The sequence below is a fragment of the Stappia sp. genome (genome assembly GCF_048268045.1).
Taxonomy (GTDB): domain Bacteria; phylum Pseudomonadota; class Alphaproteobacteria; order Rhizobiales; family Stappiaceae; genus Stappia.
Window position 1 is genome coordinate 1 of the sequence record NZ_JBLWWG010000019.1, and the last position, 50,130, is coordinate 50,130.

The window sequence follows — 50,130 nt, forward strand, 5'->3', positions numbered from 1 at the left end:
TCTGTCCCATTCGTTCGTCCTCCATCTGGCTCGAAAGCCTACTTCAAGAAGGACCACTTTTCTGGGGGCAGACCACTTATGGCGGGCGGATCATCATTGTCGGAAATTTCGTCCACATTGAATTCAGGCAACGAATTCAAAATCGTTTCCCAATTCTCCAACTCTTTGAAAAGATCATCCAGAAGGTTCGGACTTTCTCCCAGAAGGTCCGCCACTAGCCCCTGAAAAACAAAAGCGAATTTAGAGCGCCGGCTAAAGAGGGTCGTGGCAGACAATACGTTGGGCGGTGTGGCAATGCCCCACCGGAGCCCAGTTTGCCGGCAGTGATGGCCGCCAAACAGGTGCTGCTGCTTTCGAGCCGAGGTAGGTTCCTGCGGCGAATTGCGCCCTGACAGGAACCCTCCGGGCGACGACAAGAAGGCCGAGAGAACGTCGGCAGGGCCGATGGTCAGCCGCGACAGGTTTCCATAGCTCCAGAGGTTCCTCGCTCGCCGCTTCGATGATTGATATGTGATTCTTCGAAGCGCTCATCATGTGACGACCGAGTGTTGGTGGAGCAATTGGTTGACGTGATGCGGGTGTTTGGTTGAGAACGACGCCTTCTTCATTGTGTGGTGGCGCATGCGCACTTGGGTCGATTTCCCCAAGGGGCCGGCGACTGCAGGCAAAACAATGCCGACAGATTGTGCCAGAGTCGGGCTCGCCGTTCTGAACTGGCGCTTCCGTATCGGCCGTAGAGACGGCCTTCTTGCGCATTGCCTGCCCTGAAGCCTACCTTCCGCCCTTGTGGTGCCGGGGCGCTCCTCAGCGGTGGTATTGAAGCTTCGGACGGAAGACACAGGGAGTGGTGGGCAACCGGTGGCAGATATTGAGACGGTCGTAGTCGGGGCGGGAGTGGTGGGACTCGCGATCGCGCGGGAATTGGCTCAGCGCGGTCAAGAGGTCATGGTGCTCGAACAGCATGACCTGATCGGCTCCGAAACCAGCGCAAGAAACAGCGAAGTCATCCACGCAGGGATCTATTACCCGCAGAACAGCCTCAAGGCGCGGGCCTGCGTGGAAGGAAAGTGGCTTCTCTACGACTATTGCCGCGCCCGCAACGTGCCCTGCAGCAATCTCGGCAAGCTGATTGTGGCGACCACACCGGCGCAAGTCGACACCTTGAAATCCATCCGCGAACGTGCCGCCGCGAACGGGGTCGGGGATCTCGAGTTGCTTTCGCACGAAGAGGCCCTGGCGCTCGAACCGCATCTGGCCTGCGAGGCGGCTTTGCTGTCACCCTCGACCGGTATCGTCGACAGCCATGCGCTCATGCTGGCGCTTCAGGGCGATATCGAGTCGGCCGGCGGCCAGGTCGTTTTGCGCACTCCGGTCCGCCGCGTCGAGCAGCTTTCTGGCGAATACCGTTTGCAAACCGGGGTGGACGAGGCTTATCCGATCACCTGCAGCAACCTGATTGTCGCGGCGGGACATGGTGCTGCCGCGCTGCTTGCATCGGTCCCCGGCTACGGTGTCCCGCGCACCTACTATGCCCGCGGCTGCTATTTCTCCGTAACCGGAGGGGCGCCGTTCTCCCGCCTGATCTACCCCGTGCCGGAATCTGGCGGGCTGGGCGTGCATCTGACGCTCGATCTCGCCGGACAGGCCCGGTTCGGTCCGGATGTGGAATGGATCGATGCGCTCGACTACACGGTCGATCCCGGCCGCGCCGACAGGTTCTACGAGGAAATCAGGCGCTATTGGCCCGATCTTGCGGACGACAGCCTGTCCCCCGATTATTCCGGCATCCGCCCCAAGATCTCGGGACCGGGCGAGCCGGCGACGGATTTTCGCATCGACGGACCGGCTACTCACGGCCATCGCGGTCTCGTTGCGCTGTTCGGGATCGAGTCGCCGGGCTTGACCGCCTGTCTTTCCCTGGCGCGAGAAACGGCAAACGCACTCGAACGCGCCTGATGGCATTGCGGGGAGACATACGACATTCCCGGTAACAATTTGCCGTACGGCAGCCATGAGCTCGGACGTTGCCTGTGAGCCTCCACGCAGCAAGGGCTATTGACGGGGTCTGACGCGGAGCTCGCGAGCGAGCGGAGCGGCAGATCCCGTTTCGGGTTCAAGGTGTCGGCATATTCGGTCGGGGCCAGTCAACCGAGCCGTGGGGGGGGCGCTGCGGCTGCGGACGGGGATCAGCGTGGCGTCACGAGCAGGCCCGCGGCCAGGCAGCGAAAGGTCTCGACGGCTTTCGGCAGGGCATGCTGCGGATCGTCGCTTGCGGCGATCCAGAGAGAGGCGTTGAGGGCGGCGCCATTCAGAAGTCGGGCGGCGACTTCCGCGTCCACCGGCTTCACGATTCCCTCCCGGATCAGTCGCTCGAGTGTCTGTCTTGTCGTCTGCAGGCAGTTGTTCTGGCTGGGCCATTGCAGCGGATCCCCAAGGAACGCCGGTCCGTCGAGCAGAACGACACGCTGCACTTCGGGATCGAGCGCCATCTCGATGTAGGCTGCCCCTACAGCCAGAAGCCCCTCCCAGCCGTCTCCCGCCAGACCGCCGATCTCCTGGGCCCGCGATGCCATTTCCGCGTCGATCCGGTTGACGACGGCCGCCAGCAGCCCGCGCTTGTCTCCGAAGTTGTGGTAGAGCGCGCCCCGCGTCAGCCCGACCTCGGCCGTCAGCTCGTCCATCGAAGCGGCGGCATATCCTTTCCCGGCGAACGCCTTTCGCGCCGCGGCGATCAGCTTTTCCCGGTTCTCTTCCATCGTTTCGGCGCGGCGTCTGGCCATCGCACTTACCCCTATTTCAATATACGCGATGTATGTCAATTGACATACATCGCGTATGTGAGTTATCTCGCATACATGGCGTATATCAGGCGGCGTGGTGGCGTGTGAAGCCCCAGGGGCCTTGCTCCACGCGCGTCTCGTGCCATCCGACAATGATGAAGAGAGCTCCAGAAATGACGCAACGCGACGCTATTTTTCCTGCCGGCAGGCATGCACTTTACGAGAAGCACGGCTATTCGGCCGCGATCCGCTCCGGCGATCTTCTCTTCGTCTCCGGGCAGGTCGGCAGCCGTGCCGACGGCACGCCCGAGCCCGATTTCGGGCGTCAGGTCGAACTGGCTTTCGAGAATCTCAAGGCGACGCTTGAGGCTGCCGGCTGCACCTTCGACGATATCGTTGATGTGACCACGTTCCATACGGATCCGGAGACCCAGTTTCCGGCGTTCATGGCCGCCAAGGATCGGGTTTTCACTGACCAGCCCTATCCCAACTGGACGGCAATCGGCTCGACCTGGCTCGCCGGTTTCGATTTCGAAATCAAGGTCATCGCCCGCATTCCGTAAAAGCAGAGGCCTGCTTCGTCGAAGCGGCCCGGCTTGGGCCGCTTCGACCGTCGTTGTCCGTTGGCTTTCGGGGGAGGGGGGCCGTGCGGGATGTCGCCTGCATGCTGCCCGCTGGCATGAAGCCCTGATCGCAAGCGTTGCGGGGGTGTCCACCGCCATACCCTGCGGTGCCGCCATCGCGGGTGCTGTCCGTGCGCCGCACGTCCTCAATGAAAGTCACGGCTCGGGAACAGGCGCTTGGCCTGTTCGCGGGGGTGCATGGCCCGGGCTGGCTGGCCGCGGCGGCGCGGAGCGTCGTCGGCCTGGGGCTGCGTTATGCCGATGACCGCGTCCATCGGATGACCCAGGTCGGCCAGGCGGTGGGAGAGATCCTCGATGTGCTGTGCGATCAGGTGGACGACGATGCCCTCGCGCTGAAGATAGCCGGTGACCCGCAGCAGCCGGCCGCCCATGACGATGCGGCGGAAGCGGTCGTAGACCTTGGGCCAGACCACCACATTGGAGACGTCGGTTTCATCCTCCAGCGTCAGGAAGATCACGCCGGAAGCGGTGCCGGGTCTCTGGCGCGTGATGACCAGGCCGCAGACGCTGGTGCGTTTGAGCGGCGCGCATGCCAGCTTGTCATGCGGCGTCAGGCCGGGGATCGAGGGGCGCAGCAGCTCCATTGGATGGGCCCGCAATGTCAGGCGCATGGAGACGTAATCCTCCACCACTTCCTCGCCCAGACGCATGGGCTTGAGGTCCGTATCCGGCTCGCGGATGCTTTCGCCGTCGATTGGATCGTTGAAAAGCGGCAGCGGCACCTGTCCCCGGATCGCCTTCACCTGCCAGAGCGCGTCGCGCCGGGTGAGACCCATGTCCGAGAATGCGTCCGCCTCGGCCAGTCGCTCCAGCACCGCCGGCGCAACGCCGGCGCGCAGCCAGACGGCCTCCGGGTCGCGGTAGCCATTGCCGCGCGCCGCCACGATCCAGCCGGCCTCCTCGTCCTTGAAGCCCTTGATCTGGCGAAAGCCCAGCCTGAGGGCCAGCGCTCCGTCCGCCCGGCGCTCCAGCGTGTTGTCCCAGTCGCTGGCGTTCACGCAGACCGGGCGCACCTCGACCCGATGCGCGCGGGCATCGCGGACAATCTGGGCGGGGGCGTAGAAGCCCATGGGCTGCGCGTTCAGGAGCGCACAGGCGAAGATCGCCGGGTGGTGGCATTTCAGCCAGGCCGAGACGTAGGCAAGCATGGCAAAGGCGGCGGCGTGGCTCTCGGGGAAGCCATAGTCGGCGAACCCCTCGATCTGGCCGAAACAGCGCTCGGCCACCTCCATGTCGTAGCCGTTCTTCAGCATGCCGGCGATGAACTTGTCCTTGAACGAACCGATCGTCCCCATTCGCCGGAAGGAGGCGAGCGAGCGGCGCAGGTGGTCGGCCTCCTCGGCGGTGAAGCCCGCGCCGACCACGGCGATCTGCATGGCCTGTTCCTGGAAGAGGGGGACGCCGAGGGTGCGGTGTGTGACCGCCTCCAGCGCGGGGCCAAAGGGCTCTGCCTTCTCCAGCCCCTGCCGGCGCCGGATGTAGGGCTTGACCATGCCGCCCTGGATCGGGCCGGGACGGACGATGGCGACCTCGATCACCAGATCGTAGAAGGTCTTCGGAAGCATCCGGGGCAGAAAATTCATCTGCGCCCGGCTTTCGACCTGGAACACGCCGACGGCATCGGCTTTTTGCAGCATGGCGTAGGTTGGTCCGTCCTCCTGCGGCACCGTGGCGATCTCCAGCCGCTCCCCCCTGTGCCGTTCCAGCAGGTCGAATGCCTTGCGGATGCACGTCAGCATCCCCAGGCCCAGCACGTCGACCTTCAGGATGCCGAGCGTGTCGATGTCGTCCTTGTCCCACTCGATCAGCGTACGGTCCTCCATCGCCGCGTTCTCGATGGGGCAGAGCTCGTCCAGCCGTCCCTTGGTGATGACGAAGCCGCCGACATGCTGCGACAGGTGACGGGGAAAGCCGATGATCTCGCCGATCAGGCGGATGGTCTGGGACAAACGGCGGTCCGTCGGGTCAAGGCCAAGTTCCCTGATCCTCTCCGGGTTCGCGCCACCGTTCGACATGCCCCAGATCTGGCCCGAAAGGCTGGCGGTGACATCCTGGCTGAGCCCCATCACCTTGCCCACCTCGCGGATTGCCGCGCGCGAACGGAAGTGGATCACGGTCGCGCACAATCCGGCGCGGTGACGACCGTACTTGCTGTAGATCCACTGGATGACCTCCTCGCGCCGCTCATGCTCGAAATCCACGTCGATGTCCGGCGGTTCGCCCCGGTATTTCGAGATGAACCGCTCGAAGACCATGGCGATCTGGTCCGGGGACACGTCGGTGATGCCCAGCAGGTAGCAAAGGATGGAATTGGCGGCCGAGCCGCGCCCCTGGCAGAGAATGCCGACAGAGCGGGCATGGCTGACGATGTCATGGACGGTCAGGAAGTAGGCGGAAAAGCCGAGCTCGCCGACGAGTTTCAATTCCTTCTCCATCAACGCATGGACCCGCTGCGAGGCGCCGTTCGGGTAGCGGCGCGTCAGCCCCTCCTTTGTCAGGCGCTCCAGCCGTGCCTGCGGGGCCTCGCCTTCGGAAATCTCGTCCGGATATTCGTAGCTGAGTTCCTTCAGTGAGAAGCTGCAGCGTGCCGCGATCTCCTGCGTGCGGCGCACGGCGGCGGGATGGTCCTGGAACAGCCGCGCCATGTCGTCGTACCCCTTCAGGCGGCGTTCCGCGTTGGGCAGGGCGCGGGTGCCGATCGCATCGATGGTGATATGCTCGCGCATGCAGGTCAGCACATCGGCAAGCTGACGGCGTGAGGCCCGGTGCATCAGCACATCGCCGAGCGCGACCATGGGGGCTGAGGTTTCCTGCGCGAGCCGGGCGCAGGCGTCCAGATAGGCCCGGTCGGAGCCGTCGTATCGTGGTGCGGCCCCCACAAAAACATGGCCGGGAAAGCGCCGGCGCAGGCGCTGGATGTGCGCCGTTGCCTCTGGCAGGCCTTCCTGCGGCAAGGCGATCAGGATCATGCCGGCACAGCCCTCGAGCACGTCCTGCATGTCGAGGTGGCAGCCCCCTTTCTCGGCCCGCCGCTTGCCCAGTGTCAGCAGGCGTGCCAGACGGCGATAGGCCTCGCGGTCCCGGGGCAGGGCGATCCAGTCCACACCGCTGTCGCGCAGGACCAGCCGACAACCGGTAATCAGCTTCGGCAGGGACACGGCGCGCCCGTGCAGCGGGCCGTCGTGGATGGCCTCCTCCGCCTCGCGCTGCAACTCCTTCAGCGCCGAATAGGCCCGCACCACACCGGCCAGCGAATTGCGGTCGGTGATGGCGATTGCCGAAAGTCGCAACTCGGCGGCGCGGGTCACCATTTCCTCCGGGTGTGAGGCTCCGGTGAGAAAGGTGAAGTTGGTCGTGACGCACAGCTCCGCGTATCCCTCCGGCCCGCCCGGCGCCGGGGCGTCGTCCGGCCGGCTGGCGCGAGGGGCCCCGGTCATGCGAACTCACCCTGCACGAACCAGCCCGGGTTCTGTGGCGTATAGAACAGCCAGAGCCGCCGTCCCTGCCGCGTTTCCGCCTGCCAGTAATCGCGAACACCGGAACGCCAGCCGGCATCCTCCAGCCACCATTCCGGGGCGATGCGTTCCGGCCCGGTGGCGCGGGTGGTGCAAAGAGACATCCGCCGCCAGCGGAATCGTTCCGGTGGGCGGGGACCCTCACCATCGATCGGTTCGGGCGGAAACAGGCGCAACGGGCGCGGACGCGGGCTGCACCATGCCCCGTCGGGATCCGAACAGGCGGCGGGCGCGATCAGGAAGCCGCGTTCCGGAATATGGCTGTCTGCGGGCAGGAACCGCTGGATGTTCTCCAGTCCGATCCGGGTGCCGAGGCGGCTGATGAGGTCGTCCACCCGGTCCTTGCCGCGAGAGGCGACATGGCTGAGCTGTTCCACCGGGAGGGGCTCGACCCGTGTTGCTTCCAGTCGAATCTGGTCGATGCCGAACCCGGCTTCCACATCCGTGACGCCGCGCCGGAACAGCGGCAGGATGCGATGCGGATCGTGCAAGGGGCGTGCAAGACGCAGTTCCACCGTCCGGGCCTCCTGATCGACCCGGCGCAGGGTCAGGCACAACACCCGCGCCCCGACCTCTTGCGCTTTCAGTCTGAGGCAAAGCCGGTCGAGCAGGCGGGCTGTCCCGGCGAGCACATCGTCCTGCAGGCCGATGGGCTCGGGCAGGGTCATCCGTACGCCGTAATGGGGGGGCTCCGCCAGCGGGCTGATCTGCTCGGACTGGCGGCCGAGGGCTTGATCCAGCCGCACCAGGAGGCCTGGCCCGAAGCGGCGGGCAAGCGGCGCACGGGCGACGCGCTCCAGGTCGCCGATGCTGCGCAAACCCAGCCTTTGCAGTGCGGTGACGGTCTTGTCGTCCAGCCGCAGCGCGGCGACCGGCAGACCCGCCAGTGCGTCGAGCGGGCGTCCCGCCTCGGCCTGGCCTTCCCCGTGATGCGCCAATGCCCAGGCCGCGCCGCGCGTGTCGGCCAGCCCGATCCGGGCCGCGAGGCCCGCGCGGGCCAGCCGCCGGCGCATGTCGGCCAGCATCGGGGCTTCACCGGCAAACAGATGAGCCGCTCCGGTGATATCCAGAACCAGCCCGTCCTCTCCCTCCAGGCCAACCCAGGGACAATAGCGGGTGGCCCAGCGGCGCAGCACATGCAGGAACTTCCGGTCCGCGTCCAGGTCGGCAGGGCGGCTGTGCAATGTGGGGCAGAAAGCCCGTGCATCGGAATAGGGCATGCCCCTGTGCAGCCCTTGCCGCTCGGCCTGAATGTTCAGGCAATACAGTCGGTTGGCATTTTTTTCCTGCAAGGTGAGGGCGAACGGGCCATCAATCGGATGCGCCCGCAGAACCCGGTCGCTCGCCAGCCGGGGAAACCACACGCAGACGACGCGACGCCGTATTCCATCGAACATGCCAGGTTCCCAATGTTCCTGATTTGTTCTTGATAAGCTCCCAGCTCTGCAGAGTCGAGTCGTGCGGGTCGAAAACCGGAGCACAGCGCCATCTGGTTTCGGCGGTGTTGCTGCCCATCCCCTCGGGGATGAGGCACAGTCCGGTGGCATTGCCAGCCTTCGCGGCGAGCTGCAGGCGCCGCCCGGCGGTGAGGTCGAGCGGCTGGCTCAGCTCGATCACCACGAGCGGCAGGGATCCGTCGCGCAACGCCTCTTCCATGACGGCGAGGCCCTCGACCTGATCCCTGGTCTGCCCGACCAGCAGCCGCGAGGGATCGAAGAAGGCGCTCAGTCCAACCGGGTTGATCGTCTCCGGCTGCCATGCCTCGCGCACCCAGAACACATCGGACTGCGCCTGGGCGGCGGAGATGGCGGCGAAGCCGAGCGCACCGGGACCGTACACCTCGTGCACGCGAGCCTTGCGCAACGGGAAGCAGGAAAAGAGATCGGACTGCATGAGACTGAAACCTGAAATGCCCTGCGTCTTGTCGACAGTCTTGGGAAGGGGAAACTGCCGCTGTTCGCGCTCAGTCGGCGACAGCACCCGTTCTCGGATGTTCGCATTTTGCAGTCTAGAGCATCCGGGCGTCGGCGAACACCTCCCCGTCTGGCAGCACGGCGCGCGCATGTCAGCCGAGCGGCGCCGACGCGATGCGGCATTCGGCGATGAAGCGCGCGATCGGGGCGTCGGGGTCCCGCGGGCAAAGGACGCCGACCTCCCTGAAGAAGGCGTCTTCCTCCAGCTCGAGCACGCGCACGTTCAGGAAGTGCTCCTCATAGGCTTCGGCCCGGGGCAGGACGGCGACGCCGAGACCATCGGCGACCATGGCCAGCAGCGCCGGGATGTCGTCGACCTCCACCCAGTCCCGGACGGGAATGCCCTGCTGTTCGAGAAAGCGCTGGACCTGGCGCCCGCCAAACGAATGCCGGTTGTAGCGAAGCAGCGGGTGGTCTTGCAGGATCCTGCGCCAGTTCGCCGGCGCAACCGTCTTCGGGACGGCGAGCACGAAGCGTTCGCGCGTCAGTGGGTGCCAGGCGAGCTCCTGCGGCAGGCCGAAGCTCGGCTCGATGACGACGGCAAGGTCCAGCTCTCCGGAATCGAGCCGATCCATGAGCTCCATTGAGGTTCCGGGAAGGATCTGCACGTAGAAGCCGGGAAACGCCGCGTGGAACGGCCCGAGCGCGCGCTTGAGCAATGTCGGCTGGACCGACGAAATGGCCCCGATCCTCAGGTGGCCCGAATGCGCGGATCGGTCCTGCGGTTCGGCCAGCCTGTCGACCAGGCCGAGAACCTCTCCTGCTTTCAGCAGGACGTTGCGGCCGGTCTGGTTGAGCGTGGCCGAGCGGCCGGTCCTGTCGAACAGCTCCGTACCGAGTTTTTCCTCGAGACGCTTCATCTGGCCGCTCACGGCTGCCTGTGTCAGCCCGATCCGCTTGCCCGCCGCGGCGAAGGTTCCGAAACGCGCAACCGCGACAAGCGTCCTGAGTTCGGTGATCATTGTCTTTGATAATTTTTCGTTGGACCTAGACCAAGAATATATAGTTTTTCGTGTGCGTCGGTTAGCGGTATATCCCGCCTGTCACACTCCCAAGAGAGGTTCCATGACCGACCGGCCCCTTCGCCCCTTTCATCTTGCCTTCCCCGTCGACGATCTTGACGCCGCGCGCAGCTTCTACAAGGGGCTTCTGGGCTGCGGCGAGGGCCGCAGTTCGCCCGACTGGGTCGACTTCGACTTTCACGGCCACCAGATCGTGGCACATCTGGCGCCTGGCGAATGCGGCAAGGCGGCGACCAACGCCGTTGACGGCCATGGCGTCCCGGTGCGTCATTTCGGCCTGGTGATGACCATGGAAGACTGGCAGGAAACCGCCGATCGTCTGAGGGCGGCGGGCGTGAAGTTCGTGATCGAACCCTATGTCCGCTTCAAGGGCGAGCCGGGCGAGCAGGCCACGATGTTCTTCCACGACCCGGCCGGCAATGCGGTCGAGCTCAAGGCCTTCAAGGATCTCGGCCAGCTCTTCGCCAAATAGGCCGTTGCGATGGTGGCCTGTTCTCGGCAGGCGGCGACCGCGCCCGGAGAGATCTTCCGTCACGACGCCCGTCCGAGTGCACCCGGGGCCGCCTTGCGATCAACCACAGGCGCGGGCCTCCGGGCGTCCTCATCGACGATCTCGGGCGTCGCAGTGCCAGATTGCTCCGGGCTGTGCCCGGAGCGGATCCGTTCACAGGAGACAGACCTTGCCCGAGACCGAAATCCGCCCCGGGGTTCTTGTTCGCCCCGCGCGCAGGGAGGATCTTCCCGCGTTGCTGGGGCTTCTTGCCGATGATCCGCTGGGGGCTGCGCGCGAGGAGATCGGCCATCCGCCGGCGGACTGCTATGTGCAAGCCTTCGAGGCCATGGACGGCGATCCGAACCACATTCTCGCGGTGGTCGAGAAGGCGGGGGAGGTTGTCGGCACGTTCCAGCTCAGCTTCCTGCCCGGGCTGGCGCGCAAGGGTGCCTGGCGCGGCCAGATCGAGGCTGTGCGGGTCTCGGGCCAACTGCGCGGGGAGGGGGTCGGCGCGGCGATGATCGACTGGGCCATCCGCAGTTGCCGCGAGCGCGGTTGCGCGCTCGTCCAGCTCACCTCCGATGTCACCCGCGAGGATGCGCATCGCTTCTACGAGCGGCTGGGCTTCGTGGCCTCGCATACGGGCTTCAAGCTCGCCCTTTGAGCGCCGACATCCGTTATCTCGAGAAAAAGGCCCGCGCATCCTGGATGCGCGGGCCTTTTCTGTCAGGTCCTGCATGCCGGCTTTGCGGCCGGGACGGGATCAGGCGCGGATCTGGGCGATCATGCGCTCGAGGCGCTCCATGGCGCGAACGCCGTCGGAGATGTCGGGGACGCCGTTCACCTCGCCGCGCAGGGCCGCGGCGGCATCGGCCAGAAGGCCGGCGTAGCCCTTGTGATCCTCGTTGGCGGCGGCGGTGAAGTTCGGCGTCCAGGAGAGCGTGTCACAGGCGGGGTCGAGCGTTGCCCGCGGATCATCAGCCTTGAACGGCGGATCGCGGTAGAGGCTGACGTTGATGATGTTGTCGACCTCGAGACGCGCGTGGTCGCCCATGATGCGGATCTCTTCCATCGGCGTGCCGCGCGACTGGACGGTGCCCATCACCACATTGCCGAGGGTGCCGCCCTGCGTGGTGAAGTTGACGTGAAGCAGCAGCTTTCCAGGCGCCGGGCTTGCGCTTCTGACCAGCATGTCTCCGAAGTCCTCGCCGGCGAACCAGGGGATCAGGTCCATGTAGTGGACGCAATGGTGCAGGAAGAAGCCGGTGTAATCCGGCTCTCCCTCGAAGTAGGTCGGCGCGGTCATGTAGCTGCCGGTGATGCCGAGCACCTTGCCGAAGTCGCCGCCGTCGAGAACGTTGCGGGCGATCTTGTTGCCGGTCGAATAACGCTTCATGAACCCGACGATGACCGGCTTGCCGGCCTTTTGCGATGCCGCCGCCACCTCGCGCGCGCCGGCGGCATCGGCTGCCGGCGGCTTTTCCATGAAGACGGGCAGGCCCTTTTCCAACGCAGCGATGGAGGCGAGGCGGTGCAGATCCGGGCCGACCGCCATGCCGATGGCGTCGAGCCCGGGGTGGGCGACGAGATCGCGGAAGTCGTCGTAGAGCGCGGTGACGCCATAGTTCGCCGCCGTCTGCGACAGCGCGGCACCATCGCGGTCGCAAAGCGCCGTGATGCGGAAGCCGTTGCGTCCGAGTTGCGGCAGCAGCATCTGGCGCGCGTGACGGCCGCAGCCGATCCAGCCGATGTTGATCATTGGTCGACCTCCGCAAGAGCAAGCGCGTTGCGAATAACGCCAAGTCCGGCGCGCAGCTTGTCGCTCTCGTCCTCGCGCGGCGCGCGCCAATGGGCAATGGGAAGGGCGACGCGGTCGTCGTTGCGGCGGAACGGCTCGAGCGAGATTGGCCCCTGGTAGCCGACCTGGGCCAGCGCGCGCATGATCGCCGGCCAGTCGAGGTGCCCGGTCCCCGGGTGGCCGCGGTGGTTCTCGTTCGCCTGGAAGTGGACGATGCGGCTTCCCGCGAGACGGATGGCGTCCGGGATCGAGCGGTCTTCCATGTTCATGTGGAAGGTGTCGAGCATGACGCCGAGGCCGGCGTCGTCGACGCGATCGGCGACCTCGACAGCCTGGCGCGTCGTCGAGACGACGTCGGTCTCGAAGCGGTTGAGCGCCTCGAGCGCGAGGACCTTGCCGGCGGAGCGGGCGAAGGCGGCGGCCTCCTTCAGCCCGGCGACGGTGCGCTCGGCGCGCTGGGCGATATCCTCGTCGGTGCGCGGAACGGGAGGCCTGCCGGCGAAGACCATCGGCTCGCCATAGAGCGGGCCGCCGACGATCCGGGCGCCGAGCGTATCGGCGACCTCGACGGAGCGCTTGAGATAGTCGAGGCCGCCCTGGCGGTTGGCGGGGTCGTCTGAAGCGATGGAGCGGGTCGGCGACACGCGGGCGGCGAGCACCAGGAACAGGCCCGCGTCCTCGGCGGCACGGCGTGTCTCGGCGAGGTCGATGTCGTCCTCGGGCTCGGGCACCAGCAGTTCGACGAAGTCGAAGCCGAGGTCGGCGGCCTTGGCGAAACAGTGCAGGTCGGCGCCGGTGAAGGGCCGGGTGAACTGCATGGAGATGATGCCGATGGGATTCTTCAAGGGAGGGGTCCTTTCGAAAGTCAGCCCTTCACCGCGCCCTGGGTGAGGCCGGAGATCAGGCGTTTCTGGACAAGCAGGAAGAGCACGGTCGCGGGCATGGCGCCGACGATGCCGCCGGCGGTCAGCAGGCCCCACTGGACCTCGTATTCGCCGATGAGCGTCTGCACCGCGACGGTGATCGTGCGGACGTTCCGGCCGCCGAGCGTCAGGGCGTAGAGGTACTCGTTCCAGGAGGTGATGAAGATGTAGATGCCTGTCGCGATGATGCCGGGCAGGCAGAGCGGCAGCACCACCCGGCGCAGCGCGCCGAGACGGGAGCAGCCGTCGGTCATGGCCGCCTCGTCGAGCGAGCGCGGGATGCCGTTCATGTAGCTCACCATCATCCAGATCGAGAAGGGGATGGCGATGGTCGAGTTGGCGATGATGAGGGCGGCATGGGTGTCGAGCAGGCCGAGCACGCGCATCAGCACGAACAGCGGCAGGATCAGGAGCACCAGCGGGAACATGTTGATGAGCAGGAACTGCAGCATCAGGATGCGCTTGGCCTTGAACTCGAAGCGCGAGAACGAATAGGCGGCGGTGATCGACAGCGACAGGCCGACGACGACGGTGCCGCTGGCGACGATCAGGCTGTCGAGCAGGTTGCGGCCGAAGCCGACTGTGCGAAACAGCCTCGTGTAGTTCTCGACCGTCGCGCCGATGATCGAGGGCCCTTGCGTGAAGAGCTTCGATTCCGCCGTGACCGAGGTCAGGAACATCCACAGGTAGGGGCCGAGAGTGAAGGCGAGGATCGCCAGCATCGGCAGGTCGACGACGAGGATCCGCCGCCAGAGAGGGCGTCTGTGCAGGCTCATCGGCTGACCGCCTTTCCGGTGCGGCGCAGATAGACCAGCACCACCACCATGAGGAGCAGGGTGAAGAGCACGGCGAGCGCCGAGCCGTAACCGAAGTCGAGGTTGGTGCGCGACTTCAGGAATGCGTAGAGCGGCAGCGTGTAGGTGCTGTAGCCCGGACCGCCGCCGGTCATGACGAAGATCACGTCGAAGGAGTTGGCGACCCAGATCATGCGCAGCAGAACCGCCGTCACCAGCACGCCGGAGATGCCCGGCAGGGTGATGTGCCAGAACTGGCGCCAGGTGCTGGCTCCGTCGATGGAGGCGGCCTCGTAGTAGCTCCTGGGGATCGACTGCAGGCCGGCAAGGATCATCACCGCGAAGAACGGAAAGCCCTGCCAGGTCAGCGTCAGGATGACGGCGCCAAGCGCCGTGTCCGGATCGGCAAGCCAGGGCATGGCCTGCTCGATCAACCCGAGGCGCAGCAGGAAGTCGTTCATAAGCCCGTAGTTGCTGTCGTAGATCCACACCCACATCAGAGCGATGACGACGGAGGGCAGCGCCCAGGGAATGATGATCAGCGCGCGCGCCACAGGACGCCACGGGAAGTCCTGATTGAGGAGCAGCGCGGTTGCCAGCCCAAGCAGGACCTGGGCGGGAATGGTGATCCCGATCCACAGCGCCGTGTGGCGCAGCGAGATCCAGAACACTTCGTCGCCGAGCGCCTTGCGGAAGTTGTCCAGACCGATGAAGTCGAAGTTCTTCGGTCGAAACAGAACATATTCGTGCAGGCTCATCCACGCCGTCTGCAGCATCGGAAAGAAGACGATGGCGAGCGTCACCAGCACCGCCGGCGAGAGCATGGCATAGGGGAGCACACGGCGGGCCAGCGGCCGTCCGGGCGCGTCGGCGTCAGGGGCGGTGGTATCGGTCATCTCGGGGCCGTTCGGAAAAAGGGGGGAGGGGACGGAACGCGCGGGCGCGCCCCGTCCGCAAGGCGTGCGATCACCTGGCGTAGAGATCGGCGATTGCCTGGTTCATCTCGGCGGCCGTGATCTCGCCGGTCAGCGCGCGCTGCATGTTCACCGGCCAGACGGTGTTCACGAAGTCGGCGGTCTGCGAGACATTCGGCAGCAGGTGGGCAAAGGGCAGCGACTCCACTGTCGCCTTGACGAAGCGCTTGGGGTGCAGCGACCAGCTCTCCGCGTCGGACTTCACCACCGGAAGCTGCCCCGTCGCCTCGTTGAAGCGGGCGTTGTTGCCGGGCGAGGACAGGAAGGAGATCCACTTCCAGGCCGCGTCCTTGTCCTCGGCGGAGGAGAGCACGGCGGTGCTCTCATCGCCGAAGGACGTCCAGCGTCCGCCGCCGCATTCCGGCACGGGTGCGGCGGAAACCTTGTCGCCAAGCACTTCGGCGATGCCGTTGGCCGAACCGATGTGATGGATCGTCATTGCCGTCTTGCCGGCCTTGAAGGCGCCGAGGATTTCCTGGAAGCCGTCGTTGGGGGCAGAGGGCGGGAAGACCCCGTCCTTGCGGAACAGGTCGACCACATACTGGGTGCCGGCGACGCCGGCTTGCGATGTCAGGCCGTTCTCCAGGCTGACGCCCTCGCGGCTGAGCGTGAGGCTTGCCCAATGGTCGTGGCCGCCCTTGCCGCCACGGAATCCGAAGCCGTAGACGTCGGTCTTGCCGTCGCCATTCGTGTCGCGGGTGAGCGCCTTGGCGACATCGCGGAACTCGTCGCAGGTCTTCGGCACCTCAAGACCCAGTTCCTTGAGCATGTCCTGACGGTAGTAGAGATAGAGCACCACGTATTGGACCGGCAGATAGTAGGTCTTGCCGTCGGCGGCGCGCGTCAGGTTGAGGAGGTTGTCCTCGAGACCTGCCTTGCCCTCCCAGGCGTCGATGCGCTCGCCGATCGGCTCAAGTGCGCCCATTTCCACCAGGCGCGGCTGGGCGAACATCTTGACCATGGCCGCGTCCGGCGCGCTGCCGCCGACAATCGCGGTGTAGAGATTGTCGTAGTAGCTGTTCCAGGGGATGTTTTCCGCCTCGACCTTGATGCCGGGGTTGGCCTTCTCGAACTCGGCGACAAGCTGGTCCATCGGGTTGTCGGCATTGTCGAAATGGTACCAGAAGCGCACGGTGCTGTCGGCCTGGGCCAGGCTCGCGGTCAGCGCCAGCGCGCTGGCTGCAAGGGTCAGCGTCCTCATAAATTTCATGCTGTCGTTCCTCCCTGTTGTGCGGGCCTCTCCTCAGGCGGCCCGTTTCTTGAAAACAGTGCCGGCCCGCACGAAGGCGTCGCGCGCCTCCGGCAGGGCGGACCCCATCTGCATGAAGCCGTGGACGACGCCTCCGATCAGGTCGAAGGGATCGTCGCGACCGAGCGCGCGCAGACGCTCTGCAAGCATCTCCGTGTCCGAGCGCAGCGGATCGAGCGCGGCGGCGTTGAGATAGAGCGGTGGCAGCGCGGCAAGCGCCGCGTCGTCGGCGGCAAGCGGGGCGACCGTCGGGCGGTCGCGAAACGCTGCGGGCGCGTACCAGTCCCAGTAGCGCTGCATCTTCGCGCGGGTGAGCCCCGGGCCGTCGGCGAGTTCCACATAGGAGGGCGTGGTGAAATCCGCGCCGTAGACGCCATAGAACAGAAGCGCCTGCGCGGGCAGTTCGCCCCCTTCCGCGTGAAGCCGCAGCATCGCCGCCAGTGCCAGATTGGCGCCGGCGCTGTCGCCGGCCACAGACCAGCGCCGCGCGCGGTCGCGCACGCGCCACGCGGCCATGATGTCGTCGAGGCCGCGGGGATAGGGGTGCTCCGGGGCGAGCCCGTATTCGATGGTAAGAACCTGCGCGCCGGTTGCGTTCGCCAGCCGGCGGGCCGCGCCTTCATGGGTTGCGGCGGAACAGAAGGCCCAGCCACCACCGTGGATGTGCAGGATCGTATCGGTGCCGGCGTCGTTTTCCGGCACCACGAGGCGGGCGGGAAGGCCGGCGTGCATCAGCGTGCGGCTTTGCGCGACCGGCGGCAGATCCTCGTTCCATCGCAGGTTCGCGAGATTGGCAAGCGCGCGGCCGGCCTGGGCGGAAAGCAATGTCGGGTCGCCAAGCCCCCGGTCTTCGGCGGCGAGCCGCTCGAGCACGGCACGCATGGTCTTGCTCGGAGCGGTCATGCGCATTGTCCTTCCGCTGCGTCGGGCCCGTCGGTCAGGTCGGGGCCGAAGTCGACGATGGTCGAGATGTGATGGCCAAGCACGGCGCGCAGCCTGCCCAGGTCCCGGGTGCGCAGGGCGTCGATCACCGGCACATGGCGCTCGGCAGTCTCCTCGAGCGCCCGGTTGGGCTGGGAGTTGAGAATCTTGTAGCGGTGGTTGTGGATCAGGCAGCGCGTCAGGATCGGCACCACCAGCGGCAGGTCGGCGGCGGCAAAGAGCGTCGTGTGGAACGCGCGGTCATGCACGGAGAGCAGATATTCGTCGCCGTCGCGGGCGGCATTGCGCATGGCGTTGAGCTCGTCGTGCAGCGCGCCGAGCAGTGTGTCGTCGACATGGGCGACAACCCGCTCGAGATAGCCGCATTCGACCTCGCGGCGGATCGCGATGAGGGCGCGGGCATCGTCGGAGCGGCAGGGGGCGACCAGCGTTCCGCGGTGGGGCAGGCGCTTGACGAGACCTTCCTCGGAAAGCTGCATCAGCGCCTCGCGCACGGTGCTCTGGCTGCAACCGAAGCGCTGGGCGAGTTCCATCTCGGTGAGCGCCTGTTCGGGCTGCAGCCCGCCGAGCACGATCTCCTTCTGGAGCGCGACGAAGACGGCATGGCTGCGGCGGCTCGACTGGCGCGGCACGAGGTCCGTCACGGACGGGCTGGTGAAACTCTCCACGGCCATGGGGCCTCCGATCCTCCCGTTTCCGGATTCCGCGGCGGCTGGCTCCCCGTCGCGGCATTCCGGGCGCGATCCCCTTCGACGGGGTTGCGCTGTATTATCGATATCGATAACATTGCAATTATCGATAATGCAAGCCTCCATCTTCGAGGGGCGGTCAAGGGAGGACACCATGGCGGAGATCCGGCTCGACGGAATCGTCAAGGATTACGGTTCGGTACGGGCGATCCACGGCGTGAGCCTGCACATCCGCGACGGAGAGTTCGTCGCCTTCGTCGGCCCGTCGGGCTGCGGAAAGTCGACCATGCTGCGCATGATCGCCGGTCTGGAGGAGATTTCCGGCGGCACGCTCAGGATCGGCGACAAGGTGGTGAACGAGGTCGAGCCGCGCGGCCGCGACGTGGCGATGGTGTTCCAGGATTACGCGCTCTATCCGCATATGACGGTGGCGGAGAACATCGGCTTCGGGCTGAAGATGCGCGGGCAGAAGGCGGCCGAGATCGCGCCCCAGGTGCGCGAGGCGGCGCGCATCCTGCAGATCGAGGATTATCTCCAGCGCAAGCCCGGCCAGCTCTCCGGCGGCCAGCGCCAGCGCGTTGCCATGGGGCGTGCCATCGTGCGTCACCCGTCCGTGTTTCTGTTCGACGAGCCGCTGTCCAATCTCGACGCAAAGCTGCGGGTCGAGATGCGGACCCAGATCAAGCGGCTGCACGCCATGCTCGGCACCACGACGGTCTACGTCACCCACGATCAGACGGAGGCGATGACACTGGCCGACCGGGTGGTCGTTCTGCGTGGCGGCCATATCGTTCAGGAGGGGCACCCGATCGAGCTTTACAAGAAGCCGAACTGCCGCTTCGTCGGCGAGTTCATCGGGTCGCCGCAGATGAACGTCTTTTCAGGGGTGGTCGACCGGTCCGGCGTGACGCCGTGCCTTCGCGTCGGCGACGCCTCGTTGCGGCTGGGCGAGGTCGCGGCGGCCGATGGGGCAAGGCTTGACGTTGGGATCCGCCCCGAGCACCTCGCCTGGACCCAGCCGGAGGCGGGCGCAATCGCACCCGTGGTGGAAGTGTTCGAGCCGCTGGGGTCCGATACGATGGCAATCTGCCGGTTCGGCGGACACGAGCTGACCGCCCGCCTCGATCCGTCCGTGCGGCTCTCGCCGAACGAGAAGATCCACCTCGGTTATAATACCGCGGATCTTCACTATTTCGACGAGGCCAGCGGCCGGCGGCTCGAGGCGCACTGATACCTCGTTGTCGCCGCTCGGGACCCGAGCCCGGAGGCCAGGTTGAACGCCCTAGGCGGCGGCGCGCAGCACGTCGCGCAGCCGCCGCGTCAGGTGCGCGGCGGTGGAAAAATCCGCTGTCAGGACGTTGAGACCGAGAATGCGGGCGCGCTCCATCAGCTTGGGGCTGCGGAATTCTCCCGCTTCCTCGTCATAGAAATCGGTGGTGGTGACGAAGATCGGGGTTGCCGCGCGGTTGCCGAAATGGGTGTTCCAGTAGGAAAGCTCCAACATCGCCTGGAACATCCGCTCCTCGCCGTGCGAGCGGTCCAGGAGATCGGTCGCGGTCGCCTTGCAGGAGACGATGACGAGTTGCCCGCCGTAGAGGGCGAGCGCGTCGACCTCGTTGTAGTGGTCGCTCTCGCCGCCCGGCGCGCGCCAGCGTATCTGCTGGGAAAAGCGCACCTCCTGACACTCCGCATCAAGCAGCGCCAGTGCCATCAGCTCTTCCAGCCAGCCGCCGGCGAGATAGGTGCGCGCGCCATTGTCCGCCGCGCGGTAGCCCCGCCCGCGGCGCGCCAGGACACCAAGCCCCACCGCCAGCTCGCACCAGGACCGCATCGCCTCGCCCGCGACGGCGAGGGGGTGACCGCTGCCGCCCGAAATCAGCGCCGGCCGCAGGGGCTCGAACATCTCGTAGATGGTTCTGGTGAGGACGCCGCGCGCCCGCGCCTCGTCCAGGCGCCCTCCCGGGCCATGCAACTCGACAAGGCCGGCGAGACGGGCGGAAAGCGGGGAGGAGCGATCTGGCATGGACGACGAAATTCCGGCTGTGGCAGGCTCGGGACCCATAGCATGGCTTCCGCGCAAGGTCTTCAGGTCCATGGGACCGGCGTCGCGCTTCATGTCGTCATGAGATTTCCTCGGTCGCGGGCGCTGCCGCCATCGGCGATCTAGAGAACAGCGACATCGTGAAGGGACCGATTGAAATGCTCGCGGAAGCGGATTTGCGGCGTCATGCCGATCTCTGGATCTCGGCGTGGAATGCGAGAAACATCGACGCGGTGCTGGCATCCTGGGCGGCGGATGGGGTGTTTGTCAGCCCTCTTGCCGAGAAAATGACGGGGTGCGCCGAAATTCGCGGGGCTGATGCCCTGCGGGACTATTGGGCGAGCGCGCTGGGGCGCGCCGGCGGGTTGCGCTTCGTGCTGCTCGAGGCGCATGCGGACGTGGCGCGCCAGACACTCGTCGTGCACTACGAGGCGTTGGCGAACGGGTCCTGTCGGCGGGCAGTCGAGATCATGAGCTTCTCGGATGGCAGGCAGGTGCGCGGGGAAGCGCTCTACGGGGCCGAATGGCCGACACAGGTGGCGAACGGAGAAGGGACAGGCAGGCCATGAGGAATGAACAAGGAGCGAGCCCGGTGGTGCGGCTCGGGGAACTGGCGCTTGCCGAGACCGGCAATGGCGGTCGTTTCGTTTGCGCGACGGCGGCGGTCGCCGCGCCCAAGGGCGCGCGTCATCTTGGTGCCCGGCTTGTCGAGGTGCCGGCGGGCAAGCGCGCCTGGCCCTTTCACAGCCACCACGCCAATGACGAGATGTTCGTGGTCCTCGCCGGCGCCGGGCGTGTGCGCTTCGGGGCCGACGAATGGCCGGTCGAGGCGGGGGATGTGGTTGTCTGTCCATCGGGGGGAGCGGAAACCGCGCATCAACTGATTGCGGGGGCGGAGGGACCGCTGCGTTATCTCGCCGTCAGCACCATGAACGAGCCCGAGGTGATGGAATACCCCGACAGCGGCAAGGTCACGGTCTTTGCCGGGGCCGCGCCGGGAGGCGACAAAGCGGCGCGCCGTGTGGCGACGAGCTTTCGCGCGCGCGATGCCGTCGACTACTGGCTCGACGAGTAGGCAGGCTGGCCAGCGTTGGTGCTGGCCGGTCTGGCGGCTTCCTTCAGCATCCAGTCGCGCAGGTTCTTCACCCGTCGGTCGCGTTCGAGCGCGTGCGGGTAGACCAGCCAGTAGCCGCCGCTGGCCGGAATGCTGTGGTCGAAGAGCTGCACCAGCCGTCCCGCCGCCACGTCCGACTGCGCGATCTCGCGGCCGGCCAGCGTGATGCCGGCGCCATCGGTCGCTGCGCGCAGTCCGAGGCCGGCCGAATCGACCCGCGTGGTCGCCGCCGGCCTCAACGGGCCGCCGGGCAGGCTTTCGTTCCAGTCGGACCAGTTGCGGGCGCGGTACTGCGACAGAAACAGGTTGGATTTGGCGACAAGTGCACGCGGCCCGTCCTTGCCGACAAGGCCGGGGGCGGCGAAGAGCGCAACCGTTTCCTCAAACAAAAGGTCCGCCGCAAGGCCCGGCCAGTCGCCGTGGCCGTGGCGGATGCCGGCATCGGCGGCGCCGGCGGACAGGTCGACGGCGGTCTGGCTGGTGGAAATCAGAAGCTCGAACCCGGCCTTTTCGAACGGGTAGTTCGAAAGCCGCGGCGACAGCCAGTGAATGGCGAAGGTCGGCAACATGGAAAGCCGCAGTGCGCCGGTCTTGCGCTCGTCCGTCGTCTCGCTCACGGCGCTGGCGATTTCGCGAAAGCCGGACGAAAGGCGCGGGTAAAGCTTGCGTCCGGTCTCCGTCAGCTCCAGCCGCGAGCCGGTCCGCCGCATCAGGTCCACGCCCAGCGTGTCCTCGAGCAGGCGCAGTTGATGCGACACGGCGGAGGGCGTCACACCAAGTTCTCCGGCCGCGTTCTTGATCGACAGGTTGCGGGCGGCCGCCTCGAACGCCCTCAGGGCGTTGAGCGGAACGGTGATGCGAGGCATTGGGGAAGCGGGCGCGTCGGACATGGCTCGAGGTTATCGCCAGAAGATGCGCTTCGAAAGCCGGCGCGCGCCGGTTGAACGGATGTCATGCTGAATTCAACTCACGCCCTCTTGAGCGCGGTTCAGGTGACGCAGCGTCGGCGGGGCGCGGCTGCGTGGGGGTGTCGAAGTCCCTTGGAATCCCCCAGGCGATCAGGCACGAAGGGCAGGAACCGGGCCCGTGCGGGGCATCCGGATTCGACACGCGGACATCGAGTGAAAGGGTGGATCTGCCCATGACTGTCAGGACCTGCGACATTCTCGTCATCGGCGGCGGGATGGCCGGGATCAGCGCCGCCGCGCTTCTGGCGCGCGAGGCGCGGGTGATTGTACTCGAGATGGAGCCGGTTCCGGGCCACCATTCGACCGGCCGCTCGGCGGCGATTTTCATCCGCAACTACGGCAGCAACGTTCTGCGCGCGCTCAATGCGGCCTCGGCCGGGTTCTTTTCAGAGCCCGTGGACGTTGCCAGCGAGAGCCTTCTGACCGAGCGCGGTGAACTCATGATCGCCGACGAGGACGAGCGCGAGGCGCTTGCCCGCTATCTGGACGGCAGTTCGGGGCTCGAGCGCATCTCGCCGGACGAGGCGGTGGCGCGGGTTCCCATCCTGCGGCGCGAGCGCATCGTCGAGGCGGTCTATGAACCAGACGCACAGGACATCGACGTCGACCGCATGTTCCAGGGACTGCAGCGCCTGTTGAAGGCGCGCGGCGGCGAGATCGTGACGGGTGCCGGGGTTACCGGAATTGCGCGCAGGGACGGCATCTGGGAGGCGGAGACGCCGGCGGGCCGGTTCCAGGCACCGACCATCATCAACGCAGCCGGCGCCTGGGCCGACCGGGTTGCCGCTCTGGCCGGCGTCGCGCAGGTGGGGCTTCGCCCGCTGCGCCGCTCGGCCGCTCTTCTGCCCGCGCCCGAGGGCTATGACCTGCGGGGCTGGCCGCTTGTCGTCAGTGCCTCGGAGCGCTGGTACCTGAAGCCCGAAGCCGGCAAGCTCATGGTCTCGCCGGCGGATGAGGACGAGGTCGAGCCGCAGGATGCGTGGCCAGACGACATGGTCGTCGCGGAGGGGCTCTACCGGTTCGAGCAGGCGGTGACGATTCCCGTCACCCGGGTCGAGCACAGCTGGGCAGGCCTGCGCAGCTTCGTCGCCGACCGCAATCCGGTGGCCGGCTTCGCGCCCGGCGCCGACGGTTTCTTATGGCTCGCCGGGCAGGGCGGATACGGCATCCAGGCGGCGCCTGCGCTCGCACGGCTTGCCACGGCGCTCTGTCTCGGTCATGAACCTGACTTGCCACCCGATGTGGTCGCGGCGCTGTCTCCGGCGCGTGCGAGCCTTGCAACAGGAAAACGAGTATCATGAGCGACATCAAGCGTATCGAAGTCGGCCCCCGGATGAGCCAGGCGGTGGTGCACGGCAACACGGTCTACCTTGCCGGCCAGATCGGCAGCCCCGGCTCCGACGTCGCCACCCAGACCCGCGCCATCCTGGCCAACGTCGACCGTCTGCTGGCCGAGGCCGGCTCTGACAAGTCGCGCGTGCTTCAGGCGATCATCTGGCTTTCGTCGATGGACGATTTCGCCGAGATGAATGCGGAATGGGACGCCTGGGTCGATCCGGCCAACACGCCGGCCCGCGCCACGGGCGAGGCGCGTCTTGCCGGTCCGGAGTACAAGGTCGAGATCATCATCACCGCCGCGGTCGGCTGACACGCAGTCTTCGCGAAGGCTTTGCGGCCCGGCCGTTCGGTGCGACACTGCGCCGTCGGGCCGGGCCGACCTGTTTTTGCCCGGAGAACGGACGATTGCCGAAAGGCCAGGGAGCAGCACATGCGGATTGCCTACACGATGTCGCCGGGGCGCGGTGACATGGATCAGGTTCTGGCACGGCTCGCGGAGCGGCTGATGGCTGCCGGTCGCAGGACCTGCGGTGTCGTCCAGATCAACACCGAGATCGGCGACGACGTGCCCTGCGACATGGACGTGCGGGTGCTTCCCGATGGTCCGATGCTGCGCATTTCCCAGTCGCTGGGGCCCCAATCGAGCGGTTGCCGCCTCGATCCGGTGGGGCTGGAGGCCGCCGTCGGCCACGTTACCGCCCGCCTTGCCTCAGGCGCCGATGTTCTCATCGTCAACAAGTTCGGCAAGCAGGAGGCGGAGGGGCGTGGCTTTCGCGAGGCCATAGGCACGGCTCTTGCCGAGGGCATTCCCGTCGTCGTCGGCGTCAACGGGCTCAATCGCGACCGCTTTCTAGACTTCTGCGGCGATCTCGCCGAAGAGGTTCCCGCCGATGCCGATGTGCTGTTCGACTGGGTCGAGGGTGCGCGTGGGGTCTCCGGCGACACGGTGTCCGCAACGGCGTGAGGTCTGTTTTTCCAGCCCTTGCGTCGCGGACATTCTCCGCGCTTTATCAGGCGCCGGGTGTGATCTCGGCCTCGCCGATGCACAGGTTCTGCCCGTCGCCGTCCCGCATCACCAGACGCAGGATCGCCGCGTTGCCGTCGCGCTTCGCAATCCGCCCGCTGACGCTCATCGCACCACCAACGGCCAGCGGGCGCACGAATCGCGTCTGGAGCGAGATGATCCGGTGGCCGGGCAGCCACGCCGCGATCGCTGCCTCGAGCCGACCCATCATCAGCATGCCGTGAACGATCGCTCCGGGAAGCCCGGCGCGCCGCGCCGCCATGTCGTCGAGGTGAATCTGATTGCGGTCGCCGGAGGCCTGCGCATAGGCGTGAACCTGGGCCGCGTCGATGACAGCGAGCGGCGTTGCGTCGAAGGTTGTTCCAAGGGCGGGGATGGCGGCGGGGCTCATGAGCCGTTCTCCGTGCGGGCGGGCGGCCGGGCGAACAGCACGATATCCGTTCGGAATTCCTGGCAGAGCGTGTCCGCGCCGTCGCGGACCCGAGCGCGCACGATCAGCCGGTCCGGGCGCTGCGGCTCCCGGTGCCAGTCGAGGCGGACGCGGTAGGTCGCATCGATCTCGAGCGGGCGCAGGAAGCGGAACTGCTGAGCCTGATGGACGAGCACCGCGCCGTTTTCCTCGGCAAGCCCCTGCAGGGCGCCCATGATCTCCGGCCGCGCCAGGACGACGGCGGCGAATGTCGCCGGCACCACCGAAGGGGCCGGTTCGCCGTCGCCGGCGAGGGCATCGGCGAAGGCATCAACGGCGTGGGCGGCAGTCGACAGTTCGATCTCGCCGAGCGTTGTCCAGTCCAGGTCCGGCGCAAACATCGCCGTCTCCTAGCGCAGCGCACGGGCTGCGACGGTGGCGTTGATGCCGCCGAAGGCGAAGGAGTTGCTGAGCGCTGCCTCGATGGGGTGCGCGCGCGCCGTGTTGGGAACGGGGTCGAGCAGGCATTTGGGGTCGGGCCCGAGCCAGTTGATCGTCGGCGGTGCGATTTTTTCGAGGATCGCGCGCACTGTCACCACAAGTTCGATGGCGCCGGCGGCGCCGAGTGCGTGGCCATGGATCGGCTTGGTGGAGGACACGGGCAGCTTACCGATGCGGTCGCCGAACACGCGGCGCAGCGCTTCGGTCTCGGAGATGTCGTTGAGGACCGTGCCGGTGCCATGGGCGTTGACGTAGCCGATCTCCGCGGGGTCGAGGCCGGCGTCGGCGAGCGCGTTCGTCATGGAGGCCGTCGGCCCCTCGACGGTGGGGCGCAGGATGTCGCTGGCGTCGCTGGACGTGCCGAAGCCGGCGAGCTCGACGAGTGGCGTCGCCCCCCGCGCAAGCGCGTGCTCGAGTTCCTCGATCATCAGCACGGCCGCACCCTCGCCAAGCACCATGCCGTTGCGCTTGTCGGAGAACGGACGGCAGGCTTCGGGCGCCATCACGCGCAGCACCTCCCAGGCCCGGAAGATGCCGGGCGTGAGCAGCGCCTCGCTGCCGCCGACCAGGGCGGCATCGATCAGGCCGGAACGGATCATGTGCATGCCGTAGCCGACCGCCTGTGTGCCGGAAGCGCAGGCGCTGGAGATTGCCAGCGACGGACCGCGCACGCCGTAGCGCATGCTGATCTGTGACGCGGCCGCATTCGGCATGACCTTGGCGATGGCCATGAGGTCGGGGCGCGTGTTGGCGACATAGAAGCCGTGGAACCCGTCGTCGGTGGTCCAGGACCCGCCAATGCCCGAGCCGATGATGGCGCCACAGCGCGATCCCAGCGGCGCCTCGGGGTCGAGGCCGGCCTGCGCGAGCGCCTCGCTTGCCGCGATCAGGGCGAGCTGGGCGAAGCGGTCGGAGGTCTTGATCTCCTGCGGGCTGAGATCGCCCGTGGGGTCGAAGTCGGGAATGTGAGCGGCCCGGGTGATACGCTGCCTGGGATAGCGCTCGAGCCGGAATTCCGAAACGCCGCTGCGCCCGTCGCGCGCGGCGGACCAAAGCGCGTCGACGCCGCGACCGGCTGCGGTGATTGCGCCTATGCCGGTCACGACGATCCGTCGGCTTCCAGTGGTCACGCGGCGTCTTCCTTCATGCGCACCGCAAGGACCTTGAGAAAGTCTCCGACCGTTTGCGCTTCGGCAAGGTCGCCGTCGACGGGAATGTAGACGCCGAACTCTTCCTCGATCGCCATCAGAATCACAACCATGTCGGCTGACTGGATGCCGAGTTCCTCGAATGTCGCGTCTGGGGTCAGCTTGTCGCGCTCGACCATGCCTTCCTTTGCCACGAGATCCAGCAACTTCCCGAGCGTTGCCGGATCAATTCCTTCGAGCATCTTTTCCATCGTGCCTTGTTATCCTCTGCATCCAAGCCGTGACAGGCAGTCATAATTTCTTGTTGGCGGTTGAGCCAGAGCCTATTTGCACCGCGGTCGCGGCGGCCTGCGCCAAAATGCGCGGCAGACGTCGCCGAACCCGAGCCCATCGGTACTTGTCAGGAGGCCCTGTACTCCGCTATCCACGCCGGAATGCAGGATTGCCTCATCGAGGCACGGTCCTGAACGGCAGTTGGGACAGGATAATGGCAGGTTCAGCGATTTCCACGAGGATCCCGACGCCGCCCCTCACGGCGAGGCAAGAGGCCAGTCATGACTGATCGTGGTGCTTCCCGAATGGAAAGGCTGGCCGGGCTTGCGTTGAGCCTCCCCCTTGTCATCGTTCCCGGTTCCGCGATTGCGATGATGGTGTGGGCCCGCTGGGCGTTCTACCAGCGCCACCCCGATTACGTCCAGCATAGCGCACCGACAATAAGCCGGGCAATCTCGGACCCCTTCATCGGCGCGCCCTTCGCGGCGACAATCCTGGCCGTGAGCATCGTTATCGGCCTGGCCCTGATCGCGCTGGCCAACGGCTTTCGCCTGGCGATCGCCCATGTCCATGCCGAGGATGCCGACCTGCGCCGCCGCAACAACACCTTCGTCAACATCATGCTTGCCTGCCAGGTTGTCGGCAGCAGCGGCATGGTGATGTGTACGCAGTACACGTTTTACAACAACCACGACCTGCACATGATCGGCAGCTACCTGTTCTTCATCGGACAGATCCTGGCAATCGGGATGAACGGTGTGCTGTGCGCGCGGCTGACGCGGGCCGACACCGGCGGTGACTGGCCGCTGCTTGCAGTTTCCAGATCGGCGAGCGCCTTGCGGGTACGCGTGTCCAAGGCGGTTGTCGTCATCGCCCTTGGCTATTTCTTCCTTTTCGCAATCAAGAAATTCGACCTGCCGGTTTCGGAGTACTCGATCTACTACGTCTACACGTTGCAGGAGATCGTCACGATCTCGGCGTTCATTTTCTATCTGATGACCTATTCGCTCGACATGCATTCCATCGCCCGCGACTTCGTGCGTCTTCGGCTGGCGCGGGTTCGCGCAGCCTGAGGTCTTTGGTCTGCGGTCTTGCTGGCCGAGCGACTTCAGGCGCGGGCGAGCGCGGCGCGCGCCAGCTCCGTGCTGCGGGTCTCGATTGCCCCCTCAAGCGCTTCGCGGAACGCGTCCGCCCGAAGTCCCGCAGGGATTGGGGGTAGGAACTCGATGATGATGGTTCCGGGAAAACGCCACAGGCTGCGGCGCGGCCAGAACACGCCGGAGTTCAGCGCGACCGGTATGCAGGGCGTGCGCAGGGCCCGGTAAAGCGCGACGATGCCGGGCTTGTAGGCAGGGGCGGCGAGCGGTGCCGTGCGCGTGCCTTCCGGGAAGATCACCACGGACCGGCCGTCCGCCAGCCGAGCCTTGGCGTCGCGCACCAGTGCCATCAGGGCGGACGCGCCCGCCTTGCGGTCGATGGCGATGTGATGCAGGCGTGCCATCGTCCAGCCGGCGACCGGGATCCAGGTCAGCTCGCGCTTCAGCACGATCGCCGGATCGTCGAGGATGATCTGCAGCGCGATCGTCTCGAAGGCCGACTGGTGCTTGGAGGCGATCAGGCAGGGGCCGGCGGCGGCGAGATGCTCGCGGCCGCGCACCTCGTAGCGCAGGCCGACGACATGCTTCAGCAGCCACAGCCAGAACCGCACCACCCGCGTCGCGATTGCAAGGCAGACCCGGCGCGGCAGAACGAGCAGCACGGCCAGGGGGGCAAAGACCGCCAGCGTCAGCAGTACGAACGTCAGGAAGGTAAGGGAGCGCAGGACGACAGACGCGCCAGCGCGCGTGCTCATGTGCGCGGGCCAACCGTGATGGAAATGGCGGCAACGCCCTCGATGCTGCCCTCGAGCCGATCTCCGGGACGCACGGCTCCGACACCCGCCGGCGTGCCGGTGAAGATCAGATCGCCCGGCTTCAGCGTCACCGAGCGGCTACAGATGGCGATGATGTCGGCAACCGGCCAGATCTGCTCGGCAAGGTCGCCATCCTGGCGGGTCTCGCCGTTGACGGCGAGCGTGATGCGCCCCGAGGTCGGGTGGCCGGTGCGCTGAGCGGGGACCAGGGGCGCGCAGGGTGCGGAGAAGTCGAAGCCCTTGCCCCAGTCCCAGGGGCGGCCCATGTCCTTGGCCTGCTGTTGCAGGTCGCGGCGGGTGAAGTCGATGCCCGCGCCATAGCCCCATATGTGCGCATTGGCGCTTTCAGGCGCGATGTCGCTGCCGCCGGTGCCGATGGCGACGACCAACTCCATCTCGAAATGCAGGTCCTCCGTCAGCGGCGGATAGGGGATCGTGCCGCCGCTGTCGCACACGGCGTCGGCCGGCTTCATGAAGAAGAACGGCGGCTCGCGGTCCGGATCCTTGCCCATTTCGCGGGCGTGGGCGGCATAGTTGCGCCCGACGCAGAAGACGCGGCGAACGGGGAAGCGCTCGTCGCTGTCGGCGATGGCGACGCTGGGCGTTTCGGCGGGAGTGAAGGCATATCGGATCACGCGGGCGGCTCCTTGGCGGGGTTCCGGAACGGCCGCCCAGCCTCTCATCTCGCGAAACGGCGGCAAAACAAAGAGATAGTGCGGAACGTCGGCCCCGTCAAAACGAGATCGACGGTCGCGCCCGTCCGCAGGCTTGCCGATTGCAAAGCACCTGTTGCGGTGCAACAGTATGCGGCATGAGGGGAAAACAATGAACGGTCGCGTTATCTCCGTTTCGCAGCAGAAGGGCGGGTCCGGCAAGACCACGCTCGCGGTGCATCTCGCCGTTGCGCTCGCCCGCAAGGGCGACTACCCGGTGGCGCTTGTCGACGTCGATCCGCAAGGGTCGCTCGGCACCTGGTTCGAGGCGCGCGAGGAGGCGTTCGGCGAGGCCGGCACGGGCCTGAGCTTCCGGACTTCCAGCGGCTGGGGCGCACGGCGCGAGGCGCGCAGCCTGTCGCGCGACCACGGCCTTGTCATCATCGACACGCCGCCCAAGACCGATTCCGACGTGCGCCCGGCCATCGAGGCGGCGGATCTGGTCATCATTCCGGTGCAGCCGACCCAGATCGACCTTTGGGCGACGGCGCAGACGGTGGAAATCGCACGGCGCGAGGGCACGGATGCGCTTCTGGTGCTCAACCGCGTGCCGCCGCGCGCGGCGCTGACGCTCGACGTGGTCTCGGAGATCGAATCGCACGGCTATCCGATTGCCGCCGCGCGGCTCGGCAACCGCACCGGCTTCGCCGCCTCCATGGGAGAGGGGCGCACGGTGCTCGAGACAGATCCGCGCGGCAAGGGTGCGGAGGAAGTCCGTCAGCTGGCGGCCGAAATCGCCGCGGTTCTCGCTGGCATCTGATCCACCCGCCGGGCTGGTCTGCGCGCGCCTCGGGTCAGCGTCGGTGAGGGCTTACGTCGCCTCCATCGTCTGCGCCGCGTCGTGGCGGTCGTGCAGGCAGAGCCGGTGGTCGCCCAGCACCTCGATCACCCGGCAGTCGCAGATCTTGCCTCCTTCGCACTGGGTCACCATCCGTTCCAGCTCCGTCTGCAGTGCCGTGAGGCGCGCGATGCGGGCGCGGACCTCGCCAAGCTGCTCGCGGGCGATGGCGTCGGCGGCGGCGCAGGAGCGCTCCGGGTCGTCCGTCAGGCTGAGGAGGTCGCGGATAGCGTCGGGCGAGAATCCGAGATCGCGGGCGTGGCGGATGAAGTTCAGCCGCTCGCGCGCAGTCGGCCCGTAGAGGCGCTGGTTGCCGCTGCTGCGCTCCGGTTCGGGCAGGAGGCCGATCTGCTCGTAATAGCGGATCGTCGGCACTTTTACGCCGGTTTCCTTGGAAAGCTTGCCGATCGTCAGCATGCGTCGTTTTCCCTCTTGCAGCTCTAGTCACTAGAGGAATTATGTCTTGTCCCGGTTCCGATCAAGACCCTGCCTTGAACAGGGGGGAAGGACTGTGATGACTGCGAGTGAAACGAACCGGACCCGCTACGAATGGTCCGTATCAGGAATGGACTGCGCCTCTTGCGTGGCCAAGGCGCGGGGCGCCGTCGAGCGCCTTTCCGGCGCCAGCGACGTCGAGGTGTCGCTGATCAAGGAGCGGCTGCGCGTATCGCTTGACGAGAGCCGCACCGCTCCGGATGCGGTCGAAAAGGCGATCCGCGCCATCGGCTATCGTGCCAGTGGCCGTGCGCCCGTTGCTGCGGGGGGCATGCCGGGCGCGCCCGAGGATGAGACGGCGCAAGGGTGCGGCTGCCACGCACACGATCATGCGGATCATGGCCACGACCATGCGGGCGATGGCCACGATCACGGTTCCTCCCATGTCCATTCCCATGACGACCCCGCGGAACGCGGCCTTGGCTGGTGGCGAACCGCCAAGGGGCGGCTTGTGATCCTGACCGGAGCGCTGCTCGCCTCTGCCTGGGCGAGCGAGCTGTTCGTCTCCGCGGCGGTCTCCAAATGGGCCTTTGTGATTGCCTGCCTGATCGGGCTCTTCCCGGTCGCGCGCCGCGCTTTCGCGCTGCTGCTGGCACGCATGCCCTTCACCATCGAAATGCTGATGACCATCGCGGCCCTTGGCGCGCTTCTTATCGACGCGGCGCAGGAGGCGGCGCTTGTCGTCTTCCTCTTCGCCGTTGGCGAGGTGCTTGAGGGGGTGGCGACGGACCAGGCGCGCAGCGGTATCCGCGCGCTGGTGAAACTGCTGCCGAAGACCGCGCTTCTTCTGGAGGGCGACCGGCCGCGCGAGGTCGCGGCCGACACGCTCAAGGTCGGCCAGCGCGTTCTGGTGCGTCCGGGAGACCGGGTTCCCGCCGACGGCGAGATCGTCGCGGGCACCTCCGGCGTCGACGAAAGTCCGGTAACGGGTGAGAGCATTCCGCAGACGCGCGGCCCCGGTGACGAGGTCTTCGCCGGGTCGATCAATACCGAGGCGGCGCTCACCGTCGCTGTCGGCAAGCCGGCGAGCGACAACACCATCGCCCGTATCATCCGCATGGTCGAGGAGGCGGAGGAGAGCCGCGCGCCGACGGAGCGGTTCATTGACCGGCTGAGCCGGATCTACATGCCCTTCATCGTCGGCATCGCGGTCCTGGTCGCGCTGGTGCCGCCGCTCGCCTTTGCGGCATCCTGGGATGTGTGGATCTACCGGGCGCTGGCGCTGTTGCTGATCGGCTGCCCTTGCGCGCTCGTTATCTCGGTTCCCGCGTCCATCGCTGCGGGTCTTTCGACCGGTGCCCGGCGCGGCTACCTGATGAAGGGTGGCGCGGTCGTCGAGGCGGCGGCCTCGACGCGGCGCGTCGCCTTCGACAAGACCGGAACGCTGACGCAGGGCCGGCCCGTCGTCACGGACGTCGTGCCGCTTGGCGACCATGACGAGGGGCGGGTTCTGTCGCTCGCCGCGGCGGTCGAAAGCGGCTCGAGCCATCCGCTGGCCAAGGCAATCGTGACGCGCGCCGCAGACGCCGGCATTGCGGTCGCCGGGGGCGGGCAGGCCCGGGCGCTTCCCGGCCGGGGTGTCGCCGCCACTGTCGACGGGCAGGCGGTGCATGTCGCAAGTCCCGCGCATGCGCGCGAGCAGGGGGCCCTGGAGCCCGGTGCGCAAGAGACCGCACAGCGGATGGAAGCCGAGGGCAAGACAGTCGTCGTCGTCTTCGGCGAGGCCGACGGAGCGGTCGGTCTGATCGCGCTTCGGGACGAGCCGCGCGCCGATGCGGCGGAAGCGATGCGCCAGCTCGACAGGCTCGGGATCTCCGCCATCATGCTCACCGGCGACAACGAGCGCACGGCGGCGGCGATCGCCGGCGCGATGGGGCTGGAGCATCGGGCGCGTATGCTGCCGGAGGAAAAGCTCGCCGCGATTCGCGATTTCGCCACCGAAGGACCGATCATGATGGTTGGTGACGGTATCAACGATGCGCCCGCGCTCAAGCAGGCGACGCTCGGGGTCGCGATGGGATCGGGCACGGATGTGGCGTTGGAGACGGCGGACGCGGCGATCCTGCGCGACCGGGTGAGCGACATTCCCGCGCTGATCCGCCTGTCGCGGGCCACCATGTCGAACATCCGACAGAATGTGACCATCGCGCTCGGGCTCAAGGGCGTGTTCCTGGTGACCTCGATCCTCGGCGTCACCGGCCTGTGGATCGCGATCCTTGCCGATACGGGGGCGACGGTGCTTGTCACGCTGAACGCGCTGCGCCTGCTGGCCTACGATCCGGAACGCGAGTGATGCGCACTGGCGGCGCGGTCACCCTTGCGCCGCGCCGCCAGCGACGAGGGCAAGCGCTTCCTCGCCGGAGATCCTGGCGGGAAGGGCGAAGAAGTCCGAGTAGCCGGCGACCGCTTCCGCCAGTATCCGGTCGTAGCGCGCCTTGGGCACCTCCGTGGTGCCGAAGCGGGCCAGGTGCTCGGTAACGAACTGGGTGTCCAACAGCGAGTAGCTGCCTGCCGTCAGGCGCGCGGCCAGATGCACGAGCGCCACCTTCGAGGCATCCCGTTCGCGCGCGAACATGCTCTCGCCGAAGAAGGCGCCGCCGAGTGAAACGCCGTAGAGACCGCCGACCAGCGCGCCGTCGCGCCATGCCTCCACCGTGTGGCAAAAGCCCATCTCGAACAGAGCGCCGTAGAGGCGGCGGATCTCGGAGTTGATCCAGGTCTTGGGCCGGTCGCCTGCCGGCTCCGCGCAGCCGTCGATGACGGCGCCGAAATCCGTGTCGACGCGGATCTCGAAGACGTCCTGACGCACGGTGCGTCTCAACCTGCGCGGCACATGAAAGCCGTCGAGCGGCAGGATGCCGCGCAACTCCGGTTCGATCCAGAAGAGGTTGGGGTCTTCGGCGGTCTCCGCCATGGGGAAGATGCCGCAGGCGTAGGCCTTGAGCAGCACCTGGGGCGTGATCCGCAGGGAATCGGACTTCTTTCCGGCCATTTGGTTTCCGGCCTCGAGGCTCGCCGGTGCGGTCAGGGCGCCCGCGCGGGCGCCCTGCCGGTCTCAGTCGGCTGTGTCGCTGGAGAGATACTTCTCGAGCCAGTGAATGTCGTACATCCCGTTGGCGATGTCCTGGTTGTCGACCAGGTCGCGGAACAGCGGGATGGTCGAATCGATGCCGTCGACGACGAATTCGTCGAGGCAGCGGCGCAGGCGCATCATGCACTCGACCCGGTTGCGGCCGTGGACGATGAGCTTGCCGATCAGGCTGTCGTAGTGCGGCGGGATCCGGTAGCCCTGATAGACGCCCGAATCGACACGTACGCCCAGCCCGCCCGGCGGGTGGTAATAGGTGATCTGGCCGGGGGACGGCGCGAAGGTGCGCGGGTTCTCGGCGTTGATCCGGCATTCGATGGCATGGCCCTCGAAGGTGATGTCCTCCTGGCGCAGCATAAGCTCGGCGCCGGAGGCAATGCGGATCTGCTCGTTCACCAGATCGATGCCGGTGATCATCTCCGTCACCGGATGTTCCACCTGCAGGCGGGTGTTCATCTCGATGAAGTAGAAGTTGCCGTCCTCGTAGAGGAACTCGACCGTGCCGACGCCGCGGTACTTGAGCTTGCGCATGGCGTTGGCGACGATCTCGCCGATTTCCTTGCGCTGCTCGGCGTTGAGGGCCGGCGAAGGGGCTTCCTCGAGCACTTTCTGGTGTCGGCGCTGCAGGGAGCAGTCGCGTTCGCCCAGATGCACCGCGTTGCCGCGTCCGTCGCCCAGCACCTGCACCTCGATGTGGCGCGGCTTGCCGAGGTATTTCTCCATGTAGAGCGCGTCATCGCCGAAGGCGGCCTTGGCCTCGGCGCGCGCGGTGGAGAGCGCGGTGTCCAGATCCTTGTCGGTGAGCGCCACCTTCATGCCGCGACCGCCGCCGCCGGCCGCCGCCTTGACGAGCACCGGATAGCCGATCTCGCGGGCGATGGCATGGGCGTCATCGCTCGGCGTGACCGCGCCGTCGGAGCCGGGAACGACGGGAATGCCGAGGTCCCTGGCCGTCTGCTTGGCGGCGATCTTGTCGCCCATGATGCGGATGTGCTCCGCCGAGGGGCCGATGAAGACGATGTTGTGCGCTTCGAGAATCTCGGCGAAGCGGGCGTTTTCCGACAGGAAGCCGTAGCCGGGATGCACGGCATCGGCGCCGGTGATCTCGCAGGCGGCAAGAAGCTGCGGAATGTTGAGATAGCTGTCACGCGCGGCCGGGGGGCCGATGCAGACACTCTCGTCGGCGAGCCGCACATGCATGGCGTTGGCGTCGGCGGTGGAGTGCACGGCAACCGTGTGGATGCCGAGCTCCTTGCAGGCGCGCATCACCCTGAGGGCGATCTCTCCGCGATTGGCGATCAGGATCTTTGAAAACATGGCTCGCGGTCCCGTCACTCGATGATGACGAGCGGCTCGCCATATTCGACCGGCTGGCCGTCCTCGACGAGAATGGCCGCGATGCGGCCGGCGCGCGGAGCCGGGATCTGGTTCATGGTCTTCATCGCCTCGACGATCAGCAGCGTGTCGCCGGCAGCGACCGTATCGCCGACCTCGACGAAATTGCGTGCACCGGGTTCAGGCGCGCAATAGGCGGTGCCGACCATGGGAGAGGGGACCGCGCCGGGATGGCCGGCGGGATCGGTGCTCGCCGAGGGGGCGGCGGTCGCAGCCGGAGCCGCTGCGGCGGGAGCCGCCCGGGTGACGCCGACCGGAGCCTCGATCGTCACCTGACGGGCGACGCGGATGCGGAAGTCATCCCGCTCGAGCTCGATCTCGCTCAGGTTCGTCTCGTCCAGAAGCTGGGCGAGCTCGCGAATAAGGTCCTGGTCAAACTTGCTTTTCTTTTCCGACATTGCCTTGTCTTGTCTTGTCTTTTCGGGATGGCCGGGAATTCAGGGCCGGATCACGGTGGAAAGGGCTTCGAGTGCGAGCCGGTAGCCGGTGATGCCGAAACCACAGATGACGCCAAGTGCGACTGGCGACACGTAGGAATGGTGCCGGAAGGCTTCGCGCGCGAAAACGTTGGAAAGATGCACCTCGACGGTCGGGATCTCGGCGGTGCGGATCGCGTCATGCAGCGCCACGGACGTATGCGTGTAGGCCGCCGGGTTGATGACGAGTCCCTGCGCCAGATCTCCCGCTTCCTGAATCCAGTCGACCAGCAGCCCTTCGTGATTGGACTGCCGGAACTCGATCTCCAGATCGAGATCCTCGCCGATTTCCCGGCAGAGCTGCTCGATATCGGCGAGCGTCGACCGACCGTAGGTGGACGGTTCACGCGTGCCGAGCCGGTTCAGGTTCGGGCCATTGAGAACGTAAATCGAGGCGGACATTCATTCCCCGCAAAGGGCGACGCGACGTTGTCGCGTTGCTGTCATGCCCTCTTATAGGCACTCGCGCCGGGGAGGGAAAGGCCTGTCGTTCGCACGAGCGACCGTTCCCGCCGGCTGTTTCCTCAAGACGATCAGCAGGTCGTCTCGCCACAATCGCGCATGGCGCTGATCTTGCCGGACAGCTCGTCGTAGCCGACCGCGCCCATCACCACGTCGTTGCCAACCACATAGGAGGGCGTGCCGGTGAGGCCGAGATGGTTGGCCAGCATGTAAACCTCCTCGATCGAGGCCTTCACTTCCGGATCGTTCATCGCCGCCTCGACTTTGGCCGTGTCGAGACCTGCGGCCTTGGCCGCGGCAAGCGAGGCGGCGCGGTTGGCTTGCCCGCGCGTTGCCATCAGCTTGCGGTGGAATGCGAGATACTTCTCCGGCTCGACCATGTTGACGGCGACGGCCACCTGCGCTGCCTCGACCGAACCCTGGCCAAGAACCGGGAACTCCTTGAGCACGATGCGCAGGTTCTTGTCTTCCTTGAGCAGCCGTTCCATGTCGCCCATGGCACGCTTGCAATAGCCGCAGTTGTAGTCGAAGAACTCGACCAGCGTGACGTCGCCGTCCGGATTGCCGATCACCACCTGGCGGGTCGAGTTGAGCAGGACGTCGGAGACAGAGGACAGCGCCTTGGAGCGGGCCTCGTCGGCCTTGGCCATATCGCGGCGCTCAAGTTCCTCGAGTGCTTCGCGGATCACTTCCGGGTTCTTCAAAAGGTAGTCGCGGACGATGGTTTCGACCTCTGCCTTGCCAAGGGCTGCGTCCTGGGCGCGGGCCGGTCCGGCGACCGGTGCAAGGACAAGGGCGAGCGCAAGTCCCGCGCCGGCGAGAAGGCCCGTGCGTCGAAGGGCGCTGGGGCCGAAGGTTGCGAAAAGACGTGTCATTCTGGTCTCCAGCGGGCGATTCTGCCCGAAACGATGGTTCGAGGCCCGGCGGCCCGCCTGTCGGCGGTGCCGGGCCTCGGCGTGGGATTGGGGGCCATTGGAAAGTCTGGCCTGCCCGGATGCTTGCGTCCAATCACGACCTGGTCAGGAGCGGCCGGGAAGTTTGGGCGGCGAATAGGTGACGATGTCGTCCGCCTGAAGCCAGGCGGGCGTTCCGCGCTTGAGCGTCTTCTTGGCCCGCGTCGCGTAGCGCTTGGCGGCGCGGAAGTCGCCCCGCGCCATCAGGCCGCGCGCGGTGGCCAGGTCGGCCTCCGCCGTGCGGCCGAGCCGTCCGAGCGCGATGGCGAGTTGCGAGTAGCCGATATAGGAGTCCGGGTCCATCTGCAGGCCGGTCTTCAACACGCGCTCGGCCTCCGGCAGCATGCTGGTGTCGTTGGCCGCGACCAGGGCGAAGCCCAGCCAGACGTAGAACTGGCCCTCGCGCGGGCGCAGCGACATGGCCTTGCGGAACGGGGCGATGGCGGGCTTCGGGCTGCCGGATTCCAGCAGCGCCTGGCCCTTGAGCTCATAGAAATAGGGGTTTTCGGGCTGGCGGCGGATCAGCTCGTCGATGGCGGCGACCGCCTCGCGGCGGCTCTTGGTGCGCATGGTCACCACAGCACGCGCGTATTGCGCCGGCAACGAGGTGTCGGAGCGCGGGTACATGCGCGCCGTCTCGTTGGGGTGGCGCGTGTAGGCGATCAGCTTGGCGCGCACCATGTCGTGTCGGGCCTGAAGCGCCGGACTGTCGGGCGTGTTCCAGTAGGGGCTCTGCTTGGCGATGGTCTCGAGCGCGGTCAGCCGCTCGCGCGGCATCGGGTGGCTCTGGGCGTAGGGATCGGTGTACTGGGCCGAGAACAGGGACTGGTCGGCGAAGCGGCTGAAGGTCTTCAGCATTCCCTTCGCGGAAATATGCGCCTTGTTGAGATAGGTGACGGCGGCCCGGTCGGCGACGGATTCCTCGCTGCGGCGGTAGGCAAGCAGCGAGCGATGGGCAATGCCCGCGCCTGCGGTGAGCGCGCCGGCGCCGCCCTGGGCGACACCGCTGGAGCCGCTGCCGGCTCCCGCCGCGATCGCGCCGACGCCAAGCAGCATGCCGATGGCCGCCATGATCTGGGCGTTGGCGAGCGCGTCGCGCAGGCGGGCGAGGTGGTTGCCCTTGATGTGGCCGGTCTCGTGGGCCAGCACGCCGATCACCTCATTCGGCGTTTCGGCATCGGTGATCACGCCGACGTTGATGAAGATGCGGCGGGCATCGGCGACGAAGGCATTGAAATCGCGCCGGTTCACCAGGATGACCTGAACCTGCTCGCGGGCGATGCCGGCGGCGTCGAAGATCGGATGGGTGTAGTCGCGCATCAACGCCTCGGTCTCCGCGTCGCGCACGAGCGGCAGGCCGCCCTGCGCCGCGACCGGCGTGATGCTTGTGGTAAAGCCGAGAAAACCCGCCGTGACGAGAGCGAGTGAGCGCGCCAGAAGCCCGGGGCGACGCGGAGCCCGCGTGGCGGCGCCGGCTTCAAGCGGGGATCGGATCATGGTGTCTTCTCTCCTGGTCGCGGGGCTTCTCTGCCTGTCGTTGGCCGATGCAGCGCTCGCGCGCAAGCCTCTCGACAGCGAGGCGTGGGGAGGGTAGGGAGCCCGACGAAAGCGGTCAACCGCCTCATTTGCCTCATCGAACGCATGGTAACCCGCCGAAAATTGGGCATGAGACGGGGTTGAACGCGCTTTGCCACCCGCAACGGGCGGTAAATGTTGCGAAATCGTGAAAGGATTGTTCCCATGCCGATGCCGTCCGCAAGATCCGATGTCGAGCCGTTCCGCGCCATGGACGTGCTTGCACGGGCGAACGAGCTGGAAGCCGCCGGCCGGTCGATTCTTCACATGGAAGTCGGCCAGCCGGGTGCCCCGGTGCCGCGCGAGGCCTCGGAAGCGGCGGCGGCCGCGCTCGCCACCGGGCGTCTCGGCTACACCGAGGCGCGGGGGCTGCCGGTGCTGCGCGGGGCGATTCGCACGCACTATCGCGCGACCTATGGCGTCGACGTCGCAGATGCCCGCATCGTCGCCACCACAGGCTCGTCGGCGGGCTTCAATCTTGCTTTTCTGGCGGCGTTCGACCCGGGCGACCGGGTGGCGATCGCCGCGCCGGGCTATCCCGCCTATCGCAACATCCTGCGCGCGCTCGGCCTTGTGCCGGTCGAGATCGAGACTGGTGCGGATACGCGCTACGCGCTGACGCCGGAGCTGCTGGAAGCGGCGCATCGCGAGGCGCCGCTCAAGGGCGTGCTCGTCGCCTCGCCGGCCAATCCGACCGGAACGATGATGACGCCAGAGGCGCTGAAGGCGCTGGTGGATGCCTGCGAGACGATGGACATCTGGTTCATCTCCGACGAGATCTACCATGGGCTGGTCTTCGCCGGGCAGCAGGAGACGGCGCTGGCCTTTACCGAAAAGGCCATCATCATCAACAGCTTCTCGAAGTACTACTGCATGACTGGCTGGCGCATCGGCTGGATGATCCTGCCCGAGGCGCTGGTGCGCCCGGTCGAACGGATCGCCCAGAGCCTCTACATCTCGCCACCCGAACTGTCGCAGCGAGCGGCGGCGGCCGTTTTCGGCGCGACGCAGGAGCTGGAGCGGGTCAAGGCGGGCTACGCGCGGAACCGGGAGCTGCTGCTGCAGCGCATGCCGGCGCTTGGCTTCACCGAGATCCTGCCGATGGATGGCGCCTTCTACCTTTATGCGAGCGTCAGGCCGTTTTCCAACGACAGCGCGGAATTCGCCCGGCGGATGCTGGAAGAGGCCGGTATCGCGGCGACACCCGGCGCCGACTTCGACCCGGTCAACGGTCACGCCTACATGCGCTTCTCCTTCGCCGGCGACGCGTCGGTGATCGAGGCTGCGACCGAACGTCTCGCGGACTGGTTGCCACGGGCTGGGTAACTTGGAAGCCTCATGAAATCAGCAAGATAGGGTTTTCGCGGCGGCTGCGTCGGTCGGCGGTTGTCGCAGGACCGTCGCGCCGCGACAGACCGATACACTTCGTGGCTTGTCAATTTTCATGGTGCGGCGCAGCAGTGTTTCATTGTGTTCGCAATCATGGAGATTTCATCGTGAAGACGTTTCTGAGGACCCATGGGACGACCTGCACCATCGTCCTTTTCGCCGTGTCGGCCGTGTCCGGAGCGGCCTTGTTCTTCCACATCGGAAGTGCTGCGTTCCATGGCATGCACGAGTGGCTGTCCATGCTGCTGGTGCTGCCGGTGGCACTGCATCTGTGGCGGAACTGGAACGGCTTTCGCACCTATCTGAAACGGCGGACGCTGATCGTGCCGGCGGTGCTGGGGATCGCTGCGTCGCTTGTTTTCGCCTGGCCGGCGATGACGGCGACGGGAACCGGAGGCAATCCGATGCGCGCCGCGCTGTCCGCCATCGAAGGGGGCACCATCGCCGAGGTCGCCCCCCTGTTCGACCTGAGCCCTGCGGCGCTCGCGGAACGCCTGATGTCCAAAGGCTACAGGCTCGGCGACGAGCTCGATCCGGCGGCTGCGACGCTTGGCGAGATCGCCCGTGCTTCGGGCAAAACGGGGGGACCGGCGCTCGTTGCCGACGTGGCCTTCGGCGACGGGGATTGAACAGGCGATCCGGCGGGGACAGGGGCGGGCGCACGAACCACCTGCGCCTTGGAATGGGCTTGTCGAAAGGCGCAAAAAGGGGGCGGATCCTGCGATCCGCCCCCTTAATTTTCGAAATATTGTCTCGCCGAAGGCGAAACGTGCGTGTCTTCAGAAGAAGCTGCGGCGCTGCCACCAGCCGGACCGCTTCGGCCCCGAGGGGTCCTCCTCGGTCTGGTTGGTCTCGCCGGTCTCGGTGACGGTCTCGCGCACCACCACCGGCTCGCTCGGAGCCTCCGGCGCTGCGGGATCCTTGTCAGCCACGTCTTCCCCGGTCGCGGTCTCGTCCTGAGGCTCGCCGTCGGCAGCGGCCTCTTCATCCGCGGCAACCGGCGTTTCAACTTCGGGCTCAACGGCCGTCTCGGGGGCGGCAACCGTCTCCTCGGCGGCGGCAGCCGGCGCGGTTTCGACGGGAGCGTCCTCGGTCGTCTCGGCGGCAGGGGCCTCGATCTCGACCGTCTCGGCGACAGGCTCGCTTACCGCCGCCTCTGCCTCAGGAGCCTTGTCGGCGGTGTCGCCGGCCGGTGTCTGGCTGTCGGTCTCGGCCTGGCTCTCGGCGGGCCCGGCGTCGGAAGCGGATGCCTTGCCGGCGTCGCTCTCGGTCGCCGACGTGTCCCCGGTTCCCGTGCCGTCCTGCTCGTTTGCCTCGGCGCTGGTCTGGCCGTTGGCCTCCTCGCCCTGACCATCGCGGCGGCCGCGACGGCCACCGCGGCGACCCCGGCGGCGCTTGCGGCGGGCGGCGCGATCATCGTCGCTCTCGTCGGCGCTGGCGGCCTCGCCATCGGCGTCGTCGCCATCGTCATCGGAGGGCTCGTCGTCGTTGTCGTCGGCAGCATTGTCGGCGTCACGCGGCGCACCGTCCTCGCCATTGCCGGGCTTGCGGCGACGGCGGCGGCGGCGGCGCTTGCGGTTCTGCCCGTCGTCCTCGCCGGTGCTTTCCTCGACAATCGGATCCGGCGTCTCTTCCTCTTCCTCCTCCTCGTCCTCCTCGATCATGATCGGGGTGACGGTGGAAGGCTGGACGCTGCGCGGCGTATCGTCGACGGGGCGCGGTTCGGCAAGCTCGCCGCGCTCCAGAACGTAGTAGTGACCGCTTTCCATCTCGCCTGCGGCGACGGTGATCTCGAGACCGAAGCGGGCTTCGAGGTCGGTGATGTGCGGGCGCTTCTGGTTGAGGATGTAGAGCGCCGCCTCGGCCGTCGTGCGAACGGTGAGGTGATGCGTCGCGCCCTTGAGAAGCTGATCCTCGAGCGAGCGCAGGACGTGCAGCGCGACCGACTCGACGGAGCGGATCATGCCCGTGCCGTGGCAATGCGGGCAGGGGGTCATGGAGCTTTCGAGAACGCCGGTGCGGATGCGCTGGCGCGACATCTCCATCAGGCCGAAATGCGAGATCCGGCCAACCTGGATGCGCGCCCGGTCGTTCTTCAGGCAATCCTTGAGCTTGCGCTCCACCGCCCGGTTGTTCTTGTTCTCCTCCATGTCGATGAAATCGATCACGATCAGGCCGGCGAGATCGCGCAGGCGGAGCTGGCGGGCAACCTCCTCGGCCGCCTCCAGGTTCGTCTGGACGGCCGTGTCCTCGATGTTGTGCTCGCGGGTCGACTTGCCGGAGTTGACGTCGATGGCGACAAGCGCCTCGGTCTGGTTGATGACGATGTAGCCGCCGGACTTCAGCGTCACCTGCGGCGAGAACATCGCGTCGAGCTGCGATTCCACCATGAAGCGGGAGAAGATCGGCGTGGCGTCCTTGTAGGGCTGGACGTTCTTGGCATGGCTCGGCATGAGCATGCGCATGAAGTCCTTGGCCTCGCGGTAGCCTTCATCGCCGGCGACAAGGACCTGATCGATGTCCTTGTTGTAGAGGTCGCGGATCGAGCGCTTGATCAGCGAGCCTTCCTCATAGACGAGATAGGGCGCGGAGGACTGCAGCGTCAGGTCGCGTACATTCTCCCAAAGCCGCATCAGATACTCGAAATCGCGCTTGATCTCGGCCTTGGTGCGGCTGGCGCCGGCGGTGCGCAGGATGACGCCCATGCCTTGCGGCACCTCGAGCTCCGAGGCGATCTTCTTCAGGCGCTTGCGGTCGGTCGGCGTGGTGATCTTGCGGGAGATGCCGCCGCCGCGCGCGGTGTTTGGCATCAGCACCGAGTAGCGGCCGGCCAGCGACAGATAGGTGGTCAGCGCCGCGCCCTTGTTGCCGCGCTCCTCCTTGACGACCTGGACGAGCAGCACCTGACGGCGCTTGATCACTTCCTGGATCTTGTACTGCCTGCGGGTGCGGCGGGCGCGCTGCGGCACCTCCTCCATCGCATCCTCGGCGCCAACGGACTCAACGTCCTGTTCGTCGCCGGCCTCCGCGTCGCTGTCGCCTTCCTCGGAAGAGGCGCTCTTCGTCTCGCCTTCGTCGTCGTTGCGGGCGGCCTTACCGCGCTTGCGCGTGGGGCGCTCGTCGTCGCTGTCGTTGGTGCGGGCGTCGGCTTCCTCCTCCTCGAGGAGGGCCTGACGATCAGCCATCGGGATCTGGTAGTAGTCCGGGTGAATCTCGCTGAAGGCGAGGAAGCCGTGGCGGTTGCCGCCGTAATCGACGAAGGCGGCCTGGAGAGAGGGTTCGACCCGTGTCACCTTCGCCAGATAAATGTTGCCGCGCAGCTGCTTGCGATTTGCAGCCTCGAAATCAAATTCCTCGACGCGGTTGCCACGCACGACGACAACCCGGGTTTCTTCCGGGTGCGCGGCATCGATGAGCATCTTGTTTGCCATTGACGGGGATCTCCACGACCGTCGCTGCGGGGCGGCATAAGGCACGCGCCCGACGTTGCGAGAGTTCGGTCGTTCTGTTCTTGAGTGTGAAGAGGGGTAGGACGGCGCGCCGCGCGGCGATCCGAGAGGAAGCGGCCCCGCCGAAACCGGCAGTTCCTTGTCCGTCCCGGAACGTCTTCGCGCAAAAATTCATTGCAGCGCCCAATTGACCATGTACGTACGGCTCTGGCGATATTGGCCAGGCCCGGATTGCTTCGCGGGCAGTTCGGTCTTGCGGGCATCTCGCCCGATTGACCCGACCTGCAAACGGCTCCCGTCCGGTTCGTCCGTGACGTTCGGCAGCTCGCCGACGCTCCGTCGACCGGCATCCCTCGGGTTCACGGGTGTTCCTCTGGGTCTCGCGCATTGCGCGAGACGGGATCGGCACCGCGAACTTCCCTTGCGGGACGTGTCGACGCCGGATCTCCAAGGTGCCCGGTTGCGCGAAGGGCGCGAGCCGCCCCGGGTGGGAGACCGGTGCCAAATCATCGTTCGCGGTTGACGCAAGGACAGTTGGCAAGACCGGACGCCGTATCGGGGCGCTGGAGACAGCCTGCCTGAATCATGTTCAGGAGCAGGAGCCGTTCAAACTCTTTTACGGTCGGGCGCGGAATATGGCAAGCATGCTGCGTGAAACGAAAGGCGTTTTGCCTTGAGCAGGCGCAATTCCGCGGCAATCGGCGTATTGTCAATGAAAGGTTAACTTGCCTATGACTAGGCTCGGGCGCGTCGCTCCGCACTGCCGGGGCGAGTCGGCGGGATCATGCGCGCAATCATGACACATGCAATCAGAGCACACACACACGGTCAGGGAACGGCAACGGTGAAGAGGGCTTTCGGTCTGTCGCGGCTGGTCGCGGCGGTGCTGGTGGCGGCGACAGCCGTCGCGGGCGTCTGCGGCGCGGCGCGGGCGGAGCCCGAGGGGCCGGTCGTGGCGCGCGAGGCCCGCGTCGCCGGCGACGCGACGCGCACCCGCTTCGTCATGGACCTTTCCCGTCCCGTCGAATTCGCCGTCTCGACGCTTTCCGATCCCTACCGCATCGTCATCGACCTGCCGGAGGTGCGCTTCGACCTCGAAGACGCGGCCGGGCGGGAGGGGCGCGGGCTCATCCATGCCTGGCGCTTCGGCCAGTTCGCGGCCGGAAAGTCGCGTATCGTGCTCGACGCCACGGGACCGGTCGCCGTCGACAAGGCCTTCGTGCTGCCGCCGGTCTCCGGGCAGGCGACCCGCTTCGTGCTCGATCTGGTCGGCTCGGACCGCACGGCGTTCCTGAAGTCGGTGGAAGAGACAAAACCGGCCGAGCCGGTGGCGCGCAAGGGCGACCGCATCGCCCGCGTCGGCGACGGGCACAAGCCGGTGATCGTGCTCGATGCCGGGCATGGCGGCATCGATACCGGCGCGATCGGTGCCGGCGGCACGCTGGAAAAGGCGGTGGTGCTCGATTTCACCCGCCGGCTGCGCGACAAGCTCCTGGCGACGGGGCGCTACGAGGTGCGCCTGACGCGCGACGACGACGTTTTCATTCCTCTGCGCGAGCGGGTGAAGATCGCCCGCAGCGTGGAAGCCGATCTTCTTGTCTCGATCCACGCGGATTCGGTGCGCGTCGGCCGCGACCAGGTGCGCGGCGCCGGCGTCTACACGCTGTCCAACACGGCCAGCGACGAGATCGCGGCCGCGCTCGCCGAGCGTGAGAACCGCTCCGACGTGATCGCCGGCATCGATCTTGCCGACGAGCCCAACGACGTCACCGATATCCTGATCGATCTGGCGCGCCAGGAAACGCGCAAGTTCTCCTTCATGTTCGCGGAAAACCTGGTCGGCGAGCTTCGCGGCGCGGCGCAGGTCGTGAAGAACCCGCACCGGTCGGCGGGCTTTCGCGTGCTGACCGCCCATGATGTGCCCTCGACGCTGATCGAGCTCGGCTATCTGTCCAACAAGCTGGACGAGAAGCTGATGTCGACGGACGAATGGCGCGACCGCATGTCGGAGGCGATCTTCGCCGCGATCGAGCGCTATTTCGCCAAGCGCTTCGGCGATCAGGCGATGGTGATGACGCAGAGCGAGGCGGCGGACGGCGAGAAGGATGCAAAGACCGTCGACCGCTAGGGGCATCGCCTCAGCATCGCCATATTGGTCTAGGAATGAAGACGCTTACGCGGGCGACGAGTTCCGGCGACGCAGCGAAGCGAATCCTGTAGACAGACGCCGGAGACATGCGCAGGACATCGAAACGCGAGAACATCGCGCAACGTTGCAACAGAACATGGCCGCAGCAGATGGCTCAGGGCGGACGCGCACCGGACGAAGCGGTTTTGACCGCGACCGATGGCGTCACCCGGGCCGGGGTGTCCGGCCGGACGAGGTGTGTCCTCGTGCGGCGGACGACAGTTTCGGAATGAATGAGCCGACTACATGAAGGTCTTGATCAAACTCTTCGGCTACCTGTTCGGCATCGGGACGGTGCTCGGGCTCATTGTCGCCGCCGGCGCGTGGATCTATCTGCAGGAAGAGGCAAGCGACCTGCCGGATTACACCACGCTGAAGAACTACGAGCCGCCGGTGATGACCCGCGTGCACGCCGGCGACGGCCAGCTCATGGCCGAATATGCCAAGGAGCGGCGCCTGTTCCTGCCGATCCAGGCCGTGCCGGATCTGGTCAAGGAAGCCTACATTTCCGCCGAGGACAAGAACTTCTATACCCATTTCGGCATCGATCCGGAGGGCATTGCCCGCGCTCTGGTCTCCTATGCGCGCAACTACGGCTCCGGCCGGCGTCCGCAGGGCGCCTCGACGATCACCCAGCAGGTGGCCAAGAACTTCCTGCTCACCAACGAGGTGTCGTTCGAGCGCAAGATCAAGGAAGCGCTGCTGGCGCTGCGGATCGAGCAGACCTACACCAAGGACGAGATCCTCGAGCTGTATCTCAACGAGATCTATCTCGGCATGGGCGCCTATGGCGTCGCCGCCGCCTCGCTCGTCTATTTCGACAAGTCGGTGCATGAGCTGACCATCGCGGAGGCAGCCTATCTCGCCGCCCTGCCGAAGGGTCCCAACAATTACCATCCGTTCCGCGAGCACGACGCGGCCGTCGAGCGCCGCAACTGGGTGATCGACCGCATGGTGCAGAACGGCTACATCACCTCGGCCCAGGGCGAGGAGGCGAAGACTGCCGATCTGGACGTGACGCCGCGCACCCGTGGCTCGCATCTGTTTGCCTCCGAGTATTTCGCCGAGGGCGTGCGCCGCGAACTCATGGCCATGTACGGCGAAAAGGGGCTCTACGAGGGCGGCCTGTCGGTGCGTTCGACGCTCGATCCGGTGATGCAGCGCAAGGCGCGCAAGGCGCTTATGGACGGTCTCATCTCCTTTGACGAGCGCCGTGGCGGCGGCTGGCGCGGTCCGCTCAAGACCATCGAGCTCTCTGGCGACTGGGGTGTCGAGCTCGCGGCGATCGAGGGGCTTGGCGATCTTCCCGAATGGAAGGTGGCCGTGGTGCTGTCGACCAATGGCGATACCGCCGAGGTCGGTCTTCAGCCCGGCCGGCTGATCAGCGGCGCGCTGTCGACCGATCGCAAGACCGTCGATATCAAGCTTTCGGACATGAGCTGGGCGCGCGTTGGCGGCCGGGCTCCGAAGAACACCGGCGACGTGCTCAATCCGGGCGACGTTGTCTATGTCGAAGAGCACGAGGGAACGTCGGGCCCGACCTATGAGCTGCGCCAGTTCCCCAAGGTCTCCGGCGCGCTGGTGGCGATGGATCCCTTCACCGGGCGCGTGCTTGCCATGGTCGGCGGCTTCTCCTTCGCGCAGAGCGAGTTCAACCGGGCCACGCAGGCCTATCGCCAGCCGGGCTCGGCGTTCAAGCCGTTCATCTACGCGGCCGCGCTCGACAATGGCTACACGCCCTCGAGCGTTGTCATGGACGCGCCGCTGGAGATCAGCCAGGGGCCCGGCCTGCCGATTTGGCGGCCGCAGAACTATGGCGGCAAGTTCTACGGCCCTTCGACGCTGCGTCTGGGCATCGAGCTTTCGCGTAACGTGATGACCGTGCGTCTGGCCCAGGACATGGGCATGCCGCTGGTGGCCGAATACGCCAAGCGCTTCGGCATCTACGATGACATGAAGCCGGTTCTGGCCATGGCGCTTGGCGCCGGCGAGACCACCGTCATGCGCCTTGTCTCCGCCTATGCGATGATCGCCAACGGCGGGCGCAAGGTGACGCCGACGCTTATCGATCGCATCCAGGACCGCTACGGCAAGACCGTCTACCGCCACGAGACCCGCATCTGCGAGACCTGCGCGGTGGAAACCTGGGAGCACCAGGGCGAGCCGGATCTGATCGACAACCGCGAGCAGGTGCTCGATCCGATGACCGCCTATCAGATCACCTCGATGATGGAAGGCGTCGTGCTGCGCGGTACCGCCACCAAGGTGCGCGAGGTCGGCCGTCCGATCGCCGGCAAGACCGGCACCACCAACGACGAGAAGGACGCCTGGTTCGTCGGCTTCACGCCGGACCTGACCGTTGGCGTCTTCGTCGGCTACGACACGCCGAAGCCGATGGGCCGCGGCGCGACGGGCGGCCAGGTGGCGGCGCCGATCTTCACCGCGTTCATGAAGGACGCGCTGTCCGACACGCCGCCGGTCGAGTTCCGCGTGCCGAAGGGGCTCCAGCTCATCCCGATCAACCGCAAGACGGGCCTTCGTGCCGCGGCCGGCGCGCCGGGCACGATTCTCGAGGCGTTCAAGCCGGGCACCGCACCGCCGGACGAGTATTCGATCATCGGCTTCCAGGACGAGATCGGCATCCCGCGCACGGTCTCGCCCGAGGCGGGGCAGGCGGTTATGACGGGCACCGGCGGTCTCTACTGACCGCGACACATCCAAAAGACGGGGCGGTCCGCGAGGGCCGCCCCTTTTCGTTTCCGGCCCGGGAACTGGCTGTTTGCGAAGGCGTCCGGCTTCCATTATGGTCCGCCCGCGACAGGGCTTGCGCTACATGCGCGATGCCCGTCCGGCGGCCGTCCCGCACGGCCGGACCCATCCCTTCACCTGAAGCCGCGACCGGCGGCTTTCATCGAACGAGGAACTGCCATGCGCGCCGAAACCGAGGCGGTGGTCGACGAAATCAAGCAGGCCATAAGCCTGCTGAGGAGGCATCTTTGACTGGGATACAGCCGTATCCCGTCTGGATGAACTGAACGCCGCGTCCGAGGTCCCGGGTTTCTGGGACGATCCGACGAAGGCGCAGAAGCTGATGCGCGAGCGCCAGCAGCTCGAGGACGGCATCTCCGGCGTCCACAAGCTGGAGGCCGACCTTGCCGACAATCTCGAGCTGATCGAGCTTGGCGAGATGGAGGGCGACAAGGACGTCGTCTCCGAGGCGGAGGCCGCGCTGAAGGCGTTGAAGGCCGACGTCGAGAGGCGCCAGATCGCATCGCTCCTGTCCGGCGAGGCCGACCCCTACGACGCCTATCTCGAGATCAACGCCGGCGCCGGCGGGACCGAGAGCCAGGACTTCGCCAACATGCTGATGCGCATGTACACCCGCTGGGCAGAGCAGCACGGCCACAAGGTCGAGGTGCTCGAGATCCACGACGGCGAGGAGGCGGGCATCAAGTCGGTGACGCTGAAGATCAAGGGCGAGAACGCCTATGGCTGGCTGAAGACGGAATCGGGGGTGCACCGGCTGGTGCGCATCTCGCCGTTCGACAGCCAGGCGCGCCGGCACACGAGCTTTGCCTCGGCCTGGGTCTATCCGGTCATCGACGATTCGATCGAGATCGAGGTCAACGAGAGCGACTGCCGCATCGACACCTACCGGGCGTCGGGCGCCGGCGGCCAGCACGTCAACACGACCGACTCGGCGGTGCGCATCACCCACCAGCCGACCGGCATCGTGGTGCAGTGCCAGTCCGAGCGCTCGCAGCACAAGAACCGGGCCACCGCCTGGTCGATGCTGAAGGCGCGGCTCTATGAGCTGGAGCTGCAGAAGCGCGAGGAGAAGGCCAACGCCGAGGCCTCGTCGAAGACGTCGATCGGCTGGGGTCACCAGATCCGGTCCTACGTCCTGCAGCCCTACCAGCTCGTCAAGGACCTGCGCACGGGCGTGGAAAGCACCAGTCCGGGCGACGTGCTCAACGGCGATCTCGACGCCTTCATGGAGGCCGCGCTCGCGCAGCGCGCCTTCGGCGGCGAGGCCGGCACGATCGAGGACGTGGAATAGGCCGACAGCGCCTATCGACGAAACGCGAAAGGGCGGCCCCGAGCCGCCCTTTTTTTTGCTTGCGCCGGGCGGTGCCGGACCGGATGTCGCCCCGACCTGCTTGGCGCTATCGCTGTCACCCCGGGCTTGACCCGGGGCCTATTGGATGGCGGTACGGTTGAGGCGGCTGGTCGGTCCGGGGCGTTCCGCAGGATGCGGAGCCTATACTGCGGGCGCTGCGGGACCCAATAGGCCCCGGGTCAAGCCCGGGGTGACGGTGGTGCGGGGGGCGCGGTCGGCGATGCGATGGCCGGCGATGCGGGAGCAGAGATGAGGACGGCGGCCGGCGATGGGGCGGGTGGGGGTGCGGGCGGTGACGGGGGGGCGGGCGGGCAGGGGGCAGTGGGAGGGGGGAGGGGTGCGGGGGGCTGCCGGGCCCGGGCGGTCCCGCGGGTGGCGGAGCCTATACTGCGGGCGCGGCGGGCCCCAATAGGCCCCGGGTCAAGCCCGGGGTGAGGGTGGTGCGGGGGGCGCGGTCGGCGATGC

The 50,130-nt window shown here is 66.7% G+C and carries 47 protein-coding genes; 19 read left to right on the forward strand and 28 right to left on the reverse strand.

The annotated features are described in order from the left end of the window. The coding region (locus ACN0WF_RS19365) for a hypothetical protein (RefSeq protein WP_417774414.1) at positions 1 to 218 on the forward strand (218 nt) is incomplete at its 5' end. A gap of 640 nt (positions 219 to 858) precedes the next feature. Next, positions 859 to 1,956: an NAD(P)/FAD-dependent oxidoreductase gene (locus ACN0WF_RS19370; protein WP_417774415.1), complete on the forward strand. Its 1,098-nt coding sequence runs from the start codon at positions 859 to 861 to the stop codon at positions 1,954 to 1,956. 230 nt (positions 1,957 to 2,186) lie between these two features. Here ACN0WF_RS19370 and ACN0WF_RS19375 read toward each other — a convergent pair whose 3' ends face one another. After that, positions 2,187 to 2,780 carry a TetR/AcrR family transcriptional regulator gene (locus tag ACN0WF_RS19375; protein WP_417774416.1) on the reverse strand — a complete coding sequence of 198 codons (594 nt, stop codon included), beginning with the start codon at positions 2,778 to 2,780 and terminating at the stop codon, positions 2,187 to 2,189. A 173-nt stretch (positions 2,781 to 2,953) separates the two neighbouring features. On the opposite strand from ACN0WF_RS19375, the gene ACN0WF_RS19380 reads away from it, so the two are divergent. After that, positions 2,954 to 3,343 (forward strand): RidA family protein, encoded by a 390-nt coding sequence (locus tag ACN0WF_RS19380; protein ID WP_417774417.1) that lies wholly within the window; start codon positions 2,954 to 2,956, stop codon positions 3,341 to 3,343. A gap of 206 nt (positions 3,344 to 3,549) precedes the next feature. Here the strand turns inward: ACN0WF_RS19380 and ACN0WF_RS19385 are convergent, their stop codons facing one another. From ACN0WF_RS19385 to ACN0WF_RS19400, 4 genes are all read right to left on the reverse strand, one after another. Further along, positions 3,550 to 6,861 (reverse strand): error-prone DNA polymerase, encoded by a 3,312-nt coding sequence (locus ACN0WF_RS19385; protein WP_417774418.1) that lies wholly within the window; start codon positions 6,859 to 6,861, stop codon positions 3,550 to 3,552. Continuing rightward, entirely contained in the window at positions 6,858 to 8,336 is a 1,479-nt protein-coding gene (locus ACN0WF_RS19390) for a Y-family DNA polymerase (protein WP_417774419.1), read from the reverse strand. The genes ACN0WF_RS19385 and ACN0WF_RS19390 overlap by 4 nt, the downstream gene beginning before the upstream one ends. Further along, positions 8,251 to 8,919: an ImuA family protein gene (locus ACN0WF_RS19395; RefSeq protein WP_417774420.1), complete on the reverse strand. Its 669-nt coding sequence runs from the start codon at positions 8,917 to 8,919 to the stop codon at positions 8,251 to 8,253. Before ACN0WF_RS19395 ends, ACN0WF_RS19390 begins: the two co-directional genes overlap by 86 nt. A gap of 85 nt (positions 8,920 to 9,004) precedes the next feature. After that, on the reverse strand, positions 9,005 to 9,874 hold the full coding sequence (locus tag ACN0WF_RS19400; protein WP_417774421.1) for a LysR family transcriptional regulator: 870 nt from the start codon (positions 9,872 to 9,874) through the stop codon (positions 9,005 to 9,007). Between the two features lie 103 nt (positions 9,875 to 9,977). Between ACN0WF_RS19400 and ACN0WF_RS19405 the strand changes: the two genes are divergently transcribed. Together ACN0WF_RS19405 and ACN0WF_RS19410 are read left to right on the forward strand one after the other, a co-directional pair. Then, positions 9,978 to 10,406 carry a VOC family protein gene (locus tag ACN0WF_RS19405; protein WP_417774422.1) on the forward strand — a complete coding sequence of 143 codons (429 nt, stop codon included), beginning with the start codon at positions 9,978 to 9,980 and terminating at the stop codon, positions 10,404 to 10,406. Positions 10,407 to 10,614: 208 nt separating this feature from the next. Continuing rightward, the gene (locus ACN0WF_RS19410) at positions 10,615 to 11,091 is read left to right on the forward strand and encodes a GNAT family N-acetyltransferase (protein WP_417774423.1); all 477 of its coding nucleotides are present in this window, start codon (positions 10,615 to 10,617) and stop codon (positions 11,089 to 11,091) included. 99 nt (positions 11,092 to 11,190) lie between these two features. On the opposite strand, the gene ACN0WF_RS19415 is transcribed toward ACN0WF_RS19410, so the two are convergent. From ACN0WF_RS19415 to ACN0WF_RS19445, 7 genes are all read right to left on the reverse strand, one after another. Next, complete coding sequence (locus ACN0WF_RS19415; RefSeq protein WP_417774424.1) at positions 11,191 to 12,186, reverse strand: Gfo/Idh/MocA family protein; 996 nt, start codon at positions 12,184 to 12,186, stop codon at positions 11,191 to 11,193. Next, positions 12,183 to 13,070 carry a sugar phosphate isomerase/epimerase family protein gene (locus ACN0WF_RS19420; RefSeq protein ID WP_417774425.1) on the reverse strand — a complete coding sequence of 296 codons (888 nt, stop codon included), beginning with the start codon at positions 13,068 to 13,070 and terminating at the stop codon, positions 12,183 to 12,185. Before ACN0WF_RS19420 ends, ACN0WF_RS19415 begins: the two co-directional genes overlap by 4 nt. A 20-nt stretch (positions 13,071 to 13,090) precedes the next feature. Then, entirely contained in the window at positions 13,091 to 13,924 is an 834-nt protein-coding gene (locus tag ACN0WF_RS19425) for a carbohydrate ABC transporter permease (protein WP_417774426.1), read from the reverse strand. Continuing rightward, positions 13,921 to 14,838 (reverse strand): carbohydrate ABC transporter permease, encoded by a 918-nt coding sequence (locus ACN0WF_RS19430; protein ID WP_417774427.1) that lies wholly within the window; start codon positions 14,836 to 14,838, stop codon positions 13,921 to 13,923. The genes ACN0WF_RS19425 and ACN0WF_RS19430 overlap by 4 nt, the downstream gene beginning before the upstream one ends. A gap of 70 nt (positions 14,839 to 14,908) precedes the next feature. Then, positions 14,909 to 16,126, reverse strand: a complete 1,218-nt coding sequence (locus tag ACN0WF_RS19435) for an ABC transporter substrate-binding protein (protein WP_417774428.1) — start codon at positions 16,124 to 16,126, stop codon at positions 14,909 to 14,911. A 33-nt stretch (positions 16,127 to 16,159) separates the two neighbouring features. Continuing rightward, the gene (locus ACN0WF_RS19440; protein ID WP_417774429.1) at positions 16,160 to 17,068 is read right to left on the reverse strand and encodes an alpha/beta hydrolase; all 909 of its coding nucleotides are present in this window, start codon (positions 17,066 to 17,068) and stop codon (positions 16,160 to 16,162) included. Then, complete coding sequence (locus tag ACN0WF_RS19445) at positions 17,065 to 17,781, reverse strand: GntR family transcriptional regulator (RefSeq protein ID WP_417774430.1); 717 nt, start codon at positions 17,779 to 17,781, stop codon at positions 17,065 to 17,067. Before ACN0WF_RS19445 ends, ACN0WF_RS19440 begins: the two co-directional genes overlap by 4 nt. 169 nt (positions 17,782 to 17,950) lie before the next feature. Between ACN0WF_RS19445 and ACN0WF_RS19450 the strand changes: the two genes are divergently transcribed. Then, positions 17,951 to 19,027: an ABC transporter ATP-binding protein gene (locus ACN0WF_RS19450; protein ID WP_417774431.1), complete on the forward strand. Its 1,077-nt coding sequence runs from the start codon at positions 17,951 to 17,953 to the stop codon at positions 19,025 to 19,027. A gap of 51 nt (positions 19,028 to 19,078) precedes the next feature. On the opposite strand, the gene ACN0WF_RS19455 is transcribed toward ACN0WF_RS19450, so the two are convergent. Then, positions 19,079 to 19,819: a hypothetical protein gene (locus ACN0WF_RS19455; RefSeq protein WP_417774432.1), complete on the reverse strand. Its 741-nt coding sequence runs from the start codon at positions 19,817 to 19,819 to the stop codon at positions 19,079 to 19,081. 158 nt (positions 19,820 to 19,977) lie between these two features. Between ACN0WF_RS19455 and ACN0WF_RS19460 the strand changes: the two genes are divergently transcribed. Both ACN0WF_RS19460 and ACN0WF_RS19465 read left to right on the forward strand, forming a co-directional pair. Continuing rightward, entirely contained in the window at positions 19,978 to 20,406 is a 429-nt protein-coding gene (locus ACN0WF_RS19460) for a nuclear transport factor 2 family protein (RefSeq protein WP_417774433.1), read from the forward strand. Next, on the forward strand, positions 20,403 to 20,912 hold the full coding sequence (locus ACN0WF_RS19465; protein WP_417774434.1) for a cupin domain-containing protein: 510 nt from the start codon (positions 20,403 to 20,405) through the stop codon (positions 20,910 to 20,912). The genes ACN0WF_RS19460 and ACN0WF_RS19465 overlap by 4 nt, the downstream gene beginning before the upstream one ends. Here the strand turns inward: ACN0WF_RS19465 and ACN0WF_RS19470 are convergent. Then, positions 20,894 to 21,841 (reverse strand): LysR substrate-binding domain-containing protein, encoded by a 948-nt coding sequence (locus tag ACN0WF_RS19470; RefSeq protein ID WP_417774435.1) that lies wholly within the window; start codon positions 21,839 to 21,841, stop codon positions 20,894 to 20,896. The two genes, ACN0WF_RS19465 and ACN0WF_RS19470, sit on opposite strands and share 19 nt — an antisense overlap. Before the next feature lie 251 nt (positions 21,842 to 22,092). Between ACN0WF_RS19470 and ACN0WF_RS19475 the strand changes: the two genes are divergently transcribed. The 3 genes from ACN0WF_RS19475 to ACN0WF_RS19485 all read left to right on the forward strand — a co-directional run bounded on the left by ACN0WF_RS19475 (position 22,093) and on the right by ACN0WF_RS19485 (position 24,221). Further along, positions 22,093 to 23,220: an NAD(P)/FAD-dependent oxidoreductase gene (locus tag ACN0WF_RS19475; RefSeq protein ID WP_417774436.1), complete on the forward strand. Its 1,128-nt coding sequence runs from the start codon at positions 22,093 to 22,095 to the stop codon at positions 23,218 to 23,220. Next, positions 23,217 to 23,567 carry a RidA family protein gene (locus tag ACN0WF_RS19480; protein ID WP_417774437.1) on the forward strand — a complete coding sequence of 117 codons (351 nt, stop codon included), beginning with the start codon at positions 23,217 to 23,219 and terminating at the stop codon, positions 23,565 to 23,567. Before ACN0WF_RS19475 ends, ACN0WF_RS19480 begins: the two co-directional genes overlap by 4 nt. A 120-nt stretch (positions 23,568 to 23,687) precedes the next feature. Then, a complete protein-coding gene (locus tag ACN0WF_RS19485) occupies positions 23,688 to 24,221 on the forward strand; it encodes a DUF2478 domain-containing protein (protein WP_417774438.1) in 534 nt (177 codons plus the stop codon). Between the two features lie 46 nt (positions 24,222 to 24,267). On the opposite strand, the gene ACN0WF_RS19490 is transcribed toward ACN0WF_RS19485, so the two are convergent. From ACN0WF_RS19490 to ACN0WF_RS19505, 4 genes are read right to left on the reverse strand one after another with little or no spacing between them, the layout of a single operon-like run. Beyond that, positions 24,268 to 24,672: a MaoC family dehydratase gene (locus tag ACN0WF_RS19490; RefSeq protein WP_417774439.1), complete on the reverse strand. Its 405-nt coding sequence runs from the start codon at positions 24,670 to 24,672 to the stop codon at positions 24,268 to 24,270. Continuing rightward, a complete protein-coding gene (locus tag ACN0WF_RS19495; protein ID WP_417774440.1) occupies positions 24,669 to 25,091 on the reverse strand; it encodes a hypothetical protein in 423 nt (140 codons plus the stop codon). Before ACN0WF_RS19495 ends, ACN0WF_RS19490 begins: the two co-directional genes overlap by 4 nt. Positions 25,092 to 25,100: 9 nt before the next feature. Continuing rightward, positions 25,101 to 26,321, reverse strand: coding sequence for a beta-ketoacyl-[acyl-carrier-protein] synthase family protein (locus ACN0WF_RS19500; RefSeq protein ID WP_417774441.1), 1,221 nt, complete (start codon positions 26,319 to 26,321; stop codon positions 25,101 to 25,103). Next, the gene (locus ACN0WF_RS19505) at positions 26,318 to 26,590 is read right to left on the reverse strand and encodes a phosphopantetheine-binding protein (RefSeq protein WP_417774442.1); all 273 of its coding nucleotides are present in this window, start codon (positions 26,588 to 26,590) and stop codon (positions 26,318 to 26,320) included. The genes ACN0WF_RS19500 and ACN0WF_RS19505 overlap by 4 nt, the downstream gene beginning before the upstream one ends. A 303-nt stretch (positions 26,591 to 26,893) precedes the next feature. Here ACN0WF_RS19505 and ACN0WF_RS19510 point away from each other — a divergent pair, with 303 nt between their 5' ends. After that, positions 26,894 to 27,685: a hypothetical protein gene (locus tag ACN0WF_RS19510; protein WP_417774443.1), complete on the forward strand. Its 792-nt coding sequence runs from the start codon at positions 26,894 to 26,896 to the stop codon at positions 27,683 to 27,685. Between the two features lie 35 nt (positions 27,686 to 27,720). Here the strand turns inward: ACN0WF_RS19510 and ACN0WF_RS19515 are convergent, their stop codons facing one another. After that, a complete protein-coding gene (locus ACN0WF_RS19515) occupies positions 27,721 to 28,464 on the reverse strand; it encodes a lysophospholipid acyltransferase family protein (protein ID WP_417774444.1) in 744 nt (247 codons plus the stop codon). Continuing rightward, a complete protein-coding gene (locus tag ACN0WF_RS19520; RefSeq protein ID WP_417774445.1) occupies positions 28,461 to 29,159 on the reverse strand; it encodes a fumarylacetoacetate hydrolase family protein in 699 nt (232 codons plus the stop codon). Before ACN0WF_RS19520 ends, ACN0WF_RS19515 begins: the two co-directional genes overlap by 4 nt. Before the next feature lie 190 nt (positions 29,160 to 29,349). Here ACN0WF_RS19520 and parA point away from each other — a divergent pair, with 190 nt between their 5' ends. After that, positions 29,350 to 29,997 carry a ParA family partition ATPase gene (gene parA / locus ACN0WF_RS19525; RefSeq protein ID WP_417774446.1) on the forward strand — a complete coding sequence of 216 codons (648 nt, stop codon included), beginning with the start codon at positions 29,350 to 29,352 and terminating at the stop codon, positions 29,995 to 29,997. Positions 29,998 to 30,048: 51 nt separating this feature from the next. Here parA and ACN0WF_RS19530 read toward each other — a convergent pair whose 3' ends face one another. Then, complete coding sequence (locus ACN0WF_RS19530) at positions 30,049 to 30,492, reverse strand: MerR family transcriptional regulator (RefSeq protein ID WP_417774447.1); 444 nt, start codon at positions 30,490 to 30,492, stop codon at positions 30,049 to 30,051. Between the two features lie 97 nt (positions 30,493 to 30,589). Here ACN0WF_RS19530 and ACN0WF_RS19535 point away from each other — a divergent pair, with 97 nt between their 5' ends. After that, entirely contained in the window at positions 30,590 to 32,863 is a 2,274-nt protein-coding gene (locus ACN0WF_RS19535) for a heavy metal translocating P-type ATPase (protein ID WP_417774448.1), read from the forward strand. Positions 32,864 to 32,881: 18 nt separating this feature from the next. Here ACN0WF_RS19535 and aat read toward each other — a convergent pair whose 3' ends face one another. The 6 genes from aat to ACN0WF_RS19565 form a co-directional block, all read right to left on the reverse strand. Continuing rightward, complete coding sequence (gene aat / locus ACN0WF_RS19540) at positions 32,882 to 33,562, reverse strand: leucyl/phenylalanyl-tRNA--protein transferase (protein WP_417774449.1); 681 nt, start codon at positions 33,560 to 33,562, stop codon at positions 32,882 to 32,884. 63 nt (positions 33,563 to 33,625) lie between these two features. After that, positions 33,626 to 34,975 (reverse strand): acetyl-CoA carboxylase biotin carboxylase subunit, encoded by a 1,350-nt coding sequence (gene accC, locus ACN0WF_RS19545; RefSeq protein ID WP_417774450.1) that lies wholly within the window; start codon positions 34,973 to 34,975, stop codon positions 33,626 to 33,628. Between the two features lie 14 nt (positions 34,976 to 34,989). Continuing rightward, a complete protein-coding gene (gene accB / locus ACN0WF_RS19550; RefSeq protein ID WP_417774451.1) occupies positions 34,990 to 35,451 on the reverse strand; it encodes an acetyl-CoA carboxylase biotin carboxyl carrier protein in 462 nt (153 codons plus the stop codon). Between the two features lie 39 nt (positions 35,452 to 35,490). Further along, entirely contained in the window at positions 35,491 to 35,931 is a 441-nt protein-coding gene (gene aroQ / locus ACN0WF_RS19555; protein ID WP_417774452.1) for a type II 3-dehydroquinate dehydratase, read from the reverse strand. Positions 35,932 to 36,062: 131 nt separating this feature from the next. Further along, a complete protein-coding gene (locus tag ACN0WF_RS19560) occupies positions 36,063 to 36,866 on the reverse strand; it encodes a DsbA family protein (protein WP_417774453.1) in 804 nt (267 codons plus the stop codon). Positions 36,867 to 37,010: 144 nt separating this feature from the next. Next, complete coding sequence (locus ACN0WF_RS19565) at positions 37,011 to 38,441, reverse strand: M48 family metalloprotease (protein WP_417774454.1); 1,431 nt, start codon at positions 38,439 to 38,441, stop codon at positions 37,011 to 37,013. Between the two features lie 249 nt (positions 38,442 to 38,690). On the opposite strand from ACN0WF_RS19565, the gene ACN0WF_RS19570 reads away from it, so the two are divergent. Both ACN0WF_RS19570 and ACN0WF_RS19575 read left to right on the forward strand, forming a co-directional pair. Continuing rightward, on the forward strand, positions 38,691 to 39,845 hold the full coding sequence (locus ACN0WF_RS19570; protein ID WP_417774459.1) for an aminotransferase class I/II-fold pyridoxal phosphate-dependent enzyme: 1,155 nt from the start codon (positions 38,691 to 38,693) through the stop codon (positions 39,843 to 39,845). Between the two features lie 170 nt (positions 39,846 to 40,015). After that, positions 40,016 to 40,537 (forward strand): DUF4405 domain-containing protein, encoded by a 522-nt coding sequence (locus tag ACN0WF_RS19575; protein ID WP_417774455.1) that lies wholly within the window; start codon positions 40,016 to 40,018, stop codon positions 40,535 to 40,537. A gap of 150 nt (positions 40,538 to 40,687) precedes the next feature. Here ACN0WF_RS19575 and ACN0WF_RS19580 read toward each other — a convergent pair whose 3' ends face one another. Next, positions 40,688 to 43,339, reverse strand: a complete 2,652-nt coding sequence (locus ACN0WF_RS19580) for a ribonuclease E/G (protein WP_417774456.1) — start codon at positions 43,337 to 43,339, stop codon at positions 40,688 to 40,690. Between the two features lie 862 nt (positions 43,340 to 44,201). Here ACN0WF_RS19580 and ACN0WF_RS19585 point away from each other — a divergent pair. From ACN0WF_RS19585 to prfB, 3 genes are all read left to right on the forward strand, one after another. Then, the gene (locus ACN0WF_RS19585) at positions 44,202 to 45,485 is read left to right on the forward strand and encodes an N-acetylmuramoyl-L-alanine amidase (RefSeq protein ID WP_417774457.1); all 1,284 of its coding nucleotides are present in this window, start codon (positions 44,202 to 44,204) and stop codon (positions 45,483 to 45,485) included. Positions 45,486 to 45,800: 315 nt separating this feature from the next. Then, positions 45,801 to 48,251 (forward strand): penicillin-binding protein 1A, encoded by a 2,451-nt coding sequence (locus ACN0WF_RS19590; RefSeq protein WP_417774460.1) that lies wholly within the window; start codon positions 45,801 to 45,803, stop codon positions 48,249 to 48,251. 222 nt (positions 48,252 to 48,473) lie between these two features. After that, positions 48,474 to 49,605 (forward strand): peptide chain release factor 2 gene (gene prfB / locus ACN0WF_RS19595; protein WP_417774458.1). Its coding sequence is split into 2 segments (ribosomal slippage): positions 48,474 to 48,542 and positions 48,544 to 49,605, totalling 1,131 coding nucleotides; the frame shifts between segments, so codons are not numbered across the junction. The last annotated feature ends 525 nt before the right edge of the window (positions 49,606 to 50,130 follow it).

Coding starts and splice junctions, on each gene's coding strand:
- ACN0WF_RS19495 (WP_417774440.1), bottom strand. CDS start 25,091: ATGTTTGCGCCGGACCTGGACTGGACAACGCTCGGCGAGATCGAACTG.
- ACN0WF_RS19445 (WP_417774430.1), bottom strand. CDS start 17,781: ATGGCCGTGGAGAGTTTCACCAGCCCGTCCGTGACGGACCTCGTGCCG.
- ACN0WF_RS19465 (WP_417774434.1), top strand. CDS start 20,403: ATGAGGAATGAACAAGGAGCGAGCCCGGTGGTGCGGCTCGGGGAACTG.
- ACN0WF_RS19435 (WP_417774428.1), bottom strand. CDS start 16,126: ATGAAATTTATGAGGACGCTGACCCTTGCAGCCAGCGCGCTGGCGCTG.
- ACN0WF_RS19390 (WP_417774419.1), bottom strand. CDS start 8,336: ATGTTCGATGGAATACGGCGTCGCGTCGTCTGCGTGTGGTTTCCCCGG.
- ACN0WF_RS19440 (WP_417774429.1), bottom strand. CDS start 17,068: ATGACCGCTCCGAGCAAGACCATGCGTGCCGTGCTCGAGCGGCTCGCC.
- ACN0WF_RS19470 (WP_417774435.1), bottom strand. CDS start 21,841: ATGTCCGACGCGCCCGCTTCCCCAATGCCTCGCATCACCGTTCCGCTC.
- ACN0WF_RS19425 (WP_417774426.1), bottom strand. CDS start 13,924: ATGAGCCTGCACAGACGCCCTCTCTGGCGGCGGATCCTCGTCGTCGAC.
- ACN0WF_RS19485 (WP_417774438.1), top strand. CDS start 23,688: ATGCGGATTGCCTACACGATGTCGCCGGGGCGCGGTGACATGGATCAG.
- ACN0WF_RS19580 (WP_417774456.1), bottom strand. CDS start 43,339: ATGGCAAACAAGATGCTCATCGATGCCGCGCACCCGGAAGAAACCCGG.
- ACN0WF_RS19385 (WP_417774418.1), bottom strand. CDS start 6,861: ATGACCGGGGCCCCTCGCGCCAGCCGGCCGGACGACGCCCCGGCGCCG.
- ACN0WF_RS19415 (WP_417774424.1), bottom strand. CDS start 12,186: ATGATCAACATCGGCTGGATCGGCTGCGGCCGTCACGCGCGCCAGATG.
- ACN0WF_RS19560 (WP_417774453.1), bottom strand. CDS start 36,866: ATGACACGTCTTTTCGCAACCTTCGGCCCCAGCGCCCTTCGACGCACG.
- ACN0WF_RS19375 (WP_417774416.1), bottom strand. CDS start 2,780: ATGGCCAGACGCCGCGCCGAAACGATGGAAGAGAACCGGGAAAAGCTG.
- ACN0WF_RS19505 (WP_417774442.1), bottom strand. CDS start 26,590: ATGGAAAAGATGCTCGAAGGAATTGATCCGGCAACGCTCGGGAAGTTG.
- accC (WP_417774450.1), bottom strand. CDS start 34,975: ATGTTTTCAAAGATCCTGATCGCCAATCGCGGAGAGATCGCCCTCAGG.
- ACN0WF_RS19450 (WP_417774431.1), top strand. CDS start 17,951: ATGGCGGAGATCCGGCTCGACGGAATCGTCAAGGATTACGGTTCGGTA.
- parA (WP_417774446.1), top strand. CDS start 29,350: ATGAACGGTCGCGTTATCTCCGTTTCGCAGCAGAAGGGCGGGTCCGGC.
- ACN0WF_RS19480 (WP_417774437.1), top strand. CDS start 23,217: ATGAGCGACATCAAGCGTATCGAAGTCGGCCCCCGGATGAGCCAGGCG.
- ACN0WF_RS19430 (WP_417774427.1), bottom strand. CDS start 14,838: ATGACCGATACCACCGCCCCTGACGCCGACGCGCCCGGACGGCCGCTG.
- ACN0WF_RS19530 (WP_417774447.1), bottom strand. CDS start 30,492: ATGCTGACGATCGGCAAGCTTTCCAAGGAAACCGGCGTAAAAGTGCCG.
- accB (WP_417774451.1), bottom strand. CDS start 35,451: ATGTCGGAAAAGAAAAGCAAGTTTGACCAGGACCTTATTCGCGAGCTC.
- ACN0WF_RS19490 (WP_417774439.1), bottom strand. CDS start 24,672: ATGAGCCCCGCCGCCATCCCCGCCCTTGGAACAACCTTCGACGCAACG.
- aat (WP_417774449.1), bottom strand. CDS start 33,562: ATGGCCGGAAAGAAGTCCGATTCCCTGCGGATCACGCCCCAGGTGCTG.
- ACN0WF_RS19405 (WP_417774422.1), top strand. CDS start 9,978: ATGACCGACCGGCCCCTTCGCCCCTTTCATCTTGCCTTCCCCGTCGAC.
- ACN0WF_RS19475 (WP_417774436.1), top strand. CDS start 22,093: ATGACTGTCAGGACCTGCGACATTCTCGTCATCGGCGGCGGGATGGCC.
- ACN0WF_RS19565 (WP_417774454.1), bottom strand. CDS start 38,441: ATGATCCGATCCCCGCTTGAAGCCGGCGCCGCCACGCGGGCTCCGCGT.
- ACN0WF_RS19570 (WP_417774459.1), top strand. CDS start 38,691: ATGCCGTCCGCAAGATCCGATGTCGAGCCGTTCCGCGCCATGGACGTG.
- ACN0WF_RS19400 (WP_417774421.1), bottom strand. CDS start 9,874: ATGATCACCGAACTCAGGACGCTTGTCGCGGTTGCGCGTTTCGGAACC.
- ACN0WF_RS19380 (WP_417774417.1), top strand. CDS start 2,954: ATGACGCAACGCGACGCTATTTTTCCTGCCGGCAGGCATGCACTTTAC.
- ACN0WF_RS19455 (WP_417774432.1), bottom strand. CDS start 19,819: ATGCCAGATCGCTCCTCCCCGCTTTCCGCCCGTCTCGCCGGCCTTGTC.
- ACN0WF_RS19510 (WP_417774443.1), top strand. CDS start 26,894: ATGACTGATCGTGGTGCTTCCCGAATGGAAAGGCTGGCCGGGCTTGCG.
- ACN0WF_RS19515 (WP_417774444.1), bottom strand. CDS start 28,464: ATGAGCACGCGCGCTGGCGCGTCTGTCGTCCTGCGCTCCCTTACCTTC.
- aroQ (WP_417774452.1), bottom strand. CDS start 35,931: ATGTCCGCCTCGATTTACGTTCTCAATGGCCCGAACCTGAACCGGCTC.
- ACN0WF_RS19535 (WP_417774448.1), top strand. CDS start 30,590: ATGACTGCGAGTGAAACGAACCGGACCCGCTACGAATGGTCCGTATCA.